Here is a 54085-nt window from a genome sequence, read left to right on the forward strand (position 1 = left end):
CCGCTGGTGCGGGGCATCGCGCCGATCCGCTCCCGGCGCGGGCCGCGTCGGCGCCGTCCCGCCAAGCTGCACGGCGACAAGGGCTACGACTACGCCGACCTGCGGCGCTGGCTACGCAGGCGGGGCATCACGCCGCGCATCGCGCGCCGCGGCATCGAGTCCTCCGACCGGCTGGGGCGGCACCGCTGGGTGGTGGAACGGACGGTGTCCTGGCTGAGCGGCTGCCGCCGCCTGCACCGCCGCTACGAACGCAAGCCCGAGCACTTCCTGGCCTTCGTCGGTATCGCCGCCACCCTCATCTGTCACCGCCGACTCGCCAAATGAGATGACGTCTAAGAGCCGGGTTGCGGCAGGTGGAGAAGTGGCGGCGAGCCTGGCGTGAGGGTGGGGCCGAGTCGCTGTGGTCCAGGGGGGCGCACTGTCGGCCGTGGCCGGACGATGCGGCCTTTGCGCGGTTGGGGGCCGAGTTGAATCGCGGTCCGGCCGCGCACGGCTATGCCGATGACCAGCAGTGGAGGCTGGGTCGGGTGGCCGCGCTGATCCGGCGGTTGTTCGGGATCGACCACACCCTGCCGGAAGTGTCGTTGCTGCTGCGCCGCAACGGCTGGTCGGTGCTGGTCCCCGGGGCAACGCGCCATCGAACGCGACGATGAGGCCGTGCAGGTGTGGAAAGAGCAGGTGTGGCCGCACGTGGAACCACCGCGGCGGACCTGGGCGCCTGGATCTGTTCCTCGATGAGACCGGTCAGGGACTCGGGCCGCCAGGTGGATGCTCCTGGAGCCGCCGGGGACACCGGCCGCGCGTGAGGGTGCACGGCGGCGAACAATTGACCCTGGTTAGCGGACGGACCGTATGCGCTTGTGTGGGTAGACGGGGTTGGTGGTCCTGCGCCGCGGGGACGCCCGCGGGCAGGCCCAGGGAGGCCACGAGGGCGGCGAAGCCGGCGCTGCACGTAAGGGCGGCGTGCCATGCCGTCCACGAACGCCTCCCGCGCGGCCGTGGCGACCTCGGCGGCCAGCGCGCCCGGCAGGTCCGCGGCGGCCTGGAGGGTCCGGTGGCTCGCGGCCTGACCGGCGTCCAACTGGTCATCTCCGACGCTCACGCTGGCCTGGTCGAGGCGATCGGATCGACACTGCCCGGTGGTGAGTTGGCAGTGGTGAATTGCTGTGTATAGAGGTGCCTCGGGTCGGCGTTGGTAGGTCATGCGACCCGAGGCGCTTTATCTTGTCGGCGGATCTCTTGGTCATTGCTGACTGTCTACGAAGTGGACTACTGGACGGCCCGCAGAGAACGGACGCAATGGCCTCGGTGAGCCAAGCGGTCAGATGTTGGGATTTTCTGATTGATCGTCCGGTTGCTCCTTCTCCTTATCGCCGGGACTGAGAAGGGGACGGCGCGTCCGGAGGACTTGGTTGAGTAGATCAGCGGTGCTGCCGATCACTGCGCAGGCGGTCAGCAGCGCTTCGGGGACCGGGTGGTCTGAGAGAAGCGACAGCGCGTCGGGCAAGATGCCGATGACGACTGTGACCATCGCGATCAGCAGTGGGCGCGGACCGGTCGGGGGACGTTCAGTGTGTTGCATGCCGCCTTCACCGTGTCGGGGTCCGGCACCCGGTGGCGCCGGACGGTTTCCAGCAAGCCAGACCCGGTGGGGGGTGCACTAGGCCGCAACGGCCGTCCCTTGGGGGTTGCAGAAAATGGCAACGCCTGGCATCGGCGAACTCGGTGGAACAGCGGCGCCTTGATTGCAGAGAATGGACCGCATGACCGACATCATGCCCCGGGGTTCCGTTGCCCCTCCGGCCTCGATGGGCCTGCGGCCTCTGTCCCCCAACCTCGACCCTGAGGTACAGGCGTGGGTCGAGGAGCTGCGCGGGCTCTGGGGCCAGGTAGGGATGTCGCAGGGGCGCTTTGCCCGCACTTACCACTTCGACAAGAGCGTTGTCTCGCGCTACCTCAACGGTCACCGTGTTCCCGGAGACCAGTCGTTCTTGGAGCGGCTGCTCGCCATCAAGGCGGAGCGGGGTATGGAGGTCTCTCCGGAGGTTCGCACACATCTGGCCAAGCTGTGGCTGGAGGCCCTGCGAGTTCGCCATCCGCACGAATACCGGGTGCGGATAGTTCGCGACGAGTTGCACGCCGCCGTGGTGGGCCAGCGCGAGGCCGACCGCTACGCCGCGCACCTAGAAGAGCAACTCGCCGAACGTATCCGCCAGCATGGCCGGCTGAAAGCCGCCTGGGAACGTGACCGAGCTGCTCTGCAGGCCGAACGAGACCAGCTCGAAGCTGAGATCACCGATCTCACCAGCCAGCTCGGCCACGCCCGCCGCCGCGCCACCGAGGGCGAACAACGCTGCCAGGAGCTCGAAGAACTTCTCTACCGGCTGGAAACCTTCCAGAGCAGATCAGACGGCATACCGTCCATGGAGTCCCGGAATTATGCGGAGCTGGAGGAATCGGCCTCCCTGATCCGCACATATGGACTGCACTTTGTCCCGGCGCTGCTCCAGACCGAGGGGTACGCGAGCGAGATCATCCGTCTGAGCAGCACCGGATTCACCGACCAAGAGATCGACCAGCGCGTGCGGCTGCGCATGAACCGTCAAGAGATCCTCACGGGTCCGGGCGCGCCGTTCCTGTGGGCCGCGATAGATGAGGGAGCACTGCGGCGTCCCATCGGCGATCCCGAAGTGATGCGTGGCCAGTTCAAGCACCTCATCGAGATGTCTCGACTACCCAAGGTCACCATTCAAATCATGCCGTTCGGGTACCAAGGACGCGTCTCCGAAGGAGGCGCCTTCACAATCCTGCGGTTTTCCGAGCGGAATCTGCCGGACATGGTTTACGTCGAGAACCTCACCAGCACGATGTATCTGGACGACCCCGAGGAAGTCGATGTGTACATGAGAAGCTTCAACACTCTCTGCATCGACAGCATGGAGGCGAAATACACTGTCGAGCTTCTCGACGAGTTTCTTCGGCTTACGGAACAGACTGACGCGCACCTGTGACATTCGTGACGTTAGGCCGGTTAGAAGAGGGTGCCCTCGTGTTGGATGCCGCGTAGGGCGTCGTAGTCGAGGGTTACGCAGTCGATGCCTCGGTCGGTGGCGAGGACGCGGGCCTGGGGTTTGATCTCCTGGGCCGCGAAGACGCCGCGGACGGGGGCGAGGTGCGGGTCGCGGTTGAGGAGTTCCAGGTAGCGGGTCAGCTGTTCTACGCCGTCGATTTCGCCGCGGCGTTTGATCTCGATGGCGACTGTGGCGCTGTCGGCGTCGCGGCAGAGGATGTCGACCGGGCCGATCGCGGTGGGGAACTCGCGGCGGATGAGGGTGTAGCCGTCGCCGAGGGTGGTGATGTGCTCGGCGAGGAGTTCCTGGAGGTGTGCTTCTACGCCGTCCTTCTGGAGGCCCGGGTCGAGGCCCAGCTCGTGGCTGGTGTCGTGCAGGATCTCCTCGATGGTGAGGATGAGCCGCTCGCCTGATTTGCCGTGCGTGACCGTCCAGCGGGCTATGGCGCCGTTCTCCTCGTAGGGCTCCTCGCGGAGCGAGCACGGCGGGTTCATCCAGTTGAGGGGCTTGTAGGCGCGGTCGTCGGCATGGACGCTCACGCTTCCGTCCGCCTTGATGAGGACGAGGCGGGGAGCCATGGGCAGGTGGGCGGTGAGCTTGCCGGCGTAGTCGACGCTGCAGCGGGCGATAACGAGACGCACGGTGCCTCACCTTAGTGCGGCGTCCGGCCGCTTCAGGCGAGATTGGTGTACCGGCGGTAATCGTTGTGGGCTCCGGTTGTGGGGGCTCTCCAGCGGGTTGATCGCTGCTTGTGCTGATTCTCGGTCCTCGACCGCCACCTGCCGCGCTGGGACGCCGCCGCGGCACTCGCCCGCCCAGGCGTGGCCGCCTCGTGGGTCGTGGGTGAAATGGCAGCCTTGAGGCTCAAGCTCTCGCGGGCTCACTGGATGGCGAGATCCGTCTCTCCTCGGTCCCGATGCCGGCTGTGCTGGACGAGATGCCAGCCGAGGTCGTCGACGCCGTCCTCGCGGGGCTTCTCCTGTAAGTCCTGTGCGAGGGGCAGGGGCACGTGTGAGCGCGGCGGGTGGGGTGTCTAAGGCACTCCGGGGCGGGCGGATAGGGCGTCGTGCCGATGTGGGGGTGGGGGCCTTAGCGCGAGTGTCTTGGGTGTCGGGCCGTGGCGTGCGGTCCGGGACGTTCGGGGAGAGGTCGTGTACCACCACCAGATCATGCGGGACATGGCGAGGCAGCGGGCGGAGGCCCGGCGGGCCGAGGCGGAGGCCGTGCGGGACGTTCGGCTGGCGCGGCGGGCGCGGGCGTACTGGGCCGAGTTCGCCGAGCGGCAGGCCGTCCGGCCGGGGCGGGGGCGGGGGCGGGCGCGGGGGCACGGGGCGGCACCGCGCGGCGCGTAGCGGAATGAAAATCTTTGTCAAGGCCTGGAATTCCCACGGGAGCGTGGTTAGCGTCGGCGGGTGGGTGTTCATCCTCTCTGCGAAAGGATCCCCGCACATGTCCCTCGACGTGACCCCGGAACTGCTCGAGACGGCGCAGAAGGGCGAGGTCGGCGACGCGGCCTTCATCGAGTGCATCAGGACGTCCCTCCCGTACGCGTGGGACATGATCACCGGGCTGGTGGCGCGGCTCCAGGTGGACGGGGGTGACTTCGCCGACAACCTCACGCCGCCGCCGGACGAGCAGGCCCGCGGCCAGCTCCTCCGCGTCCTCGCCAGCGACGCCATGCGCGGCGCGCTGGAGCGCCACTTCGGGATGAAGCTCGCCTTCCAGAACTGCCACCGCGTCGCCGTCTTCCCGAGCGGCGACTCCGACGTCTACCGGACGTTCGTGACCGCCCGCGAGCAGATCCTCAACCAGTCTCCCGAGCTCCGCGACTGCTGAGCGGAAACGGTGCGGCGTGCCGAGGCGATCGGCACGCCGCACGTCTATGTGGCGGCGCGGACCTTGGGAAGGACGTCGGCGCCCAGGCGGGCGATGTTCTCCAGGGTGGCGGCGCGGGAGCCGGCCGCCTCGACGAGCAGGATCAGGTGCCCGATCCCGGTGCGTTCCGCCGTGGTCACGAGCGACTCGACGCAGTCGTCCGGTGAGCCGACGGGGTGCAGGTCGCACATGCGGCGGGTGTAGCCGACCGGGTCGCGGGGCGGGCGGGGACGGTCGTCCACGGCGACGTATCCGTCCAGGCCGGGGCCGAGCCAGCGCGGCATCTCGTCCATGAGGGTGCGGACGGCCTCCTCCCGCGTGTCGGCGACCTGGGCCACGTGGGTCGAGATGTGGGGGAGGGACGGGTCGCCGTGGCGGGAGATGGCGGCGGCCTTCTCGTCCGGTCCGACGTGCATGCCGAGAAGCATCGGCAACCCGCGTTCGGCCGCGAGCGCCTCTGTGGCGGGGGACGTGCAGGCGACCGTGACCTGCGGTGGGACGAGCGCGCGCGGGACGACCGGTACCTCGCGGAAGCGGAAGTGCTCGCCCGACCACGCGACGCGGTCGGACCGCAGCCAGGCGAGCAGCAGGTCCAGCGACTCGGCGAAGCCGTGCTCGTAGCGGGGCAGGCCGGTGCCGAAGACCTCCAGGTCGCGCCACGGACCGCCGCGCCCGACGCCCAGCCGGAACCGGCCGCCGGACAGCAGCGACAGCATCGCGGCCTGCTCGGCCAGCGCCACCGGATGCTGGGTGGAGAGGACGCTCACCGCCGTCCCGACGTGGACGCGGGTGGTCGCGGCCAGGATGTGCCCGGCCAGCAGCGTCGCCGACGGGACGACCCCGTAGGTCATGAAGTGGTGTTCGGCCAGCCACACGTCGTCGAACCCGGCCTGCTCGGCGGCGATGGCGGCATCAACGGTGCGGGACAGGGCGGCGGTGTCGTCTTGTCCGGGGAAACGGGCGGCGAGGAGGAAGATTCCGAGGCGCACGTTCCGGTCGTACCCGGGCATGGCGGCGCGTGCGCGCTCTGGGAGACTGCGGGCATGACTGGTGGTTCGTTCAGCAGGGTCGGGGTCGTCGGACTGGGCACGATGGGCGCGGGCATCGCCGAGGTGGTGGCGCGCGGCGGCCTCGCGGTCGTCGGCATCGAGGTGAACAGGGACGCGCTGGAACGCGGGCGCGGGCACCTGGAGAGCTCGACCGGGCGGGCCGTGAAGCGCGGCAGGCTCACCGAGGACGCGCAGCGCGAGATCCTCGGCCGGATCACGCTGTCCACCGACTTCGCCGACCTCGGCGACTGCGACCTCGTGATCGAGGCCGTCCCGGAGCGGCTCGACCTCAAGCGCAAGGTCTTCGCCGAGCTGGACCGGGTGTGCCGGGACGACGCCGTCCTCGCCACCAACACCTCGTCGCTGTCGGTCACCGACATCGCGGTCACCACCGGCCGTCCCAGTGAGATCGTCGGGGTGCACTTCTTCAACCCGGCGCCGGTGATGAAGCTGGTCGAGATCATCGGGACGGTGCTGACCGAGCCGGAGGCCGTGACCCGGGTCGCCGAGCTGGTGCGGGGCCTCGGCAAGACGCCGGTCACGATCGGCGACCGGGCCGGGTTCGTCGCGAACCGGCTGCTGTTCGGCTACCTGAACCAGGCCGCCGGGATGCTGGAGGCCGGCCACGCCACCCGCGACGACATCGACACCGCGATGAAGGAGGGCGCGGGCCTGCCGATGGGCCCGTTCACCCTCATGGACCTGATCGGCCTCGACACCTGCCTGGAGGTGCTGGACGCCATCTACGCCGAGTCGCGCGACCGGCGGCACGCCGCGTCGCCGGTGCTTCGCGAGCTGGTCACCGCCGGGCTGCTCGGCCGCAAGACCGGCCGCGGCTTCTACTCTCATGACGATTCCGCCGGTGCGGGGGAGGAGGCGGCGGACGTCCCGCAGCCGGTGGTGGGCATCGTCGGCGTCGGGCCGCTCGCGGACGCGGTCGCCGCGCTGTGCGAACGGGCGGGCAGTGAGGTGCGTGACTCCGCCGCCGGCCTCGCCTCCTGCGACCTGATCATCGAGGCGGCGGAGGACGCCGAGGCCGCGCGGGCGCTGCTGTCGGCCGCCGTCCAGGCCGCCAAGCCCGGCACGGTCGTCGCCGTCACCTCCGTGGACGGCTCCGTGATCGGGCAGGCCATGGCCACCGGACGTCCCGCCGACGTCGTCGGGCTGCACCTTCCCGACCCGGCGGGCACCCTCGCCGAGGTCGCCGCGACGGTGGCGACCGCCCCGGACGTCGCCGAGCGCGCCGCCGGCCTGCTCGGGCGCCTCGGTCTCACCGCCGTCCGGTGCCGCGACCGCGCCGGCTTCATCGTGGACGCGCTGCGCTTCCCGTACCTGAACGACGCCGCCGCCATGCTCGGCGCCGGGTACGCCGACGCCGACGCGATCGACGCCGCGATGACGCTGGGCTGCGGCTACCCGACCGGGCCGATCGCCGACCTCGACCGCCTCGGCCCGGACCGCGCCGTCGCCGTCCTGCGCGCCCTGCACGCGCAGACGCGCGAGCCGTCGCTCGCCCCGGCCCCGCTCCTTGTGGAGCACGTCACCGCGGGCAAGCCGCTGCGCTGAATATCCTCGAAGCATGAGCCCCCGCAAGAACCGCCGCGCCGTCTCCGGACGCCCCCCGAAGGGCGGTGCCCGGGTTCAGGAGACCGAGGAGGGGCCGGACGGCGAATGGATCGTCCGGCCGATCGCGGGGGCCAACGCGACGAAGCCGTACCGGTGCCCCGGATGCGACCAGGAGATCCCGCCCGGTGCCGGGCACGTCGTCGCCTGGCGGGCGGGCGACAGGGGCGACGACCGGCGGCACTGGCATCGCCCCTGCTGGCAGGCCCGCACCCGGCGAGCGCCCCGCATCCTGCGCGGCCGCAATGCGCCTCGTTACTGAAGCGCCCCGTTACTAAGGAGACCCATGGCGGAGATCAGGGCGGCGAGCGTGCTGCCGGCGCGGCGCGAGGAGATCACGCTGCACACGTCGGACGGGCTGGAACTGGTCGGGGAGCTGGCGCTGCCGCCGGAGCGGCCGCCGGTGGCGACGCTGGTCTGCCTGCATCCGCTGCCCACGGCCGAGGGGATGATGGACAGCCACGTGCTGCGCAAGGCGTCCTACCGGCTGCCGGCGCTCGCCGACCTGGCGGTGCTGCGGTTCAACACGCGTGGGACGACGTCGGCGCGCGGCACGAGCCAGGGCGAGTTCGGAGACGGGGAGACCGAGCGGTTCGACGTGGCGGCGGCGCTGGAGTACACCGAGTACCACGACCTGCCGCGCCCGTGGCTGCTGGGCTGGTCGTTCGGCACGGAGCTGGCGCTGCGGTGGGGACGCGACCCGCTGGTGGAGGGGGTGATCCTGCTGTCGCCGCCGCTGAAGCGCGCGGGGGACGCCGACCTGGACGCGTGGGGCGCCGACGGGCGTCCGGTGGTGGCCCTCGTGCCCGAGTTCGACGACTACCTGCGTCCGGCGGAGGCGCGGGAGCGGTTCAAGCGCGTCCCGCAGGCCGAGGTGGTCGCGGTGGACAACGCCAAGCACCTCTGGGTGGGCGAGCCCTACGTCCGGATCGTGCTGAACGAGATCGTCGAGCGGGTCGCGCCGGCCGCCCATCCGTTGCCCACCGAATGGGATGAATCGGACAACTAAACACATGCGGCCGATCGCGGCCACTCCCGTCCCACCGGACGCGATCGCGGGTGACGATTGCCCAATGACGGTGCAGCTGTACGCACGGGACGTCGGACGCGGCACACCGCTCATCCTGCTGCACGCCTTCCCGCTCTCCTCGGCGATGTGGCTGGCCCAGCGCGAGGGCCTCGCGAACCGCTTCCGGATCATCACCCCCGACCTGCGCGGTTTCGGCGGGTCCGTGCTCGGCGACGACGAGCCGTCGATCGACACCATGGCCGACGACGTCGCCCGCATGTTCCGCCGCCTCGGCGTCCGGCGGGCCGTCGTCGGCGGCCTGTCGATGGGCGGCTACGTGGCGATGGCGCTGTGCCGGCGGCACCCCGACCTGATCCTCGGCCTCGTGCTGGCCGCGACCCGCGCCTCCGCCGACCCCGCGCCCGTCCGGGAGAACCGGCTGCGCCAGGCCGAGCGGCTGGACCGCGACCGCAGCACCCGGGTCCTCGTGGACGAGGTGCTGCCCGACCTCGTCGGGCCCACCACCTACCGGCAGCGCGCCCTGATCTACGGGCGGGTCCGCGGCCTCGTCCAGGCCACCCCGCCGCACGCCGCCGCGTGGGCGCAGCGCGCCATGGCGGGACGCGCGGACTCGTTCGGCGCGCTCGGCGACCTGCGGGTGCCCGCCCTCGTCATGGTCGGGGACGAGGACGTGCTCGCCACCGAGGACGAGGCCCGCGCCATGGCCGGCGCCCTGCCGAACGCCGAGCTGCTGGTGATGCCGCGCGCCGGCCACCTGTGCGCGGTCGAGCAGCCGGACCTGTTCAACCAGGCGGTGGCGGAGTTCGCCGCCGCCCTCGCCCGCACGTCCCGGTGACCCGCGGGGTGCCGGCGGGCGTGACTCAGAGCGTCTCCTGACGGGGGATGGCAACCTCGCGGATCAGCAGCGAGATCGCCGCCGCCGTCGGGATCGCCAGCAGCGCCCCGACCACGCCGAGCAGCGCCGCCCCGACCAGCGCCGCCACGATCGTCACCGCCGGCTGGACGTCCACGGTCCGTTTCATCACGCGCGGATAGACCAGGTAGTTCTCCACCTGCTGGTACACCAGGTAGAAGACCGCACAGATGATCAGGTCGGTGGTGTCCCCGGTGAGGAACGCGACCAGCGACACGATCACCGCGCCGATCGTGGCGCCGATCAGCGGGATCAGGTCGGTCACCGCGACGATCAGCGCCAGCGCGAGCGCGTACTTCACCCCGACGATCGACAGGAAGATGTACGAGCACACGCCCGCGATGAACGCGATGGTGAACTGCCCGGCGACGTAGCCGCCGATCCGGTCGAGGATCTCGTCGCCGAGCAGGGCGACGCGGGCTCTTCGCGAGCGCGGCGCGAGCTGGTAGAAGAACGTCTTGATCTGCGGCAGCGAGCTGAGGAAGTACAGCGTCAGGATCAGGATCGTGATCGTCTGGAAGATGCCGTTGACCGCGACCTTCCCGATCCCGGTGGCGGTGTCGGTGAGGCTGTTCTGGAAGTCGGGGCTGTTGACCGCCTTCTCGGCCCGCTCCAGCAGGCCGTAGCGCTTGTCCCAGTCGGCCAGCGTCCGGTTGTTCTGCAGCTGCTCGACGTACTCGGGGATGTTCTTGCGCAGCTCGGTGACCTGCTCGGTGACCGGCTGGACGAGCGAGGCGACGAACCCGGCGAAGAACAGGATCACGAGCAGGAACACCGACGCGACCGCCGCGCCGCGCGGGAGCCCGAACTTGCGGAGCCGCTCGACCGCCGGGTTCAGCCCGACCGCCAGGAACATCGCGACGACGATCATCACGATCACGGACTTGGCGTTGGTGGCGGCCCGCACCAGCAGCCAGGCGGTGATGACGCCGAGCGCCGCGGTGAACCCGAACACGAACGGGTGGGCGCGGCCGAGCGGCTGGCCGGGCCGTCCGAACGGGAACAGGTGGTCGACGCCCGCCTCGCGCTTGCGCTGCTCGACGTCGTGCGCCGGGTCGGGGGCGCGCGGGTCGGGCGCGGCCCGCTCGGCGGCGACCCGCGCCGGGAGCGTGACCGGGGTGCCGGTCGCCGGGTCGCGTTCACCCACGGGCGGCTCGGTCTCCTCGGGAACGAGCGCACCACTGGGCGCGACCTCGGTGTCGCCCTCCCTGCCCCCGCTCCCGCTCCCGTCCCTGTCCTGGTCTCGGTCGCCCTCGCCGTTCCGGTCGCCCTCGCCGTCCCGGTTGGTCTCGCTGTTCCGGCCGGTCTTGCTGTCCCGGTCGCCCTCGTCGCTCCGGTCGCCTCCGTCGCTCCGGTTGGTCTCGTCGTCCCGGTCGGCCTCCTCAGTGTCGACGGTGTCGGCGCTGTCGGTGTCCGTGCTCTCCTTGCCGGACTCGCCAGGCTCGCCGGGTTCGGGGGGTTCGGCGGGCTCGCTGGACTTGCCGGGCGCGGTCGGCTCGGCGGGCGCGGTGGGCTCGCCGGGTTCTGTGGACGGACGGGCCGGGTGGGTCGGGCGGGCCGGGGCGGGGCCGGGCGTGGGTTTCGGCCGGTCGTCGTCGGGGGGTGGGGCGGGCGTGGGGACCCTGCCGCCGGTCGCGGGCCGGGTCTCGCCGGACGCCGGCTTCGGACCGTCCTCGTGGGGGGTCTCGTCGGGCACGCCGCTCTCCTCTTCGTCACGCCTACGGTGTGAGACGACGGAAAGCCTGGAGACGTTTCACCGCCTCCAGGCTTTTCCTGTCACGCGCAGACCGTCAGGCGGTCACCGTACCGGTCACTCCTGCCACCAGTCCTCGTCGTCCTCCTCGGACTTCTTGGCCTGGGCCGGCTTGGCCGCGGGCGCGGCCTTGGCGGCCGGCTGCTGCTTCGGCGCGGCCTGCGGAGCCGGGGCCGGCTTCGGCTCGGCCGCCGGGATCGCGGCCTTCTCCGGGGCGGCGGCCAGCTCGGCGTCGCCGCCCATCGTCGGCGCGACGCCGCCGATGAGCTGGCGCAGCTGGTTGAGGTGGCTGGTGATGCTGTCGCGCTGCCGGGTGAGCTCGTCGACCTGCCGCTGCGCCGCGGTCCGGACGCGGTCGGCCTCGGCCTTGGTCTCGGCGAGCAGCTGCTCGGCCTGTGCCTTGGCCTCGGCGATCACGTTGTCGGAGTTCTTGCGGGCGTTGGCCATCAGCTGCTTGGCGTGCGAGTCGGCCTCGCGCCGCGTCTGCTCGGCCTGCTGGGTCGCCTTCGCGGCGCGCTGCTCGGCGGACGCGGCCCGCTGCTCGGCCTCGGCGACCAGCTTCTGCGTCGCGGCCTGCGCGGCGGAGTGGCGCTCGGCGTCCTGCCGGTCGGCCTCTTCGCGGCGGGCGGCGAGCTGGATCTCGAACTCCGCCTCGGCCTGGGCGCGCTGGGCCTCGCTCTCCTCCAGGATGCGCTGCGCCTGGGCGCGCATCTCGTCGGCCTGCCGCTTGGCCGTGGTGAGGATCTCGTCCCGCTCGCGCTTGGTGGACGCGCGCAGCTGCGCGACCTCGCGCTCGGTGGTGGTGCGCAGCTTGGCGATCTCCCGCTCCGCGGCGGCGCGCTTCTCGGCGACCTCGTGGTCGGCGGTGGCGCGCAGCTTGGCCACCTCGCGCTCGGTCGTGGAGGTCAGCTCGTCGGCCTCGCGGCGGGCCGACGTGCGCACCTCCTCGGCCTCCCGCTCGGCCGCCCCGCGCATGTCGTCGCCCTCGCGCTGGGCGTTGGCGCGCAGTTCGGCGGCGTCGTTCTCGGCGGTCGCGCGCTGCTCGGCGGCGTCCACCTTGGCGGCGGCCTTGATCTCGTTGGCCTCCGACCGGGCGGCCTGGACGAGCTCGGTGGCCTGCTCTTCGGCCAGCCGCAGCAGCTGCTCGATGCGGGCGCCTAGACCGGAGTAGGTGGGACGTTCCTGCTCCTGCAGCTGCCGATGGGCGTCCGACAGCTCCCGCTGCAGGGCCTGGGTCTGCTCGCGGGTCTGCCGCACCTCGTTGTCGAGCGACTTGATGTGCTCGTCGACCTGGTGCCGGTCGTAGCCGCGAAGCACCACGTCGAACTCGCGCGGGGGCGTGTCTTCAAAGAAGTTGCTGAGCTGGGCGTCGATGTCGGACTGCATGTGGCTCAATCCTGATGTGACGGGGCTACGGGTGGTTCCGGGGACCGGTTGATCGCCTGGCATGAAACGGCGCAGAGCCCCAGACCTCTTCCGGCGAATGAAGCGTACTCCGGACACTGCCGTGTTGGGGGCTCATCTTGACGCGCTGCGTGGATTGTCCTTTTTGTTCGGGCGCGTCGCGGGCGATCGGGTGCCCAGGTGCCGGGGGTGCAAATACACCAGATGTGTCTGAACGGTCACAGAGCGGCGGTCGACGCCCCGCCCCCCGTGACCGTGATATCGAACACGTCACGATCCGGTCGCGCCCGCGCCTCCCCCGGCGGGCAAGATCATCCGGCGTCCGGGCGCTTCTGCACCAGCTCCGTCAGGACGCCGTGGCAGTCCTTGGGATGCAAAAAGTTGATCAAGGATTCCATGGATCCGTTCCGCGGCGCGTCGTACAGCACCCGGACGCCCTTCCCCGCGATGCCGGCGGCCTCGTCGGCGACCGTCCCGTCCGTCCCGAACGCGATGTGGTGGACGCCCTCACCGTTCTTCTCCAGCCACTTGGCCACCGCCGAGTCCTCCCGGATCGGCTCGATCAGCTGTATGTAGCTCGCGGCCCCGTCGCCCGTCTCGTTGATCTTGAGCATGCACTCCCGGACGCCCTGCTCCTCGTTCACCTCGAAATGCGTGTCGGTGAAGCCGTAGGTCGCCTTGTAGAACTCGACGGTGGCCTCCAGATCGCGACAGGCGATGCCGATGTGGTCGATACGGGTCAGCATGGGCGTTACTCCCTCTCAGACGTCCAGACTCCCTCTCGGGCGCCAGGCGGGGGCGAACGGAACCGGTCGCAGGTCCCGTGGGTATCGTGGCAAACGTCGCCGCAGCACCCTTCTGGAGGCCCCCACATGACCGCAACGTCCGTGATCGTCGCCGGAGCGCGCACCCCCATCGGCCGCCTGATGGGCTCGCTGAAGGACTTCTCCGCGGCCGACCTCGGCGCGCACGCGATCAAGGCGGCGCTGGAGCGGGCCGGTGTCTCCGGCGACCAGGTGCAGTACGTGGTCCTCGGCCAGGTGCTCCAGGCCGGCGCGGGCCAGATCCCGTCCCGGCAGGCCGCGGTGAAGGCGGGCATCCCGATGAGCGTCCCGTCCGTCACGATCAACAAGGTGTGCCTGTCCGGCCTGGACGCGATCGCGCTCGCCGACCAGCTGATCCGCGCGGGCGAGTTCGACATCGTGGTGGCCGGCGGCATGGAGTCGATGTCCCAGGCGCCGCACCTGCTGCCGAAGTCGCGCGGCGGCTACAAGTACGGCTCGGTCGAGGTCCTCGACCACATGGCCTACGACGCGCTCACCGACGCGTTCGACGGCATCTCCATGGGCGAGTCGACCGACCGCTACAACGCCAAGCTGGGCATCACCCGCGAGGAGCAGGACGAGTTCTCCGCCCGCTCCCACCAGCGCGCCGCCGAGGGCATCAAGAACGGCGTCTTCGACGACGAGATCGCCCCGGTCGAGATCCCGCAGCGCAAGGGCGACCCGGTCGTCTTCGCCCAGGACGAGGGCGTGCGCGGCGACACCACCGCGGAGGTCCTCGCCCGGCTGCGTCCCGCGTTCGGCAAGGACGGGACGATCACCGCCGGCTCGTCCTCGCAGATCTCCGACGGCGCCGCGGCGGTCGTCGTGATGTCCAAGGCCAAGGCCGAGGAGCTGGGCCTCAGCTGGCTCGCCGAGATCGGCGCGCACGGCAACGTCGCCGGGCCGGACAACTCACTGCAGTCCCAGCCGTCCAACGCGATCGAGCACGCCCTCGGCAAGGCGGGCCTGTCCGTGGACGACCTCGACCTCATCGAGATCAACGAGGCGTTCGCCTCCGTCGGCATCCAGTCGATGCGCGACCTCGGCGTCGGCCCCGAGAAGGTCAACGTCAACGGCGGCGCCATCGCGGTCGGCCACCCCGTCGGCATGTCCGGCGCCCGCATCGCCCTCCACCTCGCCTACGAGCTGAAGCGCCGCGGCGGCGGCGTCGGCGCCGCCGGCCTCTGCGGCGGCGGCGGCCAGGGCGACGCGTTGCTCATCAGTGTTCCGACCCGAACCCTCGCCTAGCGGCTCGGAACCGGTCGGACCACGGGCGATCGCTGGCATCGCTCCGGCTCGCCCAGCGGCTCGCTTCGCGATCAGGTTCTCGCAAGCTCGAACCTGCCTTCGGACGCGATCGCGATGGTTCGGGTCGTCGCGGGGCTGGTGCGGTGGCTGAGGTAGGTGCCCCGGTCGTGGGCCCGGCGGGTCGGCGCGTCACCCCTCGGCGGGGTTGAGCCACTTCGCGCGCATCCGCGAGCCGGGCTCTATCCCCGCCTCGGACAGGCGGCGCCAGTCACGCGTTTCGTTGAGCGTCCGCCGGGCCCAGGCCGCGCCTATGTCGGTGTAGGTGCGGCCGGTCCTGACGTCCTCAAGGACCCAGCTCTTGTTGTAGGAGAAGGACCTGACGTACGCCGCGATCGCGAAATAGAGGTTGTCGAGCAGGTCGGTCACGGTCGTGGAGTCGGTGACGGGAAAGATCAGCGGAAAGCCCGCGAGGCTGGAGTGGATCGCGCTGAGATCCACCTCGATCACGCGCTGCTGGAAGTGCTCGCGGGCCGTTTCGATCGCCTCGTCCACCACGGAGCGCCCCGCGTCGCCGGTACCCCGGATGCCGGACTGGCCCGCGCCGGGCGCCGCCGCGATGACCAGCGCGGGGTCGATGACCTTCTCGAACGCCGAGCGCATGGCGGCCTCAAGGTTCTCCAGGCTCCGGTCGGTGGCGGACGAGACGGTCGCTGCGTACTCGTGCCCGTGCTGCTGCAGATCCTTGAAGATCCCCTCGTCCTCGTAGTCGCCGGGTGCGTACAGGACCCACGGCTTCTGCCAGAGGATGCGGAAGAACGCCCCGGCAACGCCGCTCGGGAAGAGCACGGCGAAGACCGCGAGCAGCGCCTGGACCCAGCCGGTGGCCTGGGTGGTCACGACTCCGATCGTCACTTCCGTGAGCCCCAGGAACAGGGAGATGATCCAGAGCGGGTTCATCACCCGCGGGGACGCCTTCCTCGGTGACGGTGGGTGTCCCATCGCGTCCTCTCTGTAGCGAGCGACGGAACGCCATTGTGCAGGGACCCCGGGTGCCGTGCGTGCGGGTTGCCGATAGCGGTCAGCGGCCCGCAACGGCCGTCACCGGAAGGCGGGGGCGTCACCGGAAGGCGGGAACCTCACTGGGCTTCGGGGGTGATGGTGACGGTCTTGAAGCCGAGGGCCTTGAGCATGTTCTCCAGCATCGACTTCGTGTTGGCGTCGGCGCGTTCCTTGAGGCCGCTCTGGGCGGCGGCCGTCTGGATCTTCTGCGATGCCAGGACGTAGAGCTGCTGCTGGTTGTTCGGGTTGCTGCTGAAGAAGTCGCCGAACCGGTCGAGCAGGCCGCGCTGGGTGGCGTAGACGTAGCTGTTCTTCGTGTCGAGGTTGGTCTGCTCCAGTTCGGCGCGCGGCAGCGTGATGGTGGCGGCCGTCCGGTCCGCGTTGACCTTCACGGCGCCCGAGCCGAGCTTGGAGAGGTCGACGTAGGCGTCGACGGAGCCGTTGCCGACGAACAGCGTGCGGTTGCCGCGCAGCGAGGACGGCAGGAACTTGGCGTCCTTCTCCAGGTCCACGACGACCTGGAAGTTGCCGCTCGCGGCCTCGTAGCGGTGCAGATCGCGGATCGACTTGAGCAGGACGGGCCCGCTGCGGTCCTTCGTCTCCTCCTCGAACGGGTTGAGCCAGCCGGGCAGGCCCCGCAGCGCCTGCTGCGCGACCAGCACCAGGGCGATCGTGGCGATGACGAGCACGAGGGGCGTGAGGAGGCCGCGCCGGGGCGGACGGGACCGGCCGGGGGACGGCTTGGGTTGCGCGTCGTTCTTCGGTTCCGAGCGAGCCATGTACGCAACCATTCCCGGCAGAGCCGCCGCGTACCTGGCACGCCGGTGAGGTCAGTGTGATCAAGGCCATAGTGCGGTCCGAAACCCGGGTCACCTCTCCGCCGTTGGCCCCGGCGTGGATCTGATTCGCGTATTCCGGTACGTCTCCATCGCGGAGGCGGCCTCGTTCCTGCTCCTGCTGCTGGTCGCGATGCCGCTGAAGTACGGGGCGGACGCGCCGGCCGGCGTGCAGCTGACGGGCCCGGTGCACGGGGTGCTGTTCATGGCCTACGTCGGGCTGGTGTTCCTGGTCCGCGAGCAGTTGCGCTGGGACCTCCGGCGCACGGTCCTCGCCCTCGGCGCGGCCGTCCTGCCGGTCGCCCCGTTCTTCGTGGAACGCCGCTGGACCACGCCCCCGGCCGCCGAGGCGGCCGCGGGAGGCGCCTGAGCTCGCGCGCGACCGGCGGCCGGAGGGGTCCGGCCGCGGTCACGCGCGGGGTCGCGCGCCGTCCAGGGCCTCGCGGCGGGGGTGCTTCGCGGGGCGGTGCTTCTTCTCGCGGTGGGGGGAGCGGAAGTCGTCCCGGTCGAGTGCGCAGGTGCGGTACTCGGTGAAGTGGAGCCGGAGCCAGGCGCGGCGGCGGCGCTCGCTCCAGGACGCGAACCGGCGGGCCGTGCGCGAGTCGGCGACGGCGCGGGGATCGTCGCCGAGGAGCCACGCGTCGACCAGCGCGCGGTAGCCGTTGGGGGAGGTGCAGGCCGGGCCGTCCTTGAGGCCCTCGCTGATCTGCCGGACGGCGCGGGCCGCGTAACCGGGGGAGAGGCTCTCGTCGACGTGGACGGCCGCGACGCCGCCGGCCACCGTGACGGGCACCCAGGCCGGACGCTGCTCCACCCGGGTGAACGCGCCGGGCGTCCCGTCCAGCCGCGCGGCGAGGGGGGTGACCTGCTCCATCAGTCGCGGCAGCGCGTGGCGCAGCGCGGGGTGCACGCAGACGGTCAGCGGCCACCGCCGGCACACCGGCTCCGCCGCGGCGGGCGCGACCGCGCCGGACGAGCCGCGCAGGTCGAGCGTGGCGGCGGCGGTCGCGGCCAGCGCCATCGCCAGGGGGAGGACGATCAGGAACCGGCGCGTCACCCACATCACGTAGCCGAGGATCAGCGCGGTGGTCGTCCCGGCTGCCCAGAGGACCTGGTCGGCGAAGACCGCGGGCCGCAGGGTGGTGAACAGGTCGAGGCGGGGGAGCGCGGCCGGGGGGAGCAGGCTCCACCACGACACGCCCGGGACGCGCAGAGCGGCCCACAGGGACGTCACGGCCAGGACCAGGGCGGCGGTGACGCGGTGGGGGACGACGCGTCCGGTCAGGTACCCCACGACCACGTGGAGGACGAGCGCGCCCGCGCCCGCGACCGCCCCGAGCGGGTGCGGATGGCCCGCCTCCTCGTGCACGAGGGTGACGGCGACGACCAGGGCCGTGACCGCGAGGTAGGACACCAGGGCCGCGGACGACAGCAGCAGCAGGTCGAACAGCACACCGGTGGCGGGCGAGCGCGCCGTGAGGTCGCGCAGGTAGTCGAGCGGGCGTTCCCGGACGGCCGCCCACGCGGCCAGCGCCGCCGCGACCGGACCCAGGAACCGGACGGCGTTGACCAGCGCGACGACCGTGTTGTCCCAGTACGCGACCGAGGGGCACAGCGACAGCACCGTGGCCGCCGTCCCGACCAGGGTGAGGACCGGCACCGCGACCAGCAGCGCCGTGCGGCGGGCGTCCAGCCGGAGCACCCGCCCGAGATCAGACACCGCCGGCGCTTCCGGCGGGGGGCCGCCTCGCCCGCGCCAGCTGCGGCACGGCCGGCTGGGGCAGGGCCGGCTGGGGCAGGGCCGGCTGGGGCAGGGCGATCCGCGGCAGCGTGAGGCGCGGCAGCGCCGGCCGGGCGGCGCGCGGGGTCCCGGCCCCGGCGCCCTGGGCCTCGGGGGCGCTCTCTGGATCCAGGGCGCGCTGCGGGTTCGGAACGGGGCGCGGGCCGAGGGCGCGCTGGTGGTCCAGGGACGTCTGCGGCTCGGGGGCGGTGCGGCGGTCGGCGGCGGAGCGGCCCCGGCGGGCGGTGGCGGAGTGCGTGGGCTGCTCGGCCAGCCGGCCGCGGGTGAGCGTGAAGAGCCGGTCGCACCAGCCGGTGAGCGTCTCGGTGACGTCGGCGGTGACGACGACCGCGGGCGCCAGCGAGCGGAGCACCGGGATCAGCTCCGCCATCGCCGCGGTGAGCGACCGCCGCCCGGGGCCCTCGGCGCCCGTCGGCCACGGCTCCGCGGCCGCGCACAGCTCGCCGAACGGGTCGTCCAGGAGCACCACCTCGGGTTCGTGGACGCAGGCGGCGGCGAGCCCGGCGCGCAGCCGGACGTCCGGCGGCAGCAGCGCCAGCTCCGTCCCGGCGGCCTCGGTGAGGTCGAGGCGCCGCAGCATGGAGCGCGCGGCGGACGCGCTGGTCCGCTTGTAGTACGCCGCGTACGCGACGAACTCGCCGGCCGTCATGCTCTCCGCCCGGGAGAACCGCGCCGGCAGGTAGCCGATCCCGGCCCGCGCGGCCCGCAGCCCGGTGGCGTTCGCTATGTCGTGTCCGAGAATGTGCAGCACGCCGGTATTCGGTTTGCGCAAGGTCGCGAACGTGGCCAGCAGAGTGGATTTACCGGCACCCGGTGGACCGGCCAGGCCGACCACGCCTTCGGGCACGCCGAAGGTCACCGGGCGCAGGAGCCACCGCCCCCCGCGGCGGACACCCATTCCTCGGGCCACGATCACGGAATGCTCCGCGATCACAAGTTTCCCCCCGTAGCTCGTCATGCGCGCGGCCGGACGGTGCGCCTGCCGGGCGCCGGGTGGCCTCGGGTCCCCCAACCCGCCACGCGGCGCCCGCCGGGCCGGGCCGCATTGGGGCGGCGCCGGCGCCGGTCGCTGTGGCCGGGCCGCGATGCATCGACATCGTGACTATAACCGGGCTTGGTGATGGCTGTCAGCAATCTTTTTGCCTTTACGGCAGGCTGCCTGGATTCTTTGCCTGAAGCTCTTAAGGCGCGAATTAAAAAAAGGAGGATAAGCGCCTGAATATGCCGTGGAGGGGGACGTGCCGGGCGTCCGCCGCGCCCGCGCGCTCCGCTGGGAGCGTACGGAGGCGCAGCCGGACGCGGTCATGGGGCAGGATGGACCCATGCCTTCTCAGGACTTTTCGTTGCACGGGGCCATCGACCTGGGGGCTCGCCAGGCCGCGGCAAGGAAGCAGCAGGAACGCCGGGCCCAGGCTGGCGGCGCCGGTCCGGGCACGGGCGCGGCCGGCGGGCCGTACGTCGTGGACGTCACCGACGAGACGTTCAACACCGAGGTCGTGGAGCGGTCGCAGTCCGTCCCCGTCCTCGTGGACTTCTGGGCCGAGTGGTGCGGTCCGTGCAAGCAGCTCAGCCCGATCCTGGAGAAGCTCGCCACCGAGGCGGCCGGCAAGTGGATCCTGGCCAAGGTCGACATCGACGCGAACCCGCAGCTCGGCGCCTACATGCAGCAGATGGGCGTGCGCGGCATCCCGTTCGTGGCGGCGGTCGTCGGCGGCCAGTTGCTGCCGTTCCTGAACGGCGCGGCTCCGGAGCCGCAGGTCCGCCAGGCCATCGAGCAGCTCTTCGAGGCGCTCCGCAAGGAGGGCATCCTGCCGGACGTCCCCGAGGGCGAGCAGCCCCAGGGCGGGGCGGCGGACGCCCCCGCGGCCGACCCGGTCTACGCCGAGGCCGAGGACGCCCTGCAGCGCGGTGACATCGACGGCGCCAAGGCCGCGTTCGAGCGGATCCTCGCCGCGAACCCGCGGGACGGCCAGGCCAAGCAGGGCCTCGCCCTGGTCGAGCTGAGCCTGCGCGTCCGGTCGCTGGACGCCGACGGCGCTCTGCGGGAGGCGGCCGAGAAGCCCGGCGACGTCCAGGCGCAGATCAGCGCGGCCGACGTGGAGATGGTGTCCGGGCGCATCGACGACGCCTTCGAGCGCCTGCTGGGCGCGGTGCGGCGCGGCGCGGGCGACGACCGCGACGCGGCGCGCAAGCACCTGCTGTCGCTGTTCGAGCTGCTGCCGCCGGACGACCCGCGCGTCTCCAAGGCCCGCCGCGGCCTCCAGTCCGCCCTGTTCTGACCCGGCACGAGCCGCGGTGCCGCCCGTTCCCGCCACGCGGGAGCGGGCATGGTCCCGGGTGTGAGCGCGCGTGTGGTGACGATCTCGGCCACGTTCGGCGCGGGCGGCCCGGCTGCCCACCCTCGTGCTCGGCATGGACGTCTACCTGCCGCAGGGCGGGACGGCGCCGCCCGAGGAGTTCGTCGAGCAGACCGAGAGCGTCATCATCCGGGCGGCCGGGCGCGGCGGCTGCGTCCTGCTCGGCCGCGCCGCCGCCGAGATGCCGCCCGGATGGGAACGTTCTACGCCGACCGGGACACCCGACCGCGAGGCGGAGCGTATGCTCGATGACAACGACCGCGCCCGGACGGCCTACGTGAAGCATTTCTACGGGGCCGACCCGGCCGATCCGCGGCTCTACCACCTCGTGATCGACTCCACGAGGCTGCCCGTGCCGGCGACCGTCGAGCTCATCGTCGTCGCGGCCCGGGCTTTCTGAGTCACGGGACGGGCCCGGGCGGCGGCCCCCGGACGCGCCGTCCCCCCGAGGTCCCGGCGCGCGCCGGACGTGGGACGGACCCGGAGCAAAGGGAGCAGCAGTCGTGGCGAGCGTGCCGAGCGTGTCGTACTCCATCACCGTCCGGCTGGAGGTCCCGGCCGGCGGGCGGGCCGTCAGCCAGATCACCCACGTGGTCGAGAACGCCGGCGGCATCGTCACGGCGCTGGACGTCAACACCGCCGGCCACGAGACGCTGCGCATCGACGTCACGATCGCGACCCGCGACACCCAGCACGCCGAGGCGATCGCCGGGGCGCTGGAGAACATCGAGTCCGTCAAGATCCACAAGGTCAGCGACCGGACGTTCCTGATGCACCTCGGCGGCAAGATCGAGATGCAGTCCAAGGTGCCGCTGCGCAACCGCGACGAGCTGTCGATGGCCTACACGCCCGGCGTCGCCCGGGTCTCCCTCGCGATCGCCCGCAACCCCGAGGACGTCCGGCGGCTGACGATCAAACGCAACAGCGTCGCCGTCGTCACCGACGGCTCGGCGGTGCTCGGCCTCGGCAACATCGGCCCGGAGGCGGCGCTGCCCGTCATGGAGGGCAAGGCGGCGCTGTTCAAGCGGTTCGCCGGGATCGACGCGTGGCCGATCTGCCTCGACACGCAGGACACCGACGAGATCGTCCGGACCGTGCAGATCCTCGCCCCCGCGTTCGGCGGCATCAACCTGGAGGACATCTCCGCGCCGCGCTGCTTCGAGGTCGAGGCGCGGCTGCGCGGCCTGCTCGACATCCCGGTCTTCCACGACGACCAGCACGGCACCGCGATCTGCGTGCTGGCGGCGCTGACCAACGCGCTGCGGGTCGTCGGCAAGGACATCGGCTCGGTCCGCATCACGATGGCGGGCGCGGGCGCGGCCGGCAGCGCGATCCTCAAGCTGCTGATGCACGCGGGGGCCCGCCACCTCGTCGTCTGCGACTATCACGGCGCGGTGCACAAGGGCCGCGACGACCTGGACGACTCGCTGCGCTGGATCGCCGAGCACACCAACGCCGACGGCTACGCCGGCGACCTGCGCGGCGCGGTGAAGGACGCCGACGTGTTCGTCGGCGTGTCCGCCCCCGGCATCCTGAACGGCGACGACATCGCCTCGATGGCCGATGACGCGATCGTGTTCGCGCTCGCCAATCCCGAGCCGGAGGTGTCGCCGGACGAGGCCCGCGAGCACGCCGCCGTGGTCGCCACCGGCCGCAGCGACTACCCCAACCAGATCAACAACGTGCTGGCTTTCCCCGGTGTCTTCCGCGGACTGCTGGACGCGCAGGCCGACGGCGTCACGCTCGACATGCTGGCCGCCGCCGCGAAGGCGCTCGCCGAGGTGGTCACCCCGGACGAGCTCGGCCCGAACTACATCGTGCCGAGCGTGTTCCACCCCGACGTCAGCACGCGCGTCGCGGGCGCCGTCCGGGAGGCCGCCGGCGGCCGGCCCCGCACCGAGGCCTGACCGCGCCCGACTACGCCTGACCGGGCCCGACCGCGCTCGACCGGCTACGGGTCAGGAGTCCTTGCCGGCGAAGATCTTCTCCCGGCGGCGGGGCCAGATGCCGCCGTACCAGAAGATGATCGCGCCGGTCAGGATGATGGCGCCGCCGGTCGCGGCCCGCGCCCACAGGACGGCGTCCGGCCCGGTGTTCGGCAGCTGGTTCGGCGGCGTCTCGCTCGGCGCGGCGCCCGCCTTCTTGCAGTTGGCCCGCAGGGTGTCGCTCTCGATCTGCCGGTTGGCCCAGCGGACGGTGACGCGGGTGCCGCGGTCCTCGCGGAGCTTGACGGCGACGGTGCGGGTGGCGCCGGGGCCGATCGTGCCGGGGATCGCTGCGGTGTCGTCGTTCTTCTCGATCGAGTAGTCCTCGTTCTTCGTCCCGGTGTTGCGGATCCGGACGTTGACGGTCCGGTCGGGGCACGACACCGACCCGATGCTCGCGGTCACCGGCCGCCCGGGGGCGCTCGGCGACGCCGACCCCGTCCCGGACCGGGTCGGGCTCGCCGACGCGGACGGCGAACCGCCGGACGGGCTGGGGCTCGCCGACGTGGTTGAGGAGGCCGGCGACGCCGACCCGTCCCCGTCGAACAGCGCCGGGATCGCGATCAGCGCCCCGATGACGATGAACACGGCGGCGATGACGACCCTGGGCAACTGCATCGCTGTCCTCCCGGCGCGCGGACCAAGCGGTGGCCGATGATCCTAGATCATTCTCGACCCAGGACCTTGTGGAGCCGATATCCCCATCGATAGGAATGCGTAACAGGCTAACGACCGCGAGGGCGTGCCGCCGGAGGTCCGGGCAACGCATGATGGGACCCATGGAAGACGGCATCAGGGTGGGGCTCCTGCTGGTGGCGACCCCTCAGCTGGAGGATCCGAACTTTCGGCGGAGCGTCGTCCTGCTGGTCGAGCACGACATGGACGGGGGGACGCTCGGAGTTGTCCTCAACCGGCCGACCGAGGTTCCGGTCGGCCGCGTCCTGCCGCCGTGGGCCGAACTGGTCACCGGGCCGGCGGTGGTGTTCCAGGGCGGGCCGGTCGCGCTGGAGAACGCGCTGGCCCTGGCCCGCCTGCCCGGCGAGGACGAGCCGCTCGGCTGGCGGGCGCTGGACGGCGGCACCGAGGTGTCCCGGGTGGGCCTGGTCGACCTGGAGGCCCCGCCAGGCCTGCTGGCGGCCGAGCTGCTCCAGCTGCGGGTGTTCGCCGGGTACGCGGGCTGGTCGGCGGGGCAGCTGCGCGCCGAGATCGAGGAGGGCTCGTGGTACCTGGTGCCCGCCGAGGCCGGGGACGTGTTCGCCGGCGACCCGGAGCGGCTGTGGCAGGCGGTCCTGCGCAGGCAGGGCGGCGACCTGGCCTTCGTCTCCACTTTTCCCGAGGACCCGACGCTGAACTAAGGTGAACGACGTGAGTACGAAGATCCTTCCCGACAGCGACACCCAGAGCGATGTCAAGCCGGACCTCTCGCACGGTGACGGCGACCACGAGCGGTTCGCCCACTACGTGAAGAAGGCCAAGATCACCGAGAGCGCGGTGACCGGCACGCCGGTGATCGCGCTGTGCGGCAAGGTCTGGGTGCCGAACCGGGATCCGAAGAAGTACCCGGTCTGCCCGGAGTGCAAGGAGATCTACGAGTCCATGAAGCCGGGCGGCGGCGACGAGGGCGAGTGACCGGCCGCCGGACGGCGGCCGATGAGCGCGGCGCCCATGTAGGCGTGCGCGCGTGAGGGTCCCGCGGGTGTGACCGCGGGACCTTGGCGTTTCCGAACCACGGGACGTTTCTACATACGGGGGATTGATGCGGCGGATCGCGGGGGCTTCGCTGTGCGCACTGCTGGTCACGGTGGGTGCGGTATCCGGTTCGGTGAGTGACCGGGGCGGGGGCCGGGACCGGGTCCGGGACCGGGTCCACGCCGCATCGGCCGTCCCGGACGACGGCTGCGTGCCCGGTTCCGCCGCGCGGGCGGCCCGCCCGCACGACCGGGCCGATCTCGGCCACGACGGGGCGGTGGCCCTGCTCGCCGATCTCCACCAGACCCTCCTCGACCGGTTCGGGACGTCCGACATCGCCCGGTTCGAAGCGTCCCGGTTCGATGCGTCCCGGTTCGATGCGTCCCGGTTCGATGCGTCCCGGCTTGACGGGGCCCGGCGCATCGCGCGGCGGCTCGTCGTCCCGGTGCGGTTCCATGTCGTCCACAGCGGACGGTACGGGCGGCTGTCGAAGAAGGCCCTCCGGCGGCAGATCGCCACGCTGAACGCCGCGTACAGCGGGCGGAAGGGCGGCGCGGACACCCGGGTCAGGTTCCGCCTGAGCGGCTACGACCGCACGAACAAGCCGTCCTGGTTCTACCACCCGCAGCACTACGAGCACGCCATGAAGCGGCGTCTCCGCAAGGGCGGGCGAGGCACGCTCAACGTCTACACGGCCTCCGTCGGGGCGGAGGTGCTGGGCTTCTCCACGTTCCCGCAGTGGTACCGGCGCGATCCGCGCATGGACGGCGTGGTCGTCGACTACCGCAGCCTGCCGCGCGGGTCGTACGCGCCGTTCAACCACGGGTACACGGGCGTGCACGAGATCGGGCACTGGCTCGGCCTGATGCACACGTTCGAGGGCGGATGCACGCCGCCGGGGGACGGGGTGGCCGACACCCCGTACGAGGCGGTGCCCGCGGAAGGATGCCCGCGCCACCGCGACACGTGCCCGCAGCGGGGCCGTGATCCGGTGCACAACTTCATGGACTACGCCCACGACTCCTGCATGCGAGGCTTCACCGCAGGTCAGGGGCGTCTCATCCGGGCGTCGTGGGCGGCGTACCGGTCCCGCCGGCACGGTCGCCACCGTGTGGATCCGGGCACAGCCGGGCCGGGCGCGGCACGATCTGTCGGTGGGGCTCGATAGCCTTCGATGACCGTGAGCACCTTCGCCGCATCGAGCATGCCCCCCGCGTTCCCCGAGCGGGCCGCCTGGGGGACCGCGTCGTCCCTGCGTGCCTGGCAGCAGCAGGCGCTGGAGGCGTACTTCGGGGGTTCCGGGGGTCGCTCCCCGGGTGAGGACAGCGGGACGGACGGCACCAGGCCCGGCCCGCGCGACTTCCTCACCGTCGCCACGCCCGGCGCCGGTAAGACGACGTTCGCGCTGCGCCTCGCCCGCGAGCTGATGGAGCGGCGCGTCGTCTCGGCGATCACGGTCGTGTGCCCGACCGAGCACCTCAAGCGGCAGTGGGCCGAGTCGGCGGCCCGCGTCGGCATCAAGATCGACCCCGAGTACCAGAACGGGCAGGGGCCCGTCGGCAAGGACTTCCACGGCGTCGCCGTCACCTACGCGACCGTCGCCGCCCGCCCGGCCCTGCACCGCAACCGGACCGAGTCGCGCAAGTCGCTGGTCATCTTCGATGAGGTCCACCACGCGGGCGACGGCCTGTCGTGGGGCGACGCCGTCCGTGAGGCGTTCGAGCCCGCGACGCGGCGGCTGGCGCTCTCCGGCACGCCGTTCCGCACCGACATCAACCCCATCCCGTTCGTCCAGTACGAGGAGGGGCCCGACGGCGTGCGCCGCAGCCGCGCCGACTACACCTACGGGTACGGCCCGGCCCTCGCCGACGGGGTCGTCCGGCCGGTGATCTTCCTGGCGTACGCGGGGGAGATGCGCTGGCGCACCCGCGCCGGCGACGAGATCACCGCGACCCTCGGCGAGCCGCTCACCCAGGACCAGACCGCTCAGGCGTGGCGGGCCGCGCTCGACCCGAAGGGCGACTGGATCAAGCAGGTGCTGGCCGCCGCCGACCGCCGGCTGACCGAGCTGCGCCGCGCCATCCCGGACGCGGGCGGCCTGGTCATCGCCACCGACCACGAGGCCGCCCGCGCCTACGCGAAGATGCTCCGCGCGGTCACCGGGCAGGGCGCCACGATCGTGCTGTCGGACGACCCGACCGCCTCCAAGAAGATCAAGCAGTTCGGCGAGACCGAGGACCGCTGGATGGTCGCGGTCCGCATGGTGTCCGAGGGCGTCGACATCCCGCGGCTGTGCGTCGGGGTGTACGCCACGTCGACCAGCACGCCGCTGTTCTTCGCGCAGGCGATCGGCCGTTTCGTCCGCGCCCGCAAGCGCGGCGAGACCGCGTCGGTGTTCCTGCCCTCGGTGCCGACCCTGATGGGCCACGCCTCCGAGATGGAGGAGGAGCGCGACCACGTCCTGGACCGTCCCGTCCGCGAGGACGGCCTGGACGACCAGCTGCTCGCCGAGGCGAACCGGCAGCAGGACACGCCCGACGTCGGCGAGGAGCTGCCGTTCGAGACGGTGGAGGCGTCCGCCACGTTCGACCGTGTCCTGTACGACGGCGGCGAGTTCGGCATGAACGCCGAGCCCGGCTCCGTCGAGGAGGAGGAGTTCCTCGGCATCCCGGGCCTGCTGGAGCCCGAGCAGGTGTCGGCGCTGCTGCGCAAGCGCCAGGCCGACCAGATCGCCAGCGAGCGGAAGAAGAAGACCGGCGACCCGCGCGCCGACCGCACCGCCGCCGAGGACGTCGCCGCCCTCCGCCGTGAGCTGAACGGCCTGGTCGGCGCCTGGAACCACCGCACCGGCAAGCCCCACGGCGTCATCCACACCGAGCTGCGCGCCGCGTGCGGCGGCCCGGCCATCGCCCAGGCCAGCAGCGACGACATCCGCAAGCGCATCGCCAAGATCCGCGAATGGGCCGCCAAGCGCCGCCACTGACCGGCGGGCACTGGGCGGCGGCACTGGGCGGCGGCACTGGGCGGCGGCACTGGGCGGCGGCACTGGGCGGCGGCGTTGAGCGGCGGCGTTGAGCGGTGGCATTGAGCGACGGGCGGTAACTGGGCGGGTGGTAGAGCGGCGGTATTTGAGCGGCGGTACTGGGCGGGCTTAATTCGGTGGCTTCCGGTTTGCTGTGGCGCCTACGGTTGGCGGTGGCCGATCCCGAGCCGAGGAGGCCGTCATGTACCGCGAGCGAGACACCGAGGCGTCCTTTTGAGCGGACCAGCAAGCGCCGCAGGGGGTTCCCTCTAGCGAGACCAGGGTCAAGCGCGGCGACCGGACGGTCGGCGTCGACACCGAGCTGGTCGAGAAGCTCGGCGGCAACGACCCCTGCCCGTGCGGGTCCGGGCGGCGCTTTCCGCCGGTGCTGCCGGCCGGCCGGACGTTTCGACGGCGTGCTCGGCCACTACTACGTCCGTGACTGATGCGTTCGTGGCGGGGGCGTGTCCTCGCGGTCAGTGCGATCGCGGGGACAGGTCCAGGGCCTTGAGGATGTGCTTGACCGTTTCCTCGGGGGTGCCGGTGATGGGGGCGGTGACGATGTTCTCGTCCGGTTCCGGGCGTTCGAGGTCGGCGAACTGGGAGTCGAGCAGGTCCGCGCTGAAGAAGTGGCCCTGGCGGGCCCGCATGCGCGCGGCGATCGTGTCGCGGTCGCCGTCCAGCAGGACGATGCGGACCCCTGCGTGCCCGTCGACCAGCAGGTCACGGTAACTGCGCTTGAGCGCGGAGGAGGTGACGACGCCGGGGCGGCCGGCGGTGACGCGCTCGTCGATCCAGGCGGCGATGGAGCGCAGCCAGGGGAGGCGGTCCTCGTCGGTGAGCGGGTGGCCCGCGCGCATCTTGGCGATGTTGGCCTCGGGGTGGAACGCGTCCGCCTCCGCGTACTCCCAGCCGAGGCGTTCGGCGAGGAGCGTGCCGATGGTGGTCTTGCCGCTGCCGGACACGCCGGCGACCAGGATGACCGTGGGTTCCGTCATGATCAGGCGGTCACCACCGGGGAGCCGGACAGGGCGACGCCCTCCCGGCCGAGCTCGTCGAGGGCCCGGTCGACGGTGGCCTTGCCGACCCCGGCGGTGAGGTCGAGCCGGACGGTCGTGCGGAGCCCGGCGCGGGCGGCGTCGATGGCGGTGGCCCGGACGCAGTGGTCGGTGGCGATGCCGACGATGTCCACGGCGTCCACACCGCGGGAGGCGAGCCAGCCGGCGAGCGGCGTCTCGTCGTCGGAGACGCCCTCGAAGCCGCTGTAGGCGGCGCTCTCGCGGCCCTTGCTGAACACGGCCTCGATGGGGGCGAGGGCGAGGTTGGGGTGGAAGTCGGCGCCCGGGGTGCCGATCACGCAGTGCGGCGGCCAGGTGTCGACGTAGTCGGGCTCGTCGGAGAAGTGCGGGCCGGGGTCGAGGTGGAAGTCGCGGGTCGCCACGATGTGCGCGTAGCCGGACCGGTGCGCCGTCACGTGCTCGGAGATCGCGGTGGCCACCGCGGCGCCGCCCTCGACGGCGAGCGAGCCGCCCTCGCAGAAGTCGTTCTGCACGTCCACGATGATCAGAGCCTTCTTGCCCATGACCGCTCCCTCTACCGGTTGCCCCACCGGGTCTGCACTGACCGTACCCCAGCCTTGTGCCCAGCGCGGCGCGGCTTCAACGGGGCGGGCCGCCGTCGACGAACTCGGTCGGGACGGCCGGTTCACCCCTGGAGAGCTGGAGCGCCGTCGCGGGCAGTTCGGCGACCGACCGCGTGTGGCGCTCCCTCGCCTCGCGCAGCGACTCGCGCCCGACGATCTCGCCGTCCCGCACCAGCGGCACCTGGAGGAGGCGGTCGCGCTGCCCGGGGGTCGGCTCGCCGGTGGACACGTTCTCGGCGTAGGCGACGCCGCGCCCGTCGATGCGCCGCACGGCCGTCTTGCGCCCGCCCCTGCTCGGCTTGCCCACCGAGCGTTTCGCGACCGGGCGCATGGGCGCGTCCTCCTCGGGGCCGTCCGCGCGCGCGACGAGCTTGTAGACGAGCGACGCGGTGGGCGCGCCGGAGCCGGTCACCAGGGCCGTCCCCACGCCGTAGCCGTCCACCGGCGCGGCGGCGAGGGCGGCGATGCCGTACTCGTCCAGGTCGCCGGTCACCACGATGCGCGTGCCGGTCGCGCCGAGCGAGTCGAGCTGTTCGCGGACGCGGCGGGCCATCACGCCGAGGTCGCCGCTGTCGATCCGGACGGCGCCGAGCGACGGCCCGGCCAGCTCGACGGCCGTCCGGACGGCCCGTTCGACGTCGTAGGTGTCGACCAGCAGCGTCGTGCCCTCGCCGAGCGAGGCGAGCTGCGCCGCGAACGCGTGCCGCTCGCCGTCGTGCAGGAGGGTGAACGCGTGCGCGCTCGTCCCGGCGGTCGGTACGCCGTAGAGCCGGCCGGCCTCCAGGTTGGACGTCGTGGTGAACCCGGTGATGTAGGCGGCGCGGGCGGCGGCCACGGCGGCGCGCTCGTGGGTGCGCCGCGACCCCATCTCGATGATCGGCCGGCCCTGGGCCGCCTGCGCCATCCGGGACGCGGCGGACGCGATCGCGCAGTCGTGATTGAGGATGGACAGCGCGAGCGTCTCCAGCAGGACGGCCTCGCCGAACGTCCCCTCGACCGTCAGGATCGGCGAGTCCGGGAAGTAGCAGTCGCCTTCGGCGTAACCCCAGACGTTCCCGGTGAAGCGGTACTTCTCCAGCCATTGCGCCGTGGGTTCGTCCACGATCCCGCGGGAGATGAGGAAGTCCAGCTGGGTGGTGCCGAAGCGGTACGCCTCGATCGCGTCCAGGAGCCGCCCGGTGCCCGCGACGACCCCGTAGCGGCGCCCGGCGGGCAGGCTCCGCGCGAAAACCTCGAAGACGGCGCGGCGCCCGACCGTCCCGCTGCGCAGCGCGGCCTTGAGCATGGTCAGCTCGTACTGGTCGGTCAGCAGCGCGGTGCCGTCACCAAGGTCCACAGTGGAACCATACGGTCTCATGTGGGCACGATGGACGTGCGGGCCGCCGCCGCGAACCGCGCATAGCATCGGGGTGCGGTGGGCGGACCGACTTCGCGTAGAGAGAGGGGGCACGCCGTCGATGAGCGCCATGAGCACGGCGCCCGCACCGGTGGAGCTGGAACGGCCGGACGCCGAGGAGGACGTGCGTCCCGACCGGCCGTGGCTGGCGATCGTCTGGAACGACCCGATCAACCTGATGTCCTACGTCACGTACGTGTTCCAGGCGGTCTTCGGCTACCCGAAGACCAAGGCCGAGAAGCTGATGCTCGACGTGCACCACAAGGGGCGCGCCGTCGTGGCCAACGGCACCCGCGAGGAGATGGAGCGGGACGTGGAGATCCTGCACTCCTATGGCCTGTGGGCCACCGTCAAGCAGGACGACTGAGCCGATGAGCCATGTGAAGAAGACCCGCGACGGCGTCCGGGTGCGCCTGGAGGCCGAGGAGACCGCGCTCGTGCGCGCCCTGATGGAGCAGCTGCTCGCACTGCTCGGCGACGCGCCGGACGCGGACGGCGAACTGGCCTCCATCGGCATCTCCGAGAACACGAGGGCGCCGGACGACCCGGTGCTGGCGCGGCTGTTCCCGGACGCCTACCGCGACGACGGCGAGGCTGCCGGGGAGTTCCGCCGCTACACCGAGATGGGGCTGCGCGACGGCAAGCGCGAGGCGGCCGAGACCGTCCTCGGCGTGCTGCGCCAGGAGGGCACGGACGCCGTCCTGGACGAGAAGCAGGCTCAGGCCTGGCTGCGGGCGCTGAACGACGTCCGGCTCGCGCTCGGCACCCGGCTGGACATCACCGAGGACTGGTACGAGCAGGCGGGGAGCATGGACCCGCGCGATCCCCGCGCCCCCATGTTCGCGGCCTATGACTGGCTGACGATGCTGCAGGAGAGCCTCGTCCGCGTGCTCTGAGGGCCGGCGTGCTCTGAGGGCCGGCGGCCGGAACGTCCACACCCGGCCAAAGCGGACATTACCGATTGTCGGGACGTCTGTGCGGAGCGTTGTTAGCGTTGTCGCAGGGGACTGAGGGGCCCGCCACCGCGGGCCGCGGACAACTCGGAGGCGTCCATGTCGGCAGTGGGGACCGGTACCAAGCCGGTCGGCGCGATGGAGCTCGGGGACCATCTGGCCCTCATCTTCGACAACGACGAGGAACGGCGGTCGATCATGGCCGCGTACGCCCGCGACGGGGTCGCCGCGGGGCACAAGGTCATCTACATCTCGGACGGCGTCCGCGCGGGCGACGTCCTCGGCTGGCTGCTCGCCGAGCACGAGAGCACGGGCCCCGCCCCGCACGCCGCCGCCCCGCACGCCGCCCCGGAGGGCGCGCCGGTCGACCTCGCCGAGGCCATGGAGGAGGGGCACTTCGTCGTCCGGACGGCCGAGGAGACGTTCCTGGCGAGCGGCCGGTTCGACCCGTCCGAGAGCCTCCAGCTGATGGCGACCGAGATCGACCTCGCGCTCGTCCAGGGGTACTCGGGGGTGCGGATCGCGGGCGAGGCGCGGTTCTCGCTGCGCCGCTGGCCCGGCACCCACCAGCACGGCGACTTCGAGCGGATGCTGGACGAGGTCTTCATGACGACCGACCTGAAGGCGATGGCGATCTGCCAGTTCGACCGGCGCTGGTTCGAGGGGGCCCGGCTCGCGGACGTGGAGGCCGCCCACATGGGCCGCGTGCGCGCCAACGACTACTACGACGACGGGGCGCTGCGGATCAGCCCCCTGTTCAGCCCGCCCGGGGCGCGGGTGGCCGGCGTCATCGACGCGGCGACCCGTCCCGCCGCCGCGTCCGTGCTGGAGTCGATCAAGACCCGGACCGGCCTGCTCTGCCTCGACCTGGAGGGCCTGGAGGCCTGCGACCCGGACGGCCTGCGGATGCTGACCGGGGCCGACCGCCCCGCGCGCGACCGGGGCCTGCTGCTGCGGGGCGTGCCCGCCGAGGTGCACGCGGGGCTCCGCGCCGAGGGCCTGGACGAGGCCCCGGGCGTCTCGATCGAACGCGCCGCCCGCTAGGGCACGCGGGCGGCTTCGGCGGCCGAGGAGGAGGCATGGGATCCGGGCAGGTCCGCGACGCCGACCCCGGCGCCGGCCCCGGCGCGGCGCGGGCGGTCGGCGACATGTGGTTCGGCGACCACCTGTGCCTCGCGTACGTCAACGACGAGGAGCGCCGGGCCGTGCTGACGACGTTCCTCGACGACGGGCTGCGGGCCGGCCACGATCTCGTCTACCTGGTGGACGGCGAACTGGCCGACGCCGCCGCCGCGCGGCTCCGGGACCGGCTCCGCGATCGGTTCGGGGCGGCGCTCAGCGACGGCCGCCTGACCGTCCTGCCGACCGCCGGGACCGACCTCGGCGCCGTGCTCGACGAGGCGCTGGCGCGGGGGCGCACGGGCGTGCGGGTCACGGCGCAGGCGTGCCCGTCCCTGCGCGGCTGGCCGGGGACGGAGCGGTTCACCGCCTTCGAGGACGCCGTCCACCGCGCCGTCGGCCGGGCCGGGCGCGCGATGGCGCTGTGCCAGTTCGACCGGCGCTGGTTCGCCGGCGACCACCTGCGCGAGATCGAGGCGCGGCACGGCGGGCGGGTCCGGGCCGACGCCGTGTACGACGACGGGGTGCTGACGATCGTGCCGCTGTTCGCGCCGCCCGGCCTCCGGCTGTCCGGCGCGATCGACGAGTCGACGCTGCCCGCGCTGGTGGAGGCGCTGCGCGACGTCGGCGGCGGCGCCGCGCACGTGTGCCTCGACCTGTCCCGGCTCGAGTTCTGCGACCTGGACGGGCTGCGCGCCCTGATCCGCGCCAACGAGATGAGCAGCGTCCTGGACCGGCAGGTGATCCTGCGGTCGATGCCGGGCTGCATGGAGCTGATGATGCGGGCCGCGGGCTGGGACACCGCGCCCGGCATCGTTACGGAGAGCGCGCCGTGAACGGATCGACGGGAGCCGCCGGAGGCGGTCCCGCCGTGGCCGGCCCGCGCGGGCCGGAGGCGGGCCGGGACCTGTTCGCGCACCGGGCCCTGCTGTACGGATCGCGGCAGGACTTCCTGCTGTCGGCCGTCCCGTTCCTGCGGGACGGGCGGCGCGCGGACGACGCGGTCGTCGCCGTCGTGGCGCCGCCGGTGTCCGCCGAGCTCCGCGAGCGGCTCGGCCCGAGGACCGTCGCGGGCATCGAGTTCATCGACGCGGCGGAGTGGTTCGGCGACGGCCCGGTGCAGGCGCTGGCGTCCTGCCACGACCGGGCGCGCGCCGACTGGTGGCCGCGCGGGCGGCTGCGGCTGCTCGCCGAGCCCGTCTGGGACGGCCTGACCCCGCTGGAGACGCGGGAGTGGAAGCGGCACGAGTGCCTGCTGAACGTGGTGTTCGCCGGCACCCCCTCGACGATCGTGTGCGCGTACGACGCGGCGGGGCTGCCCGGACACGTCCTGGAGGGCGCGGCCCGCACCCACCCCGAGCTGACCGGCCCGGACGGGACGGCGGTGAGCGAGCGCTTCACCGATCCGGCCGAGTACTACGCCGAATGCAACGCCGGCCCGCTGCCGCCGCCCCCGACGGCCGCGGTGCGCCGGACGTTCGCGGCGGGCGCCCTGCCGGCGCTGCGCGACTTCCTGACCGCCGAGGCCGCCCGGCACGGCCTGCCCGGCGACCGGACGCTCCCGTTCGTCCTGGCGGTGAACGAGGTCGCGACCGGCATCGTCCGCGACGGCGGCGGCCACGGGGCGCTGCTGGTGTGGGCGGAGGACGGCGAGCTGGTGTGCGACGTCGACGACCCGGGGCGGATGCTCGCCGACCGGTTCCTCGGGCACGTGCCGCCGGACGCGCACGGGGGCGACGCGGCGATGTGGGCCGTCCGGCGGCTCTGCCACATCGTCGAGATCCGGTCGGGCGCGCGGGGCACCAGGATCAGGCTGCGCGTCCGGCTCGGCTGAGGCCCCATGCGGGGGCGCGTGCGGGGGCGGGCGGCGCCGGGCGCGGAAGCGCCGCCGGGTAGCCTTCGGGGCATGCTGACGATCGAGCGCGCCCTGGTGGAGCAGATCATCGCGCATGCGCGCGCCGACCACCCCGACGAGGCCTGCGGCATCATCGCCGGCCCGATCGGCTCGGACCGTCCCGTCCGGTTCGTCGCCATGGTCAACGCCGAGCGGTCGCCGACCTTCTACCGGTTCGACTCGCAGGAGCAGCTGAAGGTCTGGCGGGAGATGGACGACCGGGACGAGGAGCCGGTGGTGATCTACCACTCGCACACCGCCACCGAGGCGTACCCGTCCCGCACGGACATCTCCTACGCGTCCGAGCCGAACGCGCACTACGTGCTCGTCTCGACGCGCGAGGAGGACGGGACCGAGTTCCGGTCGTTCCGGATCGTGGACGGCGAGGTGACCGAGGAAGAGGTCTCCGTCGTGGAGGCGTACTCGGGCTGATGGCGACGGGGAGCGGCGGGGCGGCGGCCGGTAAACTGGGCCCCATGGGGACGAGCGAGCGTGGGACGCGCGGCGTGCGGCGCCGCGCCGGGTCCGCCGCCGTGCCCCCCGTGCAGAGCTTCCTGTTCGGGCACTCGCGCGCCGAGGTCGTCTACGACTGTCGCTGACGCGCTGATCACGCCTGGAATCATCCCGCCGCCCGCCCGGTTGTGACGCAGGGGCGGGCAGCCCCGTACGACGTAGAAGGAGATCACCGCGATGGCGATCGAGGTCCGGATCCCGACGATCCTGCGCAACCTCACCGGCGGCGAGAAGGCCGTCGAGGGCAAGGGCGGCACGCTCGACGAGCTGTTCGCCGACCTGGACACCCGGCACGCCGGCCTGCGCGACCGGCTGGTGGACGACAAGGGCCTGCGCAAGTTCGTCAACGTCTACCTCAATGACGAGGACGTGCGCTTCCTCGGCGGGCTGGAGACGCAGGTCGCCGACGGCGACAACGTCACCATCCTCCCGGCAGTGGCCGGCGGCTGAGCCGGGCCGGCATGCGTTTCGACTCACTGCTGGACTCCCTCGGCCGCACGCCGCTGGTCGGGCTGCCGCGGCTGTCGCCGAGCGCGGACGTCAGGCTCTGGGCCAAGCTGGAGGACCGCAACCCCACCGGTTCGGTGAAGGACCGCCCCGCCCTCTACATGATCGAGAAGGCGGAGAAGGAGGGGCTGCTCACGCCGGGCTGCACGATCCTGGAGCCGACGTCGGGCAACACGGGCATCTCGCTGGCCATGGCCGCCAAGCTGCGCGGCTACGAGATGGTGTGCGTGATGCCCGAGAACACCTCGGCCGAGCGCCGCCAGCTCCTGGAGATGTGGGGCGCCCGGATCATCTTCTCGCCGGCGGCGGGCGGCTCGAACGAGGCCGTCCGGGTGGCGAAGGGGCTGGCGGAGGAGAACCCCGAGTGGGTGATGCTCTACCAGTACGGCAACGAGGCCAACGCGCTCGCGCACTACGAGACGACCGGCCCGGAGCTCCTCGCCGACCTGCCGTCGATCACGCATTTCGTCGCCGGGCTCGGCACCACCGGCACGCTGATGGGCGTCGGCCGGTACCTGCGCGAGCAGGTGCCGGACGTCAAGATCGTCGCGGCGGAGCCCCGCTACGGGGAGATGGTATACGGGCTGCGCAACATCGACGAGGGCTTCATCCCCGAGCTGTACGACGAGTCGGTGCTGACCACCCGGTTCTCGGTGGCGTCGCGGGACGCGCTGCGCCGCACCCGCGAGCTGCTGGAGCTGGAGGGCATCTTCGCGGGCATCTCGACGGGCGGCGCGCTGCACGCGGCGCTCGGGATGGCGGCCAAGGCGGCCAAGGCGGGCGAGCGGGCTGACATCGCGTTCGTGGTCGCCGACGGCGGCTGGAAGTACCTGTCCACCGGCGCGTACGGCGGCACCCTGGAGGAGGCGGAGGCCCGCCTCGAAGGCCAGCTCTGGGCCTGACCCGGTGCGGGGGCGGCCGGCCCGGCCCCGCCCGGACCGGACCCGGCACGTTCCGGTGCACGTCCGGCACTGTAGAGTGCGTTATCGAACGTGATTCTAGAATGTGCCGGGTGTGCCGACGCGGCGCGCAGGGAGGGACGATGAGCGGGTTCGGTGAGGCGACCGCGGTCGAGCGGGTCGGCGACGGCCGGTACGAGATCGTCCTGGACGCGGGCTACGGCATCGGCGGCGCGCTCAACGGCGGCTACCTGATGGCCGTCCTCGCCCGCGCCGCCGTGGACGCGTCCCCGCACCAGCACCCCGTCTCGACCGCGGCCGACTTCCACCGCGTCGTCAAGGCGGGCCCCGCCCGGCTGGTCGTCGACTCGCGCAAGGAGGGCCGCACGGCCGCCTCGTCGCTGGTCACCCTCGTCCAGGACGACCGTCCCGTCGTGGACGCGCTGATCACCACCGGCACCCTCGACCCGGCCACCGAGCCCGACTACACGGCCGGGCCGTCCGTCGCCATGCCGCCGCTGGAGGAGTGCACCGACGTCCGGCCCCCCAGCGGCGCCGGCGACTTCGCCGACCAGGTCGACATGCGCTTCGACCGGACCACGATGGGCTGGCTCGACGGGCAGCCGCTCGGGCGCCCGGAGATCCGGGCCTGGTTCCGGCACCGCTGCGGCCACCCCTTCGACGCCTACTCCCTCGCGCTGGCCGTGGACGCGCTGCCGCCCGTCGCGCTGAACCTCGGCGCGCAGGGCTGGGCCCCGACCGTCGAGCTGACCTGGCACATGCGGGCCGTCCCCGCGCCGGGCTGGCTCGCCGTGCACGGCACCGGGCGGCTGCTGTCCGGCGGCTGGTTCGACGAGGAGGTCGAGGTGTGGGACACCGCCGGCCGCCTCGTCGCGCAGAGCCGCCAGCTCGCCCGCGCCCCCCGTCCCAGCGCCTGACCCGGCACCCGAGCCCGCCGCATCCGAGCCCGCCGCGCCGATCGGCGGAAAGCACGGCGTTTCGCGGCGGCCGACGACCGGATCACGCGTCCGCGGCGTGAGCTGGAGGGTTTTCCGGCGTGTGACGGTGTGATGTCCAACGCATGACGCACCCGCGCGGGGCCGTGTCGCTTAGCCTTGGGCACCATGTCAGATCCATCCCGGGCGGACGGCCACCAGGACGCGCCCATCGGGATCTTCGACAGCGGGTTCGGGGGCCTCACGGTGGCCCGCGCCGTCCTCGACCAGCTGCCGAACGAGCCGATCGTCTACCTGGGCGACTCCGCCCGCCAGCCGTACGGACCGCGGCCGATCGCGCAGGTCCGCGCCTACGCGCTGGAGATGCTCGACGAGCTCGTCGACGAGGGCGTGAAGATGCTGGTCATCGCCTGCAACAGTGCCAGCTCGGCAATGCTGCGCGACGCCCGCGAGCGCTACGACGTCCCGGTCGTCGAGGTCATCAACCCGGCGACCCGGCGCGCGGCCCGCGCCACCTCCAACGGGCGGGTCGGGCTGATCGCCACCCAGGCCACCGTGACCAGCCGCGCCTACGACGACGCGTTCGCCGCCGCGCCGCACATCGAGCTCGTCAGCGCCGCCTGCCCGCGCTTCGTCGAGTTCGTCGAGGCGGGCGTGACGATGAGCGAGGAGTTGCTCGAAGCGGCCCGGGGCTACCTGCGTCCGATCATGGACGCCGGGTGCGACACCCTCATTCTCGGCTGCACCCATTACCCGCTTCTGACCGGCGTCATCTCGTATGTCGTCGGAGACGGGGTCACACTGGTCTCAAGCGCCGACGAGACCGCCAAGGACGTGTACCGAGTGCTGCACGATCGGGGGCTGGCCCGCGCCGAGGCGACGCCACGGCCGCGGCACCGGTTCCGCGCCACCGGGGACCCCGCCGTGTTCGCCGAGCTCGGCCGCCGTTTCCTCGGGCCCGAGATCGGCGCGGTGGAGACGACGTTGAGCAAGGCTCTGACCACCTGATTCCTCGGGGACACAAGAGGAGGAGTGAGCGTGCGGGTCACTGTGATCGGCTGCTCCGGCAGTTTCCCGGGGCCGGACAGCCCCGCGTCCAGCTACCTGATCGAGGCGGGCGGCTACGCGCTGGTGCTCGACCTCGGGAACGGGGCGCTCGGGTCGCTGCAGCGGTTCCGCTCGCTGTACGAGATCGACGCCGTCTGCATCTCGCACCTGCACGCCGACCACTGCCTGGACCTGTGCGGATACTGGGTGGCGCGCACGTACCGGCCGGGCGGCCCGGTTCCCCGCATCCCCGTGTACGGCCCCGCGGACACCGCCGCCCGCATGGCCCGCGCCTACGACCTCGAACCGGACCCCGGCATGTCGGAGACGTTCGAGTTCCGCACGCTGCGCCGCGGCCCCTACGAGATCGGACCGTTCCGGGTCACGACGGCGCTGATGCCGCACCCGGTCGAGGCGTACGCGTTCCGCATCGAGCACGGCGGCAGGACGCTCGCCTACTCGGGCGACACCGGCGCGTCGGAGGCCCTGGTCGAGCTGGCGACCGGCGCCGACCTGTTCCTCTGCGAGGCGTCCTTCCTGGACGGGCCGGGCCTGCCGTCCGAGCTGCACTTGACCGCCCGGGAGGCCGCCGAGCACGCCGCCCGCGCGGGCGTGGGGCGGCTCGTCCTCACCCACCTCGTGCCGTGGAACGACCCGGACATGTCCCTCAAGGAGGCCAGGGCCGCCTCCTATGACGGCCCCATCGAACTGGCCAGGGTGGGCGCCCGTTACACCCTGTGAGTCCCGCTAGGGTTGGGCGCATGGCCCGTCCCGATGATCGCGCACACGACCAGCTCCGTCCCGTCCGCATCCAGCGCGGATGGCTCGACCACGCGGAGGGGTCGGTGCTCGTGGAGTTCGGCGCCACCCGGGTGCTGTGCGCCGCGTCCGTGCAGGAGTCGGTGCCCCGCTGGCGGCGCGACAGCGGCCTCGGCTGGGTGACGGCCGAGTACGCGATGCTGCCGCGCGCCACCAACACCCGCAACGACCGGGAGTCGGTGAAGGGGCGGATCGGCGGGCGCACCCACGAGATCTCCCGGCTGATCGGCCGGTCGATCCGGGCCTGCCTGGACCTCAAGGCGCTCGGCGAGAACACCGTCCAGCTCGACTGCGACGTCCTGCAGGCCGACGGCGGCACCCGCACCGCCGCGATCACCGGCGCGTACGTGGCGCTGGCCGACGCGGTCGGCTGGATGCGCGAGCGCCGGCTGCTCAAGGGCGACCCGCTCATCACCTCGGTGTCGGCGGTCAGCGTCGGCGTCGTGGAGGGCGAGCCCCGCCTCGACCTGTGCTACGAGGAGGACTCCGCCGCCGGGACGGACATGAACGTCGTCTGCACCGGCGACGGCCGGTTCGTGGAGGTGCAGGGCACCGCCGAGGGCACCCCGTTCGACCGGGCCGAGCTGGACGCGCTGCTCGACCTCGCGGCGGGCGGTTGCGCCGAGCTGACCCGGCTCCAGGCCGAGGCGCTCGGCCGATGACGCGGGTCGTGCTGGCGACCGGCAACCGCGGCAAGGTCGCCGAGCTGCGCCGGATCCTCGGCGGGCTGGACGTGGTGGGCCTGGAGGAGTTCCCCGGCGCCCCCGACGTGCCCGAGACCGAGCCGACCTTCGAGGGCAACGCGCTGCTGAAGGCCCGCGCGATCGCCGCGTTCACCGGCCTGCCCGCGGTCGCCGACGACTCCGGCCTGTGCGTGGACGCGCTGAACGGCATGCCCGGCGTGCTGTCCGCCCGCTGGTCGGGCCGGTTCGGCACCGGCGACCGGGACGCCGCCAACCTGCGGCTCGTCCTCGACCAGGTCGCCGACGTGCCCGGCGACCGGCGCGGCGCCGCCTTCCTGTGCGTGGCCGCGCTCGTCGTCCCCGGCGGTGTGGAGCACTGCGTGGAGGGGCGGATGCGCGGCACGCTGATCCGGGAGCCGCGCGGCACCGGCGGCTTCGGCTACGACCCGATCTTCGTCCCGGACGGCGAGACCCGCACGACCGCCGAGATGACCGCCGCGGAGAAGGACGCGATCAGCCACCGCGGGCGCGCCTTCCGCGCCATGGCCGAGATCCTCCCCAGCGCTCTGGACGCCGCCGGGCTCCGCTAGGCGGAGAACGGGGCGGGAAAAACGGGCGGGCATGACAACCTGGACGCCCGCCGCAGGGGTTATCGGGGGTGTAGGGAAACCTTCCCCCGAGGAGCAACATGATCGACAAGGGCCTTGTCCGCCGCGGGCCGGTGCTCGCGCTCGCCGCGCTCGGAGGGGCGGGCGTCCTCGCCGCCGGGACCTGGCTGGCGGCCGGGACGGACGCCCCGGCGAGCACGCGGCAGGTGGCGGCGACGAACGCGGTGACGTACCCCGCCGGGCAGCGGGCGACGCCCGCCCCGTCCGCGCCGCCGTCCTGCGAACCCGCGCGCCCGACGCCCCGGCCGGTGCCGTCCGAGCCGGCGGCACGGCCCGCGCGCCCGCCGAAGGCAGTGAGGCCCGCTTCGCCGGAGCCCACGACGTCCGCCGCCCCGAAGCGCGCCACCCCGAAGCCCGCGTCCCCGGAGCCCGCCTCCCCGGGGCCCGCGACCTCCGCGCCCGCCGCTCCGAAGCCCGCCTCCCCGGAGCCGGCGAGCCCGCCGCCCGGATGCGCGACGTATCCGACCGACGCCGCGCAGGCGCCCGCGGCGCCCGCACCGGCGCCGCCGCGGGACGAGCCCACGGTCGTGCCCGCGCCGCCCGGCGCCCCGAAGCCGAGGTAGGTGCGGTCTGTCCACGTTGAGCACCGAGGAGGAGGTCCGCGGGGCGGAGGGCTCGTTCGACGAGTTCGTCACCGTCACCGCGGGCCGCCTCCTGCGCACGGCCGTGTTCCTGGTCTACGACCGGCACCTCGCCGAGGACCTGCTGCAGGTCGCGTACGAGCGGGTGGCCCGGCGGTGGCGGCGGCTCGCGGACGGCAACCCGGAGGCGTACGCGCGCCGGGTGCTGGTCAACCTCGCGATCGACGAGAACAAGCGCCGGGCGCGGCGCCGCGACACCCCGGTCGGGTCGGTCGCCGACGTCGAGCGGCTCGCGGGCGCACCCGCCGCGGCGGCGGGGGCCGGCGCGGGCGACCTCGACGAGGTGCTGCGCGCGCTGCCCGCGAAGCAGCGGGCGGTCGTCGTCCTGCGCTACTGGTGCGACCTGAGCGAGCACGAGATCGCCGAGACGCTCGGGATCTCCCGGGGGACGGTGAAGAGCCACGCCGCGCGGGCCATGGCGGCGCTGCGGGAGCACATGACGGAGGGCAGGGCATGAACGACGAGCTCGACGCCCTGCTGCGCGACCACTACCGCGCGGCCGCGGACGAGATCCACGCTGACCCCGAGACCGTCCGCAGGTTTCAGGACGCGGGGAGCGAGACCGCCCCGGCGTGGCGGGCACGCCTACGGCGCTGGGCCTTCCCGGCCGTGGCGGCGGCCGTCACCGCCGCCGTCGTGGTGGCGGTGGCGGTGCTGCTGTGGCCCGGAGCCGGACGGCCCGAGCCCGCGCGCCCGCTGACACCGCCCGGGACGACGTCCACACCGGCGGAGCACCCGCGCACCCCGGAACCCGCGCCGAGTGCCACGACCGTGCCCACACCGAATCCGGCGTCCCCGGGTCGACCCGTCCCGCCCTCGCCGAGCGGACCGAGCGGACCGGGCGGAGCGGGCTCACCGGCTTCACCGGGCGTCGGGGAGCCGAGCGCGAGGGAGCCGAGCGCGACCCCGGTGGTTCCTCCGCCCGCCGGCGTCACGACTGGACCAGGAGCCTGACGAACGTGCCGTCCCAGCCGGTGCGCAGTTCCATCAGGTCGACCAGGAGGCGGACGGTCCAGAGCCCGAAGCCGCGCTGGAGCGCCGAGTCGGGCGGGACGTAGCCGGTCAGCGGGCCGGGCGCGGGGTGCCAGAAGCCGTGGTCGCCGACCTCGCAGATCAGGTCGGGGCCGTCCTGCCAGACCCAGAGGCCGATCGGGGGCGTGCCGTGCTGGAGCGCGTTCGCGGCGACCTCGTTGGCGGCGGTGACGAGGTTCTGCGCCGTCTGCTTGGCAAGGCCGTGCTTGTGGGCCCGCTCGCCGACGAACGACCGCAGGCCGTGCAGGTCGGCGCCGTCGATGGCGAGGTAGTCGGCGCCGGCCGGGCGGTCGAGGCGGACGCGCCGGTCGCAGCCCGCCCCGAACGCGACGGGGTCGACGTACTCGCTGTTGCCGCCGTCCTGCCGTCCGGTCACCAGCAGCGGATGGGTGCGCCGCGCCTCGTTGAGGATGCGGGCGGGCAGCGTCTCGGTGTCGTAGGGGCACAGCGCGCAGGCGTCCGTCTCCCCGAACACGACGTTGATGAGCGACTCGTAGCGGACCCATTCGAGCGCCTGCCGCTCGCTCCACCCGTCCCAGACAGGTTCGGCGAGCGCGCACACGGAGCGCGGGGCGCTGTCCCTTACCAGGTTCTGGTAGTCGCGCAGGGTGCGGACGGGGTGCTGGTAGAAGCCGGCGGAGTCGATGTAGTCGATCGCGGCGCCGTACGGGGCGAGCGTGTCGCGCAGAGCGGTCAGGTTCGGCTCGCGTGCCACCGCGACGACGGCCTGGTCACGTTCGAGGCCGGCCTTCAGGTACGGGACGGCGACCGACAGGAACTCGTCGGTGCCGCCGTACAGGAAGGCCCTGTGCTCCAATGCCATCAGCAGAGGCCTCCCATCTGCGGGGTCCCCTGCCCGCGGGCGAGGCCGGGCAGCCGGTGCCAGCCGACCATCTCGATGACGTGCTCCACGTCCGGCGAGAGGTGGTCGAGGACCAGCGAGGCGTCGGCGGGCAGCCGGGTGGCGTGCCGGGCCAGCAGGTGGAGCGCGCCGAGGTCGATGAAGCCCAGCCGGGACAGGTCGAGGTGGACGCTGCCGCCGCCGGGCCGCACCTGCGACAGCTTCTCGGCGAACACCGAGTGCCGGGCGGCGTCGAGCTCCCCTTCGACGCGCAGCCCGTCCGGTTCGAATGTGCGCACTATCTTCAGGATCCCGTCATCGAATTCGGGGTTCACTTCCACGAGGACCTCGTGTGTGTCGCGGAGGGCGATGAGCTGGTCGGGAGGGCACGCGCGCCGGTCGATCTGGCAGATCGCCATCGCCATGGTGCTCGGCGAGACGGCGTCGCCGACCCGGTGCTCGCAGCCCAGCATCAGCCCGAGGTCGGACCGTCCCGGCCGGTCCAGCAGCCAGCTGTAGTCGGTGGTGAGCCGGACGGCGCGAAAGCCCTGGTCGAATGCCGCGCCGACCTCGCGGCCGATGGTGTCGGCCATCTTGGACGGTGCGAAGGTCCCGTTCCGGTCGAGGCACGCCTCCGGCCGCGTGATCACCCGCAGCTGGCCCGATCTCATGTGGGGGTGCACGTCGACCCGGTGCGCGGGCCCGAGGCCGGGCAGCCGGTCGGCGGGCGTGTCGGTGACGTACACGACCTTTTCTCCGGTCCTCAGGCCCTCCTGGATGAAGGGCTCGATGATCCGGTCGCGCTCTTCCGGGCCGCTGTAGGCCAGCCAGCCGTGGTCTCCCGGCCGGACGTCGCTGACAGGGCGCTTGGCGAACCAGGGTGTCTCCATGGCCTGCCCATCGGATGTAGTGCGGATTCGTTCAGCGTACGCCGGATGGCCGCTTTTGGAAGCCCAACGCATGGAGTTCCTCACGCTCCGTTCATCCGGACGTGGTCAGGGGGGTGGGGAAGGGTGAGCCGCAGCCGGACCGCCGTGCCGTCCTCGCCCGTCCGGATCTGGACGACGGAACACAGTAACCGCACCGCCCACAGCCCGAACCGTCCGCCGGACGCGGTGCTGCCCGGCGCCGGCGGGACGAGCCCGTACCCGGTGCCCGGCGCCCACCGTCCCTTGTCGGTCACCTCGCAGACCAGCGCGGCCGTCCCGTCCGACTCGTCCGTCCACAGGCGCAGGACGACGGGCGGCGCGCCGTGCCGGAGCGCGTTGGTGACGATCTCGGTGACCGCGACCAGCAGCCGCTGCCGGTCCTCCTCGGGCAGCGGCGTCTGCCGCGCGCAGTCGGCGACGTAGGCGCGCAGCCAGTACAGGTCGGGGCGGTCGATGTCCAGCGTCTCGGCGCCGGCGGGCGGCGGGGGCAGCGGCTCGTCGTCGCACTGGCCGCAGAACGTCCACGGGTTCAGGAAGCCGGGGTTGGCGACGGCCCGCGCGCCGCGCACGGTCTCCGGGTGGGTCTTGCGCCCGGCCGCGACGACCGACGCCGGAAGCGACGCCGCGTACGGGCACATGATCGCGGCTCCGGTGCCGCGGAACGCGATGTTCAGGACGGCCTCCGCGCGCTGCCATTCGACGACCTCCAGCGGGGGGCGCGTCGCCCACACCGGCTCGCCGAGGAGCCGGAGCCGGCGCCCCTGCCGCGCGGTGTCGCAGGCGTCGCTCAGGCAGTCCGACATCGTCCGGGACGGGTGCTCGTACCAGGCGGCGGCCGCGGTGAACTCGACGCCGCCGGCGGCGGGGCCGAGCGCATCGCGCAGCAGCGCCTCCCGGGCGGGCCCGCACACCGCGAGGACGCGGTCGCCCGCGTCGACGCCCGCGCTCAGGAACGGGACGGCGCCGCCGAGGAACTGCTCCATCCCGTCGAAGGGCAGCAGCAAGTGCGTGAAGGTGTCGCTCGCGGCGGTGCCCGCCGGGGGTGTGGTCATGGTGTCACCGACTGCGCGTGGCGGACGGACCCGACCAGCGTAGGACGGCCTTCCCCCGCCTGCCGAGGCTTTCTTTTCACATACTTGGGCGGGCGGCGGGGCGTGCCGACCGGAACCCGCGCGGGGGTGCGTCCCTAACCGCCGGGACGGGCGGATCTCTGGATCGGGGACCGCCGCCGCGGGCGGAACAGGGCGGCCCGAAGCCCCGGGGCGAGCTGCCGGATTAATTCATCACGCGGCATCGACGCGACGGGTTCCACGCCGATGAGGTAGCGGACGAAGATCAGCCCGGCGAGCTGGGTGCCGAACGCCGCGGCGCGCGCCCGCGCCTCCGGGCCGCCCGCGTACTCGGCGATGCGGCCGACGATCTCGCGCTCGATGAGGTCGCGGACCAGCCGGGTCAGCTCCGGGTCCTGCACCGCGTTGCGCACGAGGAACACGAGCGGGGCGCCCTTCTCGGGGTCGTCCCACGCGGTCAGCAGCGCCTCCAGGACGCGTTCGGGCAGCGTCGCCGGGTCGCCGGGCAGCGCGCCCGCCAGCACCTCGGGCGGGTTGGCGACCAGGCCCAGCACCGCGCCGAACAGGCCCCGCTTCGACCCGAAGAAGTAGCTGATCAGCGCGGCGTCGACGCCGGCCTCGGCGGCGATGGACCGCATCGTGACCGGCTGGTAGCCGTCGGCGAGGAAGCGGCGCCGGGCCACCGCGAGGATCGCCTCCCGGGTGTCGGGGCTGCCGCGGCGCCGGCCCCGGGACGCTCCGGATTTATTCATCACGGTTGAAATATAGCCGGGCCGGAGGCCAGATTCGAGGAAACGCAGAGAACAGAAACCCCCCTCAGGAGGCTTCTCATGGCCACCGGCAAGGAAGGACCGGGCACCGTCCATCGCGCGGTGCTGCCGGCCGTGATGCTGTCCCTCGCGACGGTCGTGTCGGCCGTGGCGTCCCTCAACACCGCGGTGCCGTCCATCGCCCGCGACACCCACGCCGGGCTGACCGAGCTCGCGTGGATCATCGACGCGTACGCGCTCGTGTTCGCCGCGCTGCTGCTGCTCGGCGGCGCCATCGGCGACCGGTACGGGCGCCGCCGCGCGCTCGCCGCCGGGCTCGTCGTCTTCGGCGCGGGCTCGGCCGCCGCGGCGCTCGCGAGCGACCCGGACTGGCTGATCGCGATGCGCGGCGTGCTCGGCGTCGGCGCCGCCCTGGTGATGCCGGCGACGCTGTCGACGATCACCTCCACGTTCCCGGCCGAGCAGCGCACCCGCGCGGTCGGCGCCTGGGCCGGCGTCGCCGGCGCCAGCGGCATCTTCGGCCTGCTGGTGTCGGGGAGCCTGCTGGAGGCGTGGTCGTGGCGGTCGGTGTTCTGGATGAACGTCGTCCTCGCCGTCGTCGCGCTCGTCGCCACGCTCGCCGTCGTCCCCGAGTCGGCCGAGCCGGACGCCCCGAGGCTCGACCTGACCGGGGCCGTGATCACGGTCGCCGGGCTCGGCGCCGGCGTCTACTCGATCATCGAGGCGCCGGTGGAGGGCTGGGGCAGCCCGCGGACGCTGCTCGGCCTCGGCGCCGCGGTCGTCATCCTCGCCGGGTTCGTCCTGTGGGAACTGAGGCGCCCGAACCCGCTGCTCGACCCGCGGCTGTTCCGCATCCGGGCGTTCTCCGCGGGCGCCCTCACGATCACCCTCCAGTTCTTCGCCTTCTTCGGCTTCGTCTTCATCGTCCTGCAGTACCTGCAGCTGGTGAAGGGCGACAGCGCGCTGGTGGGGGCGCTCAGCCTGCTGCCCATGGCGCTGATGATGATGCCGTTCGCCCGGGGCGTCGCGCCGCGGCTCGCCGCCCGGCTCGGCCCGCGCCGCGTCGTCACGGCCGGGCTGCTCCTCGTCGCCCTCGCGATGCTGATCTTCTCCCTGCTGGACGAGGACAGCACCTACTGGCTGCTGCTGGCGGGACTCGTCCCGTTCGGCGCCGGCATGGGGCTCGCCATGACCCCGTCCACCGCGTCCATCACCGACGCGCTGCCCGTGGAGAAGCAGGGCGTGGGCTCGGCGATGAACGACCTCGCCCGGGAGTTGGGCGGCGCGCTCGGCATCGCCGTCCTCGGCAGCATCCTGCAGTCCGCCTACCGCGCGAACCTGAACGTGGACTCCCTGCCGGGTCCGGTCGCCGAGCAGGCCGAGTCGTCCCTGGCGGTCGCGATGCGGATCGGCCCGCAGGTCGCCGACCAGGCGCGGGCGGCCTTCGGCGACGGCGTCCAGTCGGCGTTCCTCACCGCGTCGGTCGCGCTCGCCGTCACCGCGGTCATCGTCGCGGTGCTGTACCGCGCGCCCCGGCGCGAGGCCGCCGCTCCCGCCGCCGGGGCGGAGGGGCGGAGCGCCGCGCTCCAGGCCGGTGGACGACCCGCCGCGCCGTCCGGGAACAGCCGCTAAGCTGAACGCGCCTCCGGACGGAGGCACCCGCGGGCGTGGCGAAATCAGGTATACGCGGCAGGTTTAGGTCCTGTTGGTGGCGACACCGTGGGGGTTCGAATCCCCCCGCCCGCACCAGGCCCGCGCTCGGCGCGGGCCTGGTGCGTTGTCGGCCGGATGCGTTGCCGGACCGGGTTCTTGGCGGGCCGTTCCTAGACCTTCAGGTCGCGGCGGAGGCGCTCGACGTGCCCGGTGGCCTTCACGTTGTAGTAGGCCTTCTCGATCCGGCCGTCCGCCCCGATGACGAACGTGGACCGGATGACGCCGACGACGACCTTGCCGTACAGCTTCTTCTCCCCGTACGCGCCGTAGGCCTTGAGGACCTCGGCGTCCGGGTCGGACAGGAGCGGGAAGGTCAGCCCCTCCTTCTCCCGGAACTTCGCGAGCTTGGCGGGCTTGTCGGGGGAGATGCCGACGACGGTGACGCCCGCCTCCTCCAGCTCGGGCAGGCTGCCCTCGAAGTCGACCGACTCCTTGGTGCAGCCGGGCGTCATCGCCGCCGGGTAGAAGTACAGGATCACGCGCCTGCCGCGCAGCGCTGCCAGCGACACCGGGACGCCCCCGGCGTCGGGAAGCTCGAACTCGGGGGCGACGTCGCCCGGCTGGAGCCGCTCGGACACCCTGACCCGCCTTTCGCTCGGATGGTGGCTCCCCACCGTACCGGCTGGGGTGTGGCGGGCGATCGCCGGGAAGACCTGCCACACTGTTCGGATCATGTTTGGCTCGTCATGGTTCGTCCCGCACGAGTTCGCCCGACACGATAAGGACACGGCATGGCTGACAGGAGCCGCGACCCGGCGGCGCTGGAACGGGAGATAGAGCTACGCCGCCAGGAGCTGGCCCGCACCGTCGACGAGCTCGCCGACCGGCTCAACCCCAAGCACGTCGCGCAGCGCGGTGCCGAGCGGCTGAAGGAGGAGGCGGACCAGGTCGCCAAGGCGGTCGGCGCGCTGGTGCGCCCGTCCGGCGAGGCCAAGGACCAGGAGGACGACCGCGAGGACGGTCAGCTCGACAAGCGGCTGCTGCTCGCGGGCGCCGCCGCGGCCGTCACCGTGACCGCCCTGGTCCTGTGGCGCCGTAGGCGCAGGCGCCGCTGAGGCCCATCCTGGAGGCGCCGGTCCGCGGTCTGCGGCCGGCGCTTCTGCGTGCCGGGACCGCGACGCCCCACTGCCGCGCGGAGTAGGCGAGGAGTTCGGCCACGCCGCGCAGCTCGGCGAGCTCCTCGCGGCAGGGCGGGCAGCCGCGCAGGTGCGCCGACAGCTCGTCGGCCTCGGCGCCCGCCAGCCGTCCGATGGCATAGACGCCGAGGCCGATCCGGTACGCCCCGCAATCCGTTCCTCCCACACCATGGAGTACGGAGCCGGGACCTGTGCCGTTCAGCCGAACTGCGGGAGATGGGCGCGGTGCGCGGCGAGGCCCTCGGCGAGGATCCTCTCGGCGGTGTGCTTGCTCCGGACGAACGGGTGCGCCATGAGGGCCTGCAGCGCGGTGCGGCGGTCGCCGGTGACGGCCGCGTCGGACGCCAGCCGCTCGTAGGCGTGGATCGCCTGGGTGAGGCCGCGCACCGGGCCCGGCAGCGCGCCCATCGTCAGCGGGACGGGCCCGGACCGTCCGACCAGGGACGGGACCTCGACGATCGCGTCCGCGTCGAGGGAGGAGACCGCGCCGCCGTTCCGGGTGTTGACGATCATCCGGCGCCCCTCGTCGCGGTGCATGGCGCAGATGACGTCCACCGCGAACTCCCCGTGCTCGCCGCCGCCGCGCTCGCGGGACGGGTCCGGGTCGGCCTTCCGCGACTCCGCGGCCACCTGCTCGTAGTAGCCGGGCAGCATGGCGAGGACGTCCTGCGCGCGGGTCCTGCCCTTCGCGCGCAGCTCCCCGACGACCTCGTCGTGGAAGAAGTAGTACTTGGAGTAGGAGTTCGGCAGGAACCCGAGCGCCTTCGCCAGCTCGGCCATGCGGGACGGGTCGCGCCACGGCGTCGCGCCGCCGCCGGGGACCTCCAGGCCGTCCAGCAGCAGCGGGACGTCCAGCTCGCGGCCGTCGAGCCGGAGCCGCCGCGCCCAGGTGGCGTGGTTCAGGCCGATCCAGTCGGCCTCCAGCCCCTCGGACGGCAGCCCCAGCAGGTCAGCCCACATCTCGGTGTCGCCGATGAACTGGTCGCACAGGCCGATGATGCGCGCGCCGGTGGCGCGGGCCACGGCGTCGGTGACGATGTTCGTCGGGTTGGTGTAGTTGACGATCCAGGCGCCCGGATCGGCGGCCGACGCGATCTCCAGCAGCACGGGCACGGACCGCAGCGCCATCAGGAACCCGCCCGGCCCGGCCGTCTCCTGCCCGACGACGCCGTGCTTGAGCGGGATCGACTCGTCCAGGTGCCGCGCGGCGAGCCCGCCCGGCCGGAACGTGGTGAAGACGTAGGACGCGCCGTCCAGCGCGGGCTTGAGCCCGGTGTGCGACTCGACGGTGAACGCGGCGCCGCGCGCGGAGAACATGCCGCGGGCCAGCCGCGTCATGACGTCGAGATGCGCGGTGTCGACGTCGTGGAACGCCAGCTCGGCGCCGGCGAGGTCGTCCGCGCGGTGCAGCAGGCCCCGGATGACGCCCGGCATGTAGCCGCTGCCGGCGCCGATGATCGCGATCTTCACCGCGGCTCTCCCCGCACGCCGATCACCGGCTCGTCTCCCATGCCCCCAACCTAGACGGTGGCGCGGGGCTCGTCAGAGGAAGGTCCTGCCTTCGCCCCGGTAGGTGGGGACGGTGCCCGTGTGGCGGCCGTCCTCGATGAGGTGGAGGGCGTCGAAGCGTTCGCACAGCTCGCCGGCCTTGGTGTGGCGGAACCAGACGCGGTCGCCGACGGACAGCAGGTCGGCGGCCCGGCCGAGCAGCGGCGTCTGCACCTCGCCCGCGCCCTCGTTGCCGTCGTAGGACAGCCCGGCCGGCAGGTACGGCTGGGGGAGGCGGACGGCGTCGGCCGGCCCGGACGCCAGGTAGCCGCCGCCGAGGCAGGTCGCGACGCCGGGCCCGGGGCGCCGGACGACGGGCAGCGCGAACAGGGCGGCGGGACGTCCGGTGAAGTTGGAGTACTGGTCGAACAGGTGCGGCTGGTAGAGGCCGGAGCCGGCGGCGACCTCGGTGACGGCGCGTTCGGCGGCGGTCTTCTCCACGCTGCCCGTGCCGCCGCCGTTGACGAATTCCAGGTCGGCCAGGTCGCGGACGGCCCGGACGATCGCGGCGCGGCGGCGGGCCAGCTCGAACCGGGACTGCCGCTGCATGGCGCGGATGACGCGGCCCCGGGCGGGACGTCCCGGCGGGAGGTCCCCGACGCCGGCGATCTGCGACTCGTAGGCCATCAGCCCGACGAGGTCCAGCGAGGGCCGCTTGAGGATCCGCTCGGCGAACGCGCCGACCTCGGCGGCGGTGCGCAGCGGGGAGCGCAGCGCGCCGATCCGGACGCGCCCGCCGAGCGGACGATAGGAGGCGTCGATGTCGACGCAGACCCGGATCCGCCGGTCGCCGGCCGCGGCCTCGATCAGGTCGAGGTGCTCGGGGCAGTCGACCATCAGCGTGATGGCGCGGGCGGCGGCGGGGTCTTCGGCCAGCGCGGCGACGGCCGTGCGGTCGGCGGTCGGATAGGCGACGAGGATGTCGTCGCTGACGCCCTCGGCGGCCAGCCACAGCGCCTCGGGGAGGGTGAACGCCATGATCCCCGAGAAGCCGTCCATCGCGAGGACGTCCTCCAGGAGCGCCCGGCAGCGCACCGACTTGCTGGCGACGCGGATCGGCTTGCCCGCGGCGCGGCGCACGAGGCCGGCGGCGTTGGCGCGGAAGGCCGCCAGGTCGACGACGGCGAACGGCGCCTCGATCGCGGCGGTCGCGGCGTCATAGCGGTCCCGGAGGTTGATGCTCGTCACGTCTCCCACCATAGCCGGAAAATATGAAAAGCCCTCATATCCGGCGGTGGTCAGCCGGTGCGGGGGTGGGAGTCGAAGAAGTCCCAGAGCATCGCGGTCGCCCCGTCCGGCCACCGGTGCGTGCCGCCGTTGACCTTGCAGAACGTCACCGCGACACCCCGCTCGCCCTTGCCCGTGCTCCCGCACTCGGTGTCGCCGGCCGCCGCCTTCACCCGCTGCCGCGGCTCGGGCAGTCCGGCGACCTTACGCCAGAACTCGACCGCCTCCGATACCGGCGGGAACGGGCGCCGGTCGTTGAAGTCCCGGTTCCCGCCGCCGTTGAAGGGCACGTTCCGGTCCGCGGTGCCGTGGAAGATCATCGCCGACACCGGCCGGTCCGGGTCGCACTCGGTCACCAGCGCGCCCTCCACGACGCCGATGCCCGCCACCTTGCCCGGCCGCTCGCAGGCCATCCGGTACGCCATCCCCGCGCCGTTGGAGAACCCGGTGACGTAGACGCGCTTCGGGTCGGCCAGCCCCGCCCCGGTGACCTTGTCGATCAGCTTGGTGAGGAAGTCGACGTCGTCGATGTTCCCGATCTTCGCCGCGCCGCAGCAGGCGCCCGCGTTCCACGTGGTCATGAACCCGTCGGGGTAGGCGACGAGGAAGCCGTGCTCGTCCGACTGCTCGTCGAACCCGGTGAGGTCCCGCATCTTGCCCATGTTCGCGAGGCCGCCGTGCAGGGCGATGACGAGCGGGGGCGGGTCTTCCGGCCTGCCGTCCTTCCACGTCCCGTCCGCCACCTTGGCCGGGACGTGCAGCAGGTACTCCCGGTGCCCGATCGTGCCGACGTCCAGCTTCTGCTTGTGCGTGCCCGCGGAGGTGGGGATGCCGTCGACCTTCGCCGGACGCCCCTCCGCCCTGCCCTTCTCCGCGGGCTCGTCGGTGCAGCCCGCGAGCAGGAGGATGACCGCCGTCGTCACGAGCGCGATTCGCCGCATGACGGCAAAGGTAACCTCAACGCGAGTTCGTAAACTACTCACCAGTAGACAAGGTGGTCACACGGGCCCCTCACCGGTCCCGACGGCGGCGACATGCGGCGGCGGCTCCCCGGCGCCGGCGTGGGGGAGCGCGTAAGCTCAAGGCACCCGTCCTGAGCTGCCGCTTCTCACACCGAGGTCGAGAGTGAGACCTGTGAACGAGTACGTGCTGACCCTGTCCTGCCCCGACCGGCCCGGCATCGTCGCCGCCGTCTCGGGGCTGCTCGCCGAGCGCGGGTGCAACATCGTGGAGAGCCAGCAGTTCGGCGACGGGGAGTCCGGCACCTTCTTCATGCGGGTGCAGTTCGCGGCCCTGGACGACACCGACCCCGACGAGCTGCGCGGCGCCTTCGGCTCCCTCGTCCCCGAGCTCGGGCTGGAGTGGCGGCTGCACCCGCTGGCCGAGCGCCCGCGCGTGCTGATCATGGTGTCGAAGGGCGGGCACTGCCTGAACGACCTGCTGTACCGGACCCGGTCCGGGCTGCTCGACATCGACATCGTCGCGGTCGCGTCCAACCACCCCGACCTGCGGCCCCTCACCCAGTCGTACGGCATCGACTACCACCACCTCCCGGTCGGGCCGGGCGGGAAGGCCGCCCAGGAGGCGGAGATCCTCACGCTGGTCGAGCATTACCGCGCCGACCTCGTCGTCCTCGCCCGGTACATGCAGATCCTGTCGGACGACTTCTGCGCCAAGCTCCCCGGCGCGATCATCAACATCCACCACTCGTTCCTGCCGAGCTTCAAGGGCGCCCGTCCCTACCACCAGGCGCACACGCGCGGCGTCAAGCTGATCGGCGCGACCGCGCACTACGTCACCGCCGACCTGGACGAGGGCCCGATCATCGAGCAGGAGGTCGCCCGCGTCGACCACACCCACAGCCCGGAGGAGCTGGTGGCCGTGGGGCGCGACGTCGAGTGCCTCGCCCTCGCCCGCGCCGTCCGCTGGCACGCCGAGCACCGCGTCCTGCTCAACGGTGACCGGACGGTCGTTTTCCGCTGACCCGCGTCGGCATGGCGTGTTTCACTCAGCGTGACGGTGCCGCACCATGGGTGATGATGTCGGATGCGCCGACGGCCCACGGGGGTGGCAATGGCGGAGACGCTGGTCAGGGATCTGATCGAGGAGGAACGGGCCAGGCGGCGGGCCCGCCGCCTCGCCGTCCGCGAGCTGCGGCCCCGCCGCGCGTTCGCCGGCGTCACCGCGGCGCTGCTGGCGACCACCACCGGCGCGGTGGCCGCGATCGAGCTGCTCGCCGGCGCGCTCGGCTCCGCCGTCCACCCGGTGCCGGGCGTCGCCGCCGCCGTAGGCGTCCTGCGGCGCCACTCCTGGAACGACCCGAACGTCCTGGTCGTGACGGGAGGGATGGCCGTCCTCGGGATCGCGTTCCTGCTGGCCGCCCTGCCCGGCCGTCCGCGCGGCGTGCCGCTGGCCGGGCCCGATCCGCGGATGGCGGGCGCCATCGGCCGGCCGGCCCTCCGCCGGACCCTCGCGGACGCCGCGCTGGACGTCCCCGGCATCGAGCGCGCCCGCGTCCGGGGGTTCGGCGCGTTCCGCCGCGG

Annotated in this window: 63 protein-coding genes, 1 tRNA gene and 1 pseudogene (1 of these 65 cut by a window edge); 42 read left to right on the forward strand and 23 right to left on the reverse strand. The window is 72.8% G+C overall.

What is annotated here, in order from left to right:
• From BM339_RS32290 to BM339_RS49005, 3 genes and pseudogenes are all read left to right on the forward strand, one after another.
• Positions 1–324, forward strand: a 324-nt coding sequence (locus BM339_RS32290) for a transposase (protein WP_075023327.1), incomplete at its 5' end; no start/stop codon positions are given.
• Positions 325–353: 29 nt separating this feature from the next.
• Entirely contained in the window at positions 354–653 is a 300-nt protein-coding gene (locus BM339_RS51845; RefSeq protein WP_256255580.1) for a winged helix-turn-helix domain-containing protein, read from the forward strand.
• 389 nt (positions 654–1042) lie between these two features.
• Positions 1043–1141: pseudogene (locus BM339_RS49005) on the forward strand (transposase); the annotation flags it as partial.
• Between the two features lie 180 nt (positions 1142–1321).
• Here the strand turns inward: BM339_RS49005 and BM339_RS49010 are convergent.
• Complete coding sequence (locus BM339_RS49010) at positions 1322–1582, reverse strand: hypothetical protein (protein WP_143118694.1); 261 nt, start codon at positions 1580–1582, stop codon at positions 1322–1324.
• A gap of 181 nt (positions 1583–1763) precedes the next feature.
• Between BM339_RS49010 and BM339_RS32305 the strand changes: the two genes are divergently transcribed.
• Complete coding sequence (locus tag BM339_RS32305; RefSeq protein ID WP_143118695.1) at positions 1764–3011, forward strand: DUF5753 domain-containing protein; 1248 nt, start codon at positions 1764–1766, stop codon at positions 3009–3011.
• Between the two features lie 20 nt (positions 3012–3031).
• Here the strand turns inward: BM339_RS32305 and nucS are convergent, their stop codons facing one another.
• Positions 3032–3712, reverse strand: coding sequence for an endonuclease NucS (gene nucS, locus BM339_RS32310; RefSeq protein ID WP_021596298.1), 681 nt, complete (start codon positions 3710–3712; stop codon positions 3032–3034).
• 537 nt (positions 3713–4249) lie between these two features.
• Between nucS and BM339_RS50230 the strand changes: the two genes are divergently transcribed.
• Positions 4250–4423: a hypothetical protein gene (locus tag BM339_RS50230; RefSeq protein WP_177287840.1), complete on the forward strand. Its 174-nt coding sequence runs from the start codon at positions 4250–4252 to the stop codon at positions 4421–4423.
• 97 nt (positions 4424–4520) lie between these two features.
• Positions 4521–4907 carry an SCO5389 family protein gene (locus BM339_RS32320; protein WP_021597717.1) on the forward strand — a complete coding sequence of 129 codons (387 nt, stop codon included), beginning with the start codon at positions 4521–4523 and terminating at the stop codon, positions 4905–4907.
• Between the two features lie 44 nt (positions 4908–4951).
• Here the strand turns inward: BM339_RS32320 and BM339_RS32325 are convergent, their stop codons facing one another.
• Positions 4952–5935, reverse strand: coding sequence for an LLM class flavin-dependent oxidoreductase (locus tag BM339_RS32325; protein WP_075023485.1), 984 nt, complete (start codon positions 5933–5935; stop codon positions 4952–4954).
• A gap of 54 nt (positions 5936–5989) precedes the next feature.
• Here BM339_RS32325 and BM339_RS32330 point away from each other — a divergent pair, with 54 nt between their 5' ends.
• The 4 genes from BM339_RS32330 to BM339_RS32345 all read left to right on the forward strand — a co-directional run bounded on the left by BM339_RS32330 (position 5990) and on the right by BM339_RS32345 (position 9483).
• A complete protein-coding gene (locus tag BM339_RS32330; RefSeq protein ID WP_075023330.1) occupies positions 5990–7561 on the forward strand; it encodes a 3-hydroxyacyl-CoA dehydrogenase family protein in 1572 nt (523 codons plus the stop codon).
• 13 nt (positions 7562–7574) lie between these two features.
• Entirely contained in the window at positions 7575–7880 is a 306-nt protein-coding gene (locus tag BM339_RS32335; RefSeq protein WP_021597714.1) for a hypothetical protein, read from the forward strand.
• 24 nt (positions 7881–7904) lie between these two features.
• Complete coding sequence (locus tag BM339_RS32340) at positions 7905–8627, forward strand: alpha/beta hydrolase (protein WP_021597713.1); 723 nt, start codon at positions 7905–7907, stop codon at positions 8625–8627.
• Positions 8628–8691: 64 nt separating this feature from the next.
• Entirely contained in the window at positions 8692–9483 is a 792-nt protein-coding gene (locus BM339_RS32345) for an alpha/beta fold hydrolase (protein WP_021597712.1), read from the forward strand.
• Between the two features lie 25 nt (positions 9484–9508).
• Here the strand turns inward: BM339_RS32345 and BM339_RS32350 are convergent, their stop codons facing one another.
• From BM339_RS32350 to mce, 3 genes are all read right to left on the reverse strand, one after another.
• On the reverse strand, positions 9509–11257 hold the full coding sequence (locus BM339_RS32350; RefSeq protein WP_075023331.1) for an AI-2E family transporter: 1749 nt from the start codon (positions 11255–11257) through the stop codon (positions 9509–9511).
• 114 nt (positions 11258–11371) lie between these two features.
• Positions 11372–12700, reverse strand: coding sequence for a DivIVA domain-containing protein (locus tag BM339_RS32355; protein WP_021597710.1), 1329 nt, complete (start codon positions 12698–12700; stop codon positions 11372–11374).
• Positions 12701–13029: 329 nt separating this feature from the next.
• Entirely contained in the window at positions 13030–13464 is a 435-nt protein-coding gene (gene mce / locus BM339_RS32360; protein WP_021597709.1) for a methylmalonyl-CoA epimerase, read from the reverse strand.
• A gap of 126 nt (positions 13465–13590) precedes the next feature.
• On the opposite strand from mce, the gene BM339_RS32365 reads away from it, so the two are divergent.
• Positions 13591–14790, forward strand: coding sequence for an acetyl-CoA C-acetyltransferase (locus tag BM339_RS32365; protein WP_075023332.1), 1200 nt, complete (start codon positions 13591–13593; stop codon positions 14788–14790).
• Positions 14791–14979: 189 nt separating this feature from the next.
• On the opposite strand, the gene BM339_RS32370 is transcribed toward BM339_RS32365, so the two are convergent.
• Both BM339_RS32370 and BM339_RS32375 read right to left on the reverse strand, forming a co-directional pair.
• The gene (locus tag BM339_RS32370) at positions 14980–15789 is read right to left on the reverse strand and encodes a hypothetical protein (RefSeq protein WP_143118696.1); all 810 of its coding nucleotides are present in this window, start codon (positions 15787–15789) and stop codon (positions 14980–14982) included.
• Positions 15790–15926: 137 nt separating this feature from the next.
• Positions 15927–16628, reverse strand: a complete 702-nt coding sequence (locus BM339_RS32375) for a DUF4230 domain-containing protein (RefSeq protein ID WP_021597706.1) — start codon at positions 16626–16628, stop codon at positions 15927–15929.
• A 115-nt stretch (positions 16629–16743) separates the two neighbouring features.
• Between BM339_RS32375 and BM339_RS32380 the strand changes: the two genes are divergently transcribed.
• Entirely contained in the window at positions 16744–17055 is a 312-nt protein-coding gene (locus BM339_RS32380; protein ID WP_024936480.1) for a DUF3817 domain-containing protein, read from the forward strand.
• Between the two features lie 39 nt (positions 17056–17094).
• Here the strand turns inward: BM339_RS32380 and BM339_RS32385 are convergent, their stop codons facing one another.
• The gene (locus tag BM339_RS32385) at positions 17095–18405 is read right to left on the reverse strand and encodes a hypothetical protein (RefSeq protein WP_177287841.1); all 1311 of its coding nucleotides are present in this window, start codon (positions 18403–18405) and stop codon (positions 17095–17097) included.
• Positions 18398–19444, reverse strand: a complete 1047-nt coding sequence (locus tag BM339_RS32390) for an ATP-binding cassette domain-containing protein (RefSeq protein WP_337959937.1) — start codon at positions 19442–19444, stop codon at positions 18398–18400. The genes BM339_RS32385 and BM339_RS32390 overlap by 8 nt, the downstream gene beginning before the upstream one ends.
• 364 nt (positions 19445–19808) lie before the next feature.
• Here BM339_RS32390 and BM339_RS32395 point away from each other — a divergent pair, with 364 nt between their 5' ends.
• From BM339_RS32395 to BM339_RS32405, 3 genes are all read left to right on the forward strand, one after another.
• Positions 19809–20765 carry a tetratricopeptide repeat protein gene (locus tag BM339_RS32395; RefSeq protein WP_075023486.1) on the forward strand — a complete coding sequence of 319 codons (957 nt, stop codon included), beginning with the start codon at positions 19809–19811 and terminating at the stop codon, positions 20763–20765.
• Positions 20766–20898: 133 nt separating this feature from the next.
• Positions 20899–21243 carry a cytidylate kinase-like family protein gene (locus tag BM339_RS32400; RefSeq protein WP_083598278.1) on the forward strand — a complete coding sequence of 115 codons (345 nt, stop codon included), beginning with the start codon at positions 20899–20901 and terminating at the stop codon, positions 21241–21243.
• Positions 21244–21346: 103 nt separating this feature from the next.
• Positions 21347–22750, forward strand: coding sequence for an NAD-dependent malic enzyme (locus BM339_RS32405; RefSeq protein ID WP_021597114.1), 1404 nt, complete (start codon positions 21347–21349; stop codon positions 22748–22750).
• A 51-nt stretch (positions 22751–22801) separates the two neighbouring features.
• Here the strand turns inward: BM339_RS32405 and BM339_RS32410 are convergent, their stop codons facing one another.
• Complete coding sequence (locus tag BM339_RS32410) at positions 22802–23446, reverse strand: hypothetical protein (protein WP_143118697.1); 645 nt, start codon at positions 23444–23446, stop codon at positions 22802–22804.
• A gap of 161 nt (positions 23447–23607) precedes the next feature.
• Between BM339_RS32410 and BM339_RS32420 the strand changes: the two genes are divergently transcribed.
• From BM339_RS32420 to BM339_RS52725, 5 genes are all read left to right on the forward strand, one after another.
• Positions 23608–24183, forward strand: coding sequence for a YqgE/AlgH family protein (locus BM339_RS32420; protein ID WP_021597117.1), 576 nt, complete (start codon positions 23608–23610; stop codon positions 24181–24183).
• 10 nt (positions 24184–24193) lie between these two features.
• Entirely contained in the window at positions 24194–24457 is a 264-nt protein-coding gene (locus BM339_RS32425) for a DUF3039 domain-containing protein (protein ID WP_024936483.1), read from the forward strand.
• Between the two features lie 193 nt (positions 24458–24650).
• Positions 24651–25685: a zinc metalloprotease gene (locus tag BM339_RS32430; RefSeq protein ID WP_256255559.1), complete on the forward strand. Its 1035-nt coding sequence runs from the start codon at positions 24651–24653 to the stop codon at positions 25683–25685.
• A gap of 36 nt (positions 25686–25721) precedes the next feature.
• Positions 25722–27500: a DEAD/DEAH box helicase gene (locus tag BM339_RS32435; protein ID WP_075023487.1), complete on the forward strand. Its 1779-nt coding sequence runs from the start codon at positions 25722–25724 to the stop codon at positions 27498–27500.
• Positions 27501–27861: 361 nt separating this feature from the next.
• A complete protein-coding gene (locus BM339_RS52725; protein ID WP_200871976.1) occupies positions 27862–27981 on the forward strand; it encodes an SEC-C metal-binding domain-containing protein in 120 nt (39 codons plus the stop codon).
• A gap of 34 nt (positions 27982–28015) precedes the next feature.
• Here the strand turns inward: BM339_RS52725 and BM339_RS32445 are convergent, their stop codons facing one another.
• The 3 genes from BM339_RS32445 to BM339_RS32455 all read right to left on the reverse strand — a co-directional run bounded on the left by BM339_RS32445 (position 28016) and on the right by BM339_RS32455 (position 30517).
• Entirely contained in the window at positions 28016–28537 is a 522-nt protein-coding gene (locus BM339_RS32445; protein WP_021597121.1) for a gluconokinase, read from the reverse strand.
• A 2-nt stretch (positions 28538–28539) separates the two neighbouring features.
• The gene (locus BM339_RS32450; RefSeq protein ID WP_075023338.1) at positions 28540–29121 is read right to left on the reverse strand and encodes an isochorismatase family protein; all 582 of its coding nucleotides are present in this window, start codon (positions 29119–29121) and stop codon (positions 28540–28542) included.
• 76 nt (positions 29122–29197) lie between these two features.
• A complete protein-coding gene (locus tag BM339_RS32455) occupies positions 29198–30517 on the reverse strand; it encodes a nicotinate phosphoribosyltransferase (protein WP_256255560.1) in 1320 nt (439 codons plus the stop codon).
• Between the two features lie 130 nt (positions 30518–30647).
• On the opposite strand from BM339_RS32455, the gene clpS reads away from it, so the two are divergent.
• The 17 genes from clpS to BM339_RS49020 all read left to right on the forward strand — a co-directional run bounded on the left by clpS (position 30648) and on the right by BM339_RS49020 (position 42230).
• Complete coding sequence (gene clpS, locus BM339_RS32460; RefSeq protein WP_021597124.1) at positions 30648–30944, forward strand: ATP-dependent Clp protease adapter ClpS; 297 nt, start codon at positions 30648–30650, stop codon at positions 30942–30944.
• A gap of 4 nt (positions 30945–30948) precedes the next feature.
• Positions 30949–31473, forward strand: a complete 525-nt coding sequence (locus BM339_RS32465) for a DUF2017 domain-containing protein (protein WP_021597125.1) — start codon at positions 30949–30951, stop codon at positions 31471–31473.
• A 156-nt stretch (positions 31474–31629) separates the two neighbouring features.
• On the forward strand, positions 31630–32574 hold the full coding sequence (locus tag BM339_RS32470) for an MEDS domain-containing protein (protein WP_083598235.1): 945 nt from the start codon (positions 31630–31632) through the stop codon (positions 32572–32574).
• 35 nt (positions 32575–32609) lie between these two features.
• Positions 32610–33485 (forward strand): MEDS domain-containing protein, encoded by an 876-nt coding sequence (locus tag BM339_RS32475; RefSeq protein WP_075023341.1) that lies wholly within the window; start codon positions 32610–32612, stop codon positions 33483–33485.
• Entirely contained in the window at positions 33482–34483 is a 1002-nt protein-coding gene (locus BM339_RS32480) for a sensor histidine kinase (RefSeq protein WP_177287842.1), read from the forward strand. The genes BM339_RS32475 and BM339_RS32480 overlap by 4 nt, the downstream gene beginning before the upstream one ends.
• A 72-nt stretch (positions 34484–34555) precedes the next feature.
• Complete coding sequence (locus BM339_RS32485) at positions 34556–34975, forward strand: M67 family metallopeptidase (RefSeq protein ID WP_021598948.1); 420 nt, start codon at positions 34556–34558, stop codon at positions 34973–34975.
• Positions 34976–35019: 44 nt separating this feature from the next.
• Positions 35020–35142 carry a hypothetical protein gene (locus tag BM339_RS51850; protein WP_256255561.1) on the forward strand — a complete coding sequence of 41 codons (123 nt, stop codon included), beginning with the start codon at positions 35020–35022 and terminating at the stop codon, positions 35140–35142.
• A 91-nt stretch (positions 35143–35233) separates the two neighbouring features.
• A complete protein-coding gene (locus BM339_RS32490) occupies positions 35234–35506 on the forward strand; it encodes a MoaD/ThiS family protein (protein ID WP_021598946.1) in 273 nt (90 codons plus the stop codon).
• Positions 35507–35517: 11 nt separating this feature from the next.
• Positions 35518–36465 (forward strand): PLP-dependent cysteine synthase family protein, encoded by a 948-nt coding sequence (locus BM339_RS32495; RefSeq protein WP_075023342.1) that lies wholly within the window; start codon positions 35518–35520, stop codon positions 36463–36465.
• Positions 36466–36605: 140 nt separating this feature from the next.
• Entirely contained in the window at positions 36606–37400 is a 795-nt protein-coding gene (locus BM339_RS32500; RefSeq protein ID WP_075023343.1) for a thioesterase family protein, read from the forward strand.
• A gap of 186 nt (positions 37401–37586) precedes the next feature.
• Positions 37587–38426, forward strand: coding sequence for a glutamate racemase (gene murI / locus BM339_RS32505; RefSeq protein WP_021598943.1), 840 nt, complete (start codon positions 37587–37589; stop codon positions 38424–38426).
• Positions 38427–38456: 30 nt separating this feature from the next.
• Positions 38457–39206 carry an MBL fold metallo-hydrolase gene (locus BM339_RS32510; RefSeq protein ID WP_024936487.1) on the forward strand — a complete coding sequence of 250 codons (750 nt, stop codon included), beginning with the start codon at positions 38457–38459 and terminating at the stop codon, positions 39204–39206.
• A 20-nt stretch (positions 39207–39226) separates the two neighbouring features.
• Positions 39227–39946: a ribonuclease PH gene (gene rph / locus BM339_RS32515; RefSeq protein WP_021598941.1), complete on the forward strand. Its 720-nt coding sequence runs from the start codon at positions 39227–39229 to the stop codon at positions 39944–39946.
• Positions 39943–40557 carry an RdgB/HAM1 family non-canonical purine NTP pyrophosphatase gene (rdgB, locus tag BM339_RS32520; protein ID WP_075023344.1) on the forward strand — a complete coding sequence of 205 codons (615 nt, stop codon included), beginning with the start codon at positions 39943–39945 and terminating at the stop codon, positions 40555–40557. The genes rph and rdgB overlap by 4 nt, the downstream gene beginning before the upstream one ends.
• A 98-nt stretch (positions 40558–40655) precedes the next feature.
• Positions 40656–41198, forward strand: coding sequence for a hypothetical protein (locus tag BM339_RS50235; protein WP_075023345.1), 543 nt, complete (start codon positions 40656–40658; stop codon positions 41196–41198).
• A gap of 16 nt (positions 41199–41214) precedes the next feature.
• A complete protein-coding gene (locus BM339_RS32530; RefSeq protein WP_075023346.1) occupies positions 41215–41733 on the forward strand; it encodes a SigE family RNA polymerase sigma factor in 519 nt (172 codons plus the stop codon).
• Complete coding sequence (locus BM339_RS49020) at positions 41730–42230, forward strand: hypothetical protein (protein ID WP_143118700.1); 501 nt, start codon at positions 41730–41732, stop codon at positions 42228–42230. The genes BM339_RS32530 and BM339_RS49020 overlap by 4 nt, the downstream gene beginning before the upstream one ends.
• Here the strand turns inward: BM339_RS49020 and BM339_RS32540 are convergent.
• From BM339_RS32540 to BM339_RS32555, 4 genes are all read right to left on the reverse strand, one after another.
• Entirely contained in the window at positions 42208–43131 is a 924-nt protein-coding gene (locus tag BM339_RS32540; protein ID WP_075023347.1) for a sensor histidine kinase, read from the reverse strand. The two genes, BM339_RS49020 and BM339_RS32540, sit on opposite strands and share 23 nt — an antisense overlap.
• A complete protein-coding gene (locus tag BM339_RS32545) occupies positions 43131–44039 on the reverse strand; it encodes an MEDS domain-containing protein (RefSeq protein ID WP_021597814.1) in 909 nt (302 codons plus the stop codon). Before BM339_RS32545 ends, BM339_RS32540 begins: the two co-directional genes overlap by 1 nt.
• A gap of 80 nt (positions 44040–44119) precedes the next feature.
• Positions 44120–45130 carry a sensor histidine kinase gene (locus BM339_RS32550; protein ID WP_021597815.1) on the reverse strand — a complete coding sequence of 337 codons (1011 nt, stop codon included), beginning with the start codon at positions 45128–45130 and terminating at the stop codon, positions 44120–44122.
• A 134-nt stretch (positions 45131–45264) separates the two neighbouring features.
• The gene (locus BM339_RS32555; protein WP_075023348.1) at positions 45265–45900 is read right to left on the reverse strand and encodes a TetR/AcrR family transcriptional regulator; all 636 of its coding nucleotides are present in this window, start codon (positions 45898–45900) and stop codon (positions 45265–45267) included.
• A 78-nt stretch (positions 45901–45978) separates the two neighbouring features.
• Here BM339_RS32555 and BM339_RS32560 point away from each other — a divergent pair, with 78 nt between their 5' ends.
• Both BM339_RS32560 and BM339_RS32565 read left to right on the forward strand, forming a co-directional pair.
• A complete protein-coding gene (locus BM339_RS32560) occupies positions 45979–47550 on the forward strand; it encodes an MFS transporter (protein WP_075023349.1) in 1572 nt (523 codons plus the stop codon).
• Between the two features lie 29 nt (positions 47551–47579).
• A tRNA-Leu gene (locus BM339_RS32565) sits at positions 47580–47667 on the forward strand.
• 74 nt (positions 47668–47741) lie between these two features.
• Here BM339_RS32565 and bcp read toward each other — a convergent pair.
• A complete protein-coding gene (gene bcp / locus BM339_RS32570) occupies positions 47742–48209 on the reverse strand; it encodes a thioredoxin-dependent thiol peroxidase (RefSeq protein WP_075023350.1) in 468 nt (155 codons plus the stop codon).
• Between the two features lie 153 nt (positions 48210–48362).
• Here bcp and BM339_RS32575 point away from each other — a divergent pair, with 153 nt between their 5' ends.
• Positions 48363–48686 (forward strand): DUF3618 domain-containing protein, encoded by a 324-nt coding sequence (locus BM339_RS32575; RefSeq protein WP_021597819.1) that lies wholly within the window; start codon positions 48363–48365, stop codon positions 48684–48686.
• Here BM339_RS32575 and BM339_RS32580 read toward each other — a convergent pair.
• The 4 genes from BM339_RS32580 to BM339_RS32595 form a co-directional block, all read right to left on the reverse strand.
• Positions 48637–48933 (reverse strand): anti-sigma factor family protein, encoded by a 297-nt coding sequence (locus tag BM339_RS32580; protein ID WP_021597820.1) that lies wholly within the window; start codon positions 48931–48933, stop codon positions 48637–48639. The two genes, BM339_RS32575 and BM339_RS32580, sit on opposite strands and share 50 nt — an antisense overlap.
• Before the next feature lie 32 nt (positions 48934–48965).
• A complete protein-coding gene (locus BM339_RS32585) occupies positions 48966–50237 on the reverse strand; it encodes a family 4 glycosyl hydrolase (protein ID WP_075023351.1) in 1272 nt (423 codons plus the stop codon).
• A gap of 72 nt (positions 50238–50309) precedes the next feature.
• Entirely contained in the window at positions 50310–51494 is a 1185-nt protein-coding gene (locus tag BM339_RS32590) for an amino acid deaminase/aldolase (protein WP_024935457.1), read from the reverse strand.
• 59 nt (positions 51495–51553) lie between these two features.
• Positions 51554–52483, reverse strand: a complete 930-nt coding sequence (locus BM339_RS32595) for a CE1 family esterase (protein WP_075023352.1) — start codon at positions 52481–52483, stop codon at positions 51554–51556.
• 193 nt (positions 52484–52676) lie between these two features.
• Here BM339_RS32595 and purU point away from each other — a divergent pair, with 193 nt between their 5' ends.
• Positions 52677–53525, forward strand: coding sequence for a formyltetrahydrofolate deformylase (gene purU / locus BM339_RS32600; protein WP_021597824.1), 849 nt, complete (start codon positions 52677–52679; stop codon positions 53523–53525).
• Positions 53526–53615: 90 nt separating this feature from the next.
• Positions 53616–54085, forward strand: partial view of a DUF6286 domain-containing protein gene (locus BM339_RS32605; RefSeq protein ID WP_075023353.1) — the 5' portion only. Its footprint extends 145 nt past the window's final position; only the first 470 of its 615 coding nucleotides appear in the window; it begins with the start codon at positions 53616–53618; the stop codon falls past the right edge of the window.

Origin of the sequence: Actinomadura madurae (genome assembly GCF_900115095.1) — a bacterium.
Lineage (GTDB): Bacteria > Actinomycetota > Actinomycetes > Streptosporangiales > Streptosporangiaceae > Spirillospora > Spirillospora madurae.

Excerpts from the sequence above, each read along its gene's own strand:
- BM339_RS32555 (WP_075023348.1), bottom strand. The coding sequence starts at position 45,900 with ATGAATAAATCCGGAGCGTCCCGGGGCCGGCGCCGCGGCAGCCCCGAC.
- BM339_RS32485 (WP_021598948.1), top strand. The coding sequence starts at position 34,556 with ATGCTGACGATCGAGCGCGCCCTGGTGGAGCAGATCATCGCGCATGCG.
- BM339_RS32470 (WP_083598235.1), top strand. The coding sequence starts at position 31,630 with ATGTCGGCAGTGGGGACCGGTACCAAGCCGGTCGGCGCGATGGAGCTC.
- BM339_RS32560 (WP_075023349.1), top strand. The coding sequence starts at position 45,979 with ATGGCCACCGGCAAGGAAGGACCGGGCACCGTCCATCGCGCGGTGCTG.
- BM339_RS32395 (WP_075023486.1), top strand. The coding sequence starts at position 19,809 with ATGCCTTCTCAGGACTTTTCGTTGCACGGGGCCATCGACCTGGGGGCT.
- BM339_RS32475 (WP_075023341.1), top strand. The coding sequence starts at position 32,610 with ATGGGATCCGGGCAGGTCCGCGACGCCGACCCCGGCGCCGGCCCCGGC.
- BM339_RS32370 (WP_143118696.1), bottom strand. The coding sequence starts at position 15,789 with ATGGGACACCCACCGTCACCGAGGAAGGCGTCCCCGCGGGTGATGAAC.
- mce (WP_021597709.1), bottom strand. The coding sequence starts at position 13,464 with ATGCTGACCCGTATCGACCACATCGGCATCGCCTGTCGCGATCTGGAG.
- BM339_RS32540 (WP_075023347.1), bottom strand. The coding sequence starts at position 43,131 with ATGGCATTGGAGCACAGGGCCTTCCTGTACGGCGGCACCGACGAGTTC.
- BM339_RS32420 (WP_021597117.1), top strand. The coding sequence starts at position 23,608 with ATGGAAGACGGCATCAGGGTGGGGCTCCTGCTGGTGGCGACCCCTCAG.
- BM339_RS32345 (WP_021597712.1), top strand. The coding sequence starts at position 8,692 with ATGACGGTGCAGCTGTACGCACGGGACGTCGGACGCGGCACACCGCTC.
- BM339_RS32465 (WP_021597125.1), top strand. The coding sequence starts at position 30,949 with ATGAGCCATGTGAAGAAGACCCGCGACGGCGTCCGGGTGCGCCTGGAG.
- BM339_RS32550 (WP_021597815.1), bottom strand. The coding sequence starts at position 45,130 with ATGACCACACCCCCGGCGGGCACCGCCGCGAGCGACACCTTCACGCAC.
- BM339_RS32330 (WP_075023330.1), top strand. The coding sequence starts at position 5,990 with ATGACTGGTGGTTCGTTCAGCAGGGTCGGGGTCGTCGGACTGGGCACG.
- BM339_RS32365 (WP_075023332.1), top strand. The coding sequence starts at position 13,591 with ATGACCGCAACGTCCGTGATCGTCGCCGGAGCGCGCACCCCCATCGGC.
- BM339_RS32400 (WP_083598278.1), top strand. The coding sequence starts at position 20,899 with ATGGACGTCTACCTGCCGCAGGGCGGGACGGCGCCGCCCGAGGAGTTC.
- BM339_RS32435 (WP_075023487.1), top strand. The coding sequence starts at position 25,722 with ATGCCCCCCGCGTTCCCCGAGCGGGCCGCCTGGGGGACCGCGTCGTCC.
- BM339_RS32320 (WP_021597717.1), top strand. The coding sequence starts at position 4,521 with ATGTCCCTCGACGTGACCCCGGAACTGCTCGAGACGGCGCAGAAGGGC.
- BM339_RS32305 (WP_143118695.1), top strand. The coding sequence starts at position 1,764 with ATGACCGACATCATGCCCCGGGGTTCCGTTGCCCCTCCGGCCTCGATG.
- murI (WP_021598943.1), top strand. The coding sequence starts at position 37,587 with ATGTCAGATCCATCCCGGGCGGACGGCCACCAGGACGCGCCCATCGGG.
- BM339_RS32445 (WP_021597121.1), bottom strand. The coding sequence starts at position 28,537 with ATGACGGAACCCACGGTCATCCTGGTCGCCGGCGTGTCCGGCAGCGGC.
- BM339_RS50235 (WP_075023345.1), top strand. The coding sequence starts at position 40,656 with ATGATCGACAAGGGCCTTGTCCGCCGCGGGCCGGTGCTCGCGCTCGCC.
- BM339_RS32340 (WP_021597713.1), top strand. The coding sequence starts at position 7,905 with ATGGCGGAGATCAGGGCGGCGAGCGTGCTGCCGGCGCGGCGCGAGGAG.
- BM339_RS32495 (WP_075023342.1), top strand. The coding sequence starts at position 35,518 with ATGCGTTTCGACTCACTGCTGGACTCCCTCGGCCGCACGCCGCTGGTC.
- BM339_RS32375 (WP_021597706.1), bottom strand. The coding sequence starts at position 16,628 with ATGGCTCGCTCGGAACCGAAGAACGACGCGCAACCCAAGCCGTCCCCC.
- BM339_RS50230 (WP_177287840.1), top strand. The coding sequence starts at position 4,250 with ATGGCGAGGCAGCGGGCGGAGGCCCGGCGGGCCGAGGCGGAGGCCGTG.
- BM339_RS32335 (WP_021597714.1), top strand. The coding sequence starts at position 7,575 with ATGAGCCCCCGCAAGAACCGCCGCGCCGTCTCCGGACGCCCCCCGAAG.
- BM339_RS32545 (WP_021597814.1), bottom strand. The coding sequence starts at position 44,039 with ATGGAGACACCCTGGTTCGCCAAGCGCCCTGTCAGCGACGTCCGGCCG.
- BM339_RS32490 (WP_021598946.1), top strand. The coding sequence starts at position 35,234 with ATGGCGATCGAGGTCCGGATCCCGACGATCCTGCGCAACCTCACCGGC.
- rph (WP_021598941.1), top strand. The coding sequence starts at position 39,227 with ATGGCCCGTCCCGATGATCGCGCACACGACCAGCTCCGTCCCGTCCGC.
- BM339_RS51850 (WP_256255561.1), top strand. The coding sequence starts at position 35,020 with ATGGGGACGAGCGAGCGTGGGACGCGCGGCGTGCGGCGCCGCGCCGGG.
- BM339_RS32575 (WP_021597819.1), top strand. The coding sequence starts at position 48,363 with ATGGCTGACAGGAGCCGCGACCCGGCGGCGCTGGAACGGGAGATAGAG.
- BM339_RS32500 (WP_075023343.1), top strand. The coding sequence starts at position 36,606 with ATGAGCGGGTTCGGTGAGGCGACCGCGGTCGAGCGGGTCGGCGACGGC.
- clpS (WP_021597124.1), top strand. The coding sequence starts at position 30,648 with ATGAGCACGGCGCCCGCACCGGTGGAGCTGGAACGGCCGGACGCCGAG.
- rdgB (WP_075023344.1), top strand. The coding sequence starts at position 39,943 with ATGACGCGGGTCGTGCTGGCGACCGGCAACCGCGGCAAGGTCGCCGAG.
- BM339_RS32355 (WP_021597710.1), bottom strand. The coding sequence starts at position 12,700 with ATGCAGTCCGACATCGACGCCCAGCTCAGCAACTTCTTTGAAGACACG.
- BM339_RS32410 (WP_143118697.1), bottom strand. The coding sequence starts at position 23,446 with ATGCAGTTGCCCAGGGTCGTCATCGCCGCCGTGTTCATCGTCATCGGG.
- BM339_RS49010 (WP_143118694.1), bottom strand. The coding sequence starts at position 1,582 with ATGCAACACACTGAACGTCCCCCGACCGGTCCGCGCCCACTGCTGATC.
- BM339_RS32390 (WP_337959937.1), bottom strand. The coding sequence starts at position 19,444 with ATGACGAGCTACGGGGGGAAACTTGTGATCGCGGAGCATTCCGTGATC.
- BM339_RS32595 (WP_075023352.1), bottom strand. The coding sequence starts at position 52,483 with ATGCGGCGAATCGCGCTCGTGACGACGGCGGTCATCCTCCTGCTCGCG.
- BM339_RS49020 (WP_143118700.1), top strand. The coding sequence starts at position 41,730 with ATGAACGACGAGCTCGACGCCCTGCTGCGCGACCACTACCGCGCGGCC.
- BM339_RS32450 (WP_075023338.1), bottom strand. The coding sequence starts at position 29,121 with ATGGGCAAGAAGGCTCTGATCATCGTGGACGTGCAGAACGACTTCTGC.